The 56,631-nt window shown below is 64.3% G+C and carries 49 protein-coding genes (1 of these 49 only partly in view); 9 read left to right on the top strand and 40 right to left on the bottom strand.

What is annotated here, in order from left to right; genetic code table 11:
- Positions 1–162: the start of a type II toxin-antitoxin system RatA family toxin gene (locus tag AC07Z7_RS14365; protein WP_063460724.1), read on the bottom strand. Its footprint begins 279 nt before the window's first position; only the first 162 of its 441 coding nucleotides appear in the window; it begins with the start codon at positions 160–162; the stop codon falls past the left edge of the window.
- Positions 163–279: 117 nt separating this feature from the next.
- Between AC07Z7_RS14365 and smpB the strand changes: the two genes are divergently transcribed.
- Positions 280–753 (top strand): SsrA-binding protein SmpB, encoded by a 474-nt coding sequence (gene smpB / locus AC07Z7_RS14360; protein ID WP_094290857.1) that lies wholly within the window; start codon positions 280–282, stop codon positions 751–753.
- 149 nt (positions 754–902) lie between these two features.
- On the opposite strand, the gene AC07Z7_RS14355 is transcribed toward smpB, so the two are convergent.
- From AC07Z7_RS14355 to AC07Z7_RS14300, 12 genes are all read right to left on the bottom strand, one after another.
- The gene (locus AC07Z7_RS14355; RefSeq protein WP_494766638.1) at positions 903–1,997 is read right to left on the bottom strand and encodes an enoyl-CoA hydratase/isomerase family protein; all 1,095 of its coding nucleotides are present in this window, start codon (positions 1,995–1,997) and stop codon (positions 903–905) included.
- Positions 1,994–2,869 carry a DMT family transporter gene (locus tag AC07Z7_RS14350; protein ID WP_494766637.1) on the bottom strand — a complete coding sequence of 292 codons (876 nt, stop codon included), beginning with the start codon at positions 2,867–2,869 and terminating at the stop codon, positions 1,994–1,996. The genes AC07Z7_RS14355 and AC07Z7_RS14350 overlap by 4 nt, the downstream gene beginning before the upstream one ends.
- A gap of 101 nt (positions 2,870–2,970) precedes the next feature.
- Positions 2,971–4,794 (bottom strand): translational GTPase TypA, encoded by a 1,824-nt coding sequence (typA, locus tag AC07Z7_RS14345; RefSeq protein WP_094290854.1) that lies wholly within the window; start codon positions 4,792–4,794, stop codon positions 2,971–2,973.
- A complete protein-coding gene (gene truB, locus AC07Z7_RS14340) occupies positions 4,791–5,789 on the bottom strand; it encodes a tRNA pseudouridine(55) synthase TruB (RefSeq protein ID WP_440114457.1) in 999 nt (332 codons plus the stop codon). Before truB ends, typA begins: the two co-directional genes overlap by 4 nt.
- The gene (gene rbfA, locus AC07Z7_RS14335) at positions 5,786–6,166 is read right to left on the bottom strand and encodes a 30S ribosome-binding factor RbfA (protein WP_094290852.1); all 381 of its coding nucleotides are present in this window, start codon (positions 6,164–6,166) and stop codon (positions 5,786–5,788) included. Before rbfA ends, truB begins: the two co-directional genes overlap by 4 nt.
- Before the next feature lie 32 nt (positions 6,167–6,198).
- Positions 6,199–9,066 (bottom strand): translation initiation factor IF-2, encoded by a 2,868-nt coding sequence (gene infB, locus AC07Z7_RS14330; RefSeq protein WP_094290851.1) that lies wholly within the window; start codon positions 9,064–9,066, stop codon positions 6,199–6,201.
- Between the two features lie 24 nt (positions 9,067–9,090).
- Positions 9,091–10,578, bottom strand: coding sequence for a transcription termination factor NusA (nusA, locus tag AC07Z7_RS14325; protein WP_094290850.1), 1,488 nt, complete (start codon positions 10,576–10,578; stop codon positions 9,091–9,093).
- A gap of 78 nt (positions 10,579–10,656) precedes the next feature.
- Positions 10,657–11,250, bottom strand: coding sequence for a ribosome maturation factor RimP (gene rimP, locus AC07Z7_RS14320; RefSeq protein WP_094290849.1), 594 nt, complete (start codon positions 11,248–11,250; stop codon positions 10,657–10,659).
- Between the two features lie 275 nt (positions 11,251–11,525).
- Complete coding sequence (locus AC07Z7_RS14315; protein WP_494766645.1) at positions 11,526–14,915, bottom strand: SNF2-related protein; 3,390 nt, start codon at positions 14,913–14,915, stop codon at positions 11,526–11,528.
- A gap of 162 nt (positions 14,916–15,077) precedes the next feature.
- Positions 15,078–15,482, bottom strand: a complete 405-nt coding sequence (locus AC07Z7_RS14310) for a thioredoxin family protein (protein WP_494766636.1) — start codon at positions 15,480–15,482, stop codon at positions 15,078–15,080.
- 51 nt (positions 15,483–15,533) lie between these two features.
- Complete coding sequence (locus AC07Z7_RS14305; protein WP_494766635.1) at positions 15,534–16,814, bottom strand: c-type cytochrome; 1,281 nt, start codon at positions 16,812–16,814, stop codon at positions 15,534–15,536.
- A 14-nt stretch (positions 16,815–16,828) separates the two neighbouring features.
- Positions 16,829–17,593 (bottom strand): c-type cytochrome, encoded by a 765-nt coding sequence (locus AC07Z7_RS14300; protein WP_494766634.1) that lies wholly within the window; start codon positions 17,591–17,593, stop codon positions 16,829–16,831.
- A 142-nt stretch (positions 17,594–17,735) separates the two neighbouring features.
- Between AC07Z7_RS14300 and AC07Z7_RS14295 the strand changes: the two genes are divergently transcribed.
- Both AC07Z7_RS14295 and AC07Z7_RS14290 read left to right on the top strand, forming a co-directional pair.
- A complete protein-coding gene (locus AC07Z7_RS14295; protein WP_494766633.1) occupies positions 17,736–19,211 on the top strand; it encodes an aminotransferase-like domain-containing protein in 1,476 nt (491 codons plus the stop codon).
- Positions 19,212–19,491: 280 nt separating this feature from the next.
- A complete protein-coding gene (locus AC07Z7_RS14290; RefSeq protein ID WP_494766632.1) occupies positions 19,492–19,842 on the top strand; it encodes a hypothetical protein in 351 nt (116 codons plus the stop codon).
- Positions 19,843–19,885: 43 nt separating this feature from the next.
- On the opposite strand, the gene AC07Z7_RS14285 is transcribed toward AC07Z7_RS14290, so the two are convergent.
- The 25 genes from AC07Z7_RS14285 to AC07Z7_RS14165 form a co-directional block, all read right to left on the bottom strand.
- A complete protein-coding gene (locus AC07Z7_RS14285) occupies positions 19,886–20,635 on the bottom strand; it encodes a type II secretion system protein (protein ID WP_094290843.1) in 750 nt (249 codons plus the stop codon).
- Between the two features lie 26 nt (positions 20,636–20,661).
- Positions 20,662–21,966: a type II secretion system protein gene (locus AC07Z7_RS14280; protein ID WP_494766631.1), complete on the bottom strand. Its 1,305-nt coding sequence runs from the start codon at positions 21,964–21,966 to the stop codon at positions 20,662–20,664.
- Positions 21,963–23,198, bottom strand: a complete 1,236-nt coding sequence (locus AC07Z7_RS14275; RefSeq protein ID WP_494766630.1) for a type II secretion system protein — start codon at positions 23,196–23,198, stop codon at positions 21,963–21,965. The genes AC07Z7_RS14280 and AC07Z7_RS14275 overlap by 4 nt, the downstream gene beginning before the upstream one ends.
- The gene (locus AC07Z7_RS14270; RefSeq protein WP_494766629.1) at positions 23,195–25,531 is read right to left on the bottom strand and encodes a hypothetical protein; all 2,337 of its coding nucleotides are present in this window, start codon (positions 25,529–25,531) and stop codon (positions 23,195–23,197) included. The genes AC07Z7_RS14275 and AC07Z7_RS14270 overlap by 4 nt, the downstream gene beginning before the upstream one ends.
- Positions 25,532–25,559: 28 nt before the next feature.
- Entirely contained in the window at positions 25,560–26,342 is a 783-nt protein-coding gene (locus tag AC07Z7_RS14265; protein WP_494766628.1) for a prepilin-type N-terminal cleavage/methylation domain-containing protein, read from the bottom strand.
- A complete protein-coding gene (locus AC07Z7_RS14260) occupies positions 26,339–26,926 on the bottom strand; it encodes a hypothetical protein (RefSeq protein ID WP_494766627.1) in 588 nt (195 codons plus the stop codon). The genes AC07Z7_RS14265 and AC07Z7_RS14260 overlap by 4 nt, the downstream gene beginning before the upstream one ends.
- Before the next feature lie 77 nt (positions 26,927–27,003).
- The gene (locus AC07Z7_RS14255; RefSeq protein ID WP_494766626.1) at positions 27,004–28,275 is read right to left on the bottom strand and encodes a type II secretion system F family protein; all 1,272 of its coding nucleotides are present in this window, start codon (positions 28,273–28,275) and stop codon (positions 27,004–27,006) included.
- A gap of 22 nt (positions 28,276–28,297) precedes the next feature.
- A complete protein-coding gene (locus AC07Z7_RS14250; protein WP_494766625.1) occupies positions 28,298–30,043 on the bottom strand; it encodes a GspE/PulE family protein in 1,746 nt (581 codons plus the stop codon).
- The gene (locus tag AC07Z7_RS14245) at positions 30,027–31,532 is read right to left on the bottom strand and encodes an ExeA family protein (RefSeq protein ID WP_494766624.1); all 1,506 of its coding nucleotides are present in this window, start codon (positions 31,530–31,532) and stop codon (positions 30,027–30,029) included. The genes AC07Z7_RS14250 and AC07Z7_RS14245 overlap by 17 nt, the downstream gene beginning before the upstream one ends.
- Positions 31,529–32,479, bottom strand: a complete 951-nt coding sequence (locus AC07Z7_RS14240) for a tetratricopeptide repeat protein (protein WP_494766623.1) — start codon at positions 32,477–32,479, stop codon at positions 31,529–31,531. The genes AC07Z7_RS14245 and AC07Z7_RS14240 overlap by 4 nt, the downstream gene beginning before the upstream one ends.
- Positions 32,476–34,275 (bottom strand): pilus (MSHA type) biogenesis protein MshL, encoded by a 1,800-nt coding sequence (gene mshL / locus AC07Z7_RS14235; protein ID WP_094290833.1) that lies wholly within the window; start codon positions 34,273–34,275, stop codon positions 32,476–32,478. The genes AC07Z7_RS14240 and mshL overlap by 4 nt, the downstream gene beginning before the upstream one ends.
- Before the next feature lie 132 nt (positions 34,276–34,407).
- A complete protein-coding gene (locus tag AC07Z7_RS14230) occupies positions 34,408–34,995 on the bottom strand; it encodes a hypothetical protein (protein WP_094290832.1) in 588 nt (195 codons plus the stop codon).
- Positions 34,992–36,305, bottom strand: a complete 1,314-nt coding sequence (locus tag AC07Z7_RS14225; protein ID WP_094290831.1) for a hypothetical protein — start codon at positions 36,303–36,305, stop codon at positions 34,992–34,994. The genes AC07Z7_RS14230 and AC07Z7_RS14225 overlap by 4 nt, the downstream gene beginning before the upstream one ends.
- Positions 36,302–36,805: a hypothetical protein gene (locus AC07Z7_RS14220; RefSeq protein ID WP_094290830.1), complete on the bottom strand. Its 504-nt coding sequence runs from the start codon at positions 36,803–36,805 to the stop codon at positions 36,302–36,304. Before AC07Z7_RS14220 ends, AC07Z7_RS14225 begins: the two co-directional genes overlap by 4 nt.
- Positions 36,806–37,732 carry a type II secretion system protein gene (locus AC07Z7_RS14215; RefSeq protein ID WP_094290829.1) on the bottom strand — a complete coding sequence of 309 codons (927 nt, stop codon included), beginning with the start codon at positions 37,730–37,732 and terminating at the stop codon, positions 36,806–36,808.
- Positions 37,733–37,795: 63 nt separating this feature from the next.
- Positions 37,796–38,629, bottom strand: a complete 834-nt coding sequence (locus AC07Z7_RS14210) for a type II secretion system protein (protein WP_094290828.1) — start codon at positions 38,627–38,629, stop codon at positions 37,796–37,798.
- Between the two features lie 22 nt (positions 38,630–38,651).
- Complete coding sequence (locus AC07Z7_RS14205; RefSeq protein WP_094290827.1) at positions 38,652–39,509, bottom strand: type II secretion system protein; 858 nt, start codon at positions 39,507–39,509, stop codon at positions 38,652–38,654.
- Between the two features lie 624 nt (positions 39,510–40,133).
- Positions 40,134–41,297 (bottom strand): Gfo/Idh/MocA family protein, encoded by a 1,164-nt coding sequence (locus AC07Z7_RS14200; protein ID WP_494766622.1) that lies wholly within the window; start codon positions 41,295–41,297, stop codon positions 40,134–40,136.
- Positions 41,298–41,353: 56 nt separating this feature from the next.
- Positions 41,354–42,364, bottom strand: a complete 1,011-nt coding sequence (locus AC07Z7_RS14195) for a sugar phosphate isomerase/epimerase family protein (protein ID WP_494766621.1) — start codon at positions 42,362–42,364, stop codon at positions 41,354–41,356.
- A 113-nt stretch (positions 42,365–42,477) separates the two neighbouring features.
- Positions 42,478–43,455, bottom strand: a complete 978-nt coding sequence (locus AC07Z7_RS14190; protein ID WP_121506725.1) for a substrate-binding domain-containing protein — start codon at positions 43,453–43,455, stop codon at positions 42,478–42,480.
- 94 nt (positions 43,456–43,549) lie between these two features.
- Positions 43,550–44,599: an ABC transporter permease gene (locus tag AC07Z7_RS14185; RefSeq protein ID WP_494766620.1), complete on the bottom strand. Its 1,050-nt coding sequence runs from the start codon at positions 44,597–44,599 to the stop codon at positions 43,550–43,552.
- Positions 44,580–46,070, bottom strand: a complete 1,491-nt coding sequence (locus AC07Z7_RS14180; RefSeq protein WP_494766619.1) for a sugar ABC transporter ATP-binding protein — start codon at positions 46,068–46,070, stop codon at positions 44,580–44,582. Before AC07Z7_RS14180 ends, AC07Z7_RS14185 begins: the two co-directional genes overlap by 20 nt.
- Positions 46,067–47,305, bottom strand: coding sequence for an ROK family protein (locus AC07Z7_RS14175; RefSeq protein ID WP_494766618.1), 1,239 nt, complete (start codon positions 47,303–47,305; stop codon positions 46,067–46,069). Before AC07Z7_RS14175 ends, AC07Z7_RS14180 begins: the two co-directional genes overlap by 4 nt.
- Before the next feature lie 176 nt (positions 47,306–47,481).
- Positions 47,482–48,255: a cold-shock protein gene (locus tag AC07Z7_RS14170; RefSeq protein ID WP_494766617.1), complete on the bottom strand. Its 774-nt coding sequence runs from the start codon at positions 48,253–48,255 to the stop codon at positions 47,482–47,484.
- A gap of 287 nt (positions 48,256–48,542) precedes the next feature.
- Positions 48,543–48,941, bottom strand: a complete 399-nt coding sequence (locus tag AC07Z7_RS14165) for a tautomerase family protein (protein WP_494766616.1) — start codon at positions 48,939–48,941, stop codon at positions 48,543–48,545.
- A gap of 118 nt (positions 48,942–49,059) precedes the next feature.
- Here AC07Z7_RS14165 and AC07Z7_RS14160 point away from each other — a divergent pair, with 118 nt between their 5' ends.
- Positions 49,060–49,998, top strand: coding sequence for a LysR family transcriptional regulator (locus AC07Z7_RS14160; protein ID WP_494766615.1), 939 nt, complete (start codon positions 49,060–49,062; stop codon positions 49,996–49,998).
- 122 nt (positions 49,999–50,120) lie between these two features.
- On the opposite strand, the gene AC07Z7_RS14155 is transcribed toward AC07Z7_RS14160, so the two are convergent.
- Entirely contained in the window at positions 50,121–50,843 is a 723-nt protein-coding gene (locus AC07Z7_RS14155) for a class I SAM-dependent methyltransferase (RefSeq protein ID WP_494766614.1), read from the bottom strand.
- Between the two features lie 184 nt (positions 50,844–51,027).
- Here AC07Z7_RS14155 and AC07Z7_RS14150 point away from each other — a divergent pair, with 184 nt between their 5' ends.
- The 3 genes from AC07Z7_RS14150 to AC07Z7_RS14140 all read left to right on the top strand — a co-directional run bounded on the left by AC07Z7_RS14150 (position 51,028) and on the right by AC07Z7_RS14140 (position 53,239).
- On the top strand, positions 51,028–51,516 hold the full coding sequence (locus AC07Z7_RS14150; protein ID WP_494766613.1) for an Rrf2 family transcriptional regulator: 489 nt from the start codon (positions 51,028–51,030) through the stop codon (positions 51,514–51,516).
- Entirely contained in the window at positions 51,494–52,432 is a 939-nt protein-coding gene (locus AC07Z7_RS14145; RefSeq protein WP_494766612.1) for an NAD(P)/FAD-dependent oxidoreductase, read from the top strand. Before AC07Z7_RS14150 ends, AC07Z7_RS14145 begins: the two co-directional genes overlap by 23 nt.
- Positions 52,433–52,666: 234 nt before the next feature.
- A complete protein-coding gene (locus AC07Z7_RS14140) occupies positions 52,667–53,239 on the top strand; it encodes a P-loop nucleotide/nucleoside kinase family protein (RefSeq protein ID WP_494766611.1) in 573 nt (190 codons plus the stop codon).
- A gap of 15 nt (positions 53,240–53,254) precedes the next feature.
- On the opposite strand, the gene AC07Z7_RS14135 is transcribed toward AC07Z7_RS14140, so the two are convergent.
- Positions 53,255–54,226, bottom strand: a complete 972-nt coding sequence (locus tag AC07Z7_RS14135) for a DMT family transporter (RefSeq protein ID WP_494766610.1) — start codon at positions 54,224–54,226, stop codon at positions 53,255–53,257.
- A gap of 89 nt (positions 54,227–54,315) precedes the next feature.
- On the opposite strand from AC07Z7_RS14135, the gene AC07Z7_RS14130 reads away from it, so the two are divergent.
- Both AC07Z7_RS14130 and AC07Z7_RS14125 read left to right on the top strand, forming a co-directional pair.
- Positions 54,316–55,182 (top strand): LysR family transcriptional regulator, encoded by an 867-nt coding sequence (locus tag AC07Z7_RS14130; protein WP_094290814.1) that lies wholly within the window; start codon positions 54,316–54,318, stop codon positions 55,180–55,182.
- A 131-nt stretch (positions 55,183–55,313) separates the two neighbouring features.
- The gene (locus AC07Z7_RS14125) at positions 55,314–56,462 is read left to right on the top strand and encodes a zinc-binding dehydrogenase (protein WP_494766609.1); all 1,149 of its coding nucleotides are present in this window, start codon (positions 55,314–55,316) and stop codon (positions 56,460–56,462) included.
- The last annotated feature ends 169 nt before the right edge of the window (positions 56,463–56,631 follow it).

Below are 56,631 nucleotides of genomic sequence, written 5' to 3'. Positions count from 1 at the left end.
CGCAATACCCACCTCGGCGGTCATGCCGTCCTCGGTCTGCTCGAGCACAGCAGAGCGATCGCACCAAGGCAAGAACTGCGGGTAGTGCTCCACCCCGGTGACCAGGGCAAACATTTCTTCGGGGCTGTACCAGATGAGGACGGACTTTTGAACGGTTTTCATGCAGACACTGCTTGCGCGGGGCCACGCAAGCGGGGGAGAAATTAGAATCGCGGCTCGCGAGACGACAACATTGTAGGGAGGCCTTTTATCTCCCCGTTTGCGCCGCATCTAAACCCAATGGCCAAGAAACCTGATCCCACGTCCCGCATTGCTGACAACAAGAAAGCGGCCTACAACTATTTTTTTGAAGAGCGCCACGAGGCGGGCATGGTGCTGCACGGCTGGGAGGTGAAGGCGCTGCGCGAAGGCAAGGTGCAACTGACCGATGGCTATGTGCTCATCCGCGACGGCGAACTGTTCCTGCTGGGCTGCCTGATCCACCCGCTCAAGACCGCCTCGACGCATGTGAACCCCGAGTCTGCACGCACCAAGAAGCTGCTGCTCAAGAAGGACGACATCAAGCGGCTGATCGGCAAGGTCGAGCAGAAAGGCTTCACCCTGGTCCCGCTGAACCTGCACTGGAAGAACGGTTTCGTGAAGTGCGAGATCGCGCTGGCCAAGGGCAAGGCCGAGCACGACAAACGCGACACCATCAAGGACCGCGAAGGCAAGCGCGAGGTCGAGCGCGCGATGAAAAGCCACAACCGGTAGCCCGCGCGGCGTGGCGGGTCTGTAGCCGAGCGCGCCAGCGTCAGCCCGTCATCTCTCGCCCCCAGCCATGTCGCCATCGCTTGGCCGCCCTGTTGCAAGCAGAGGCTCTGATGGCTTCAGAAACCGCCCCCCTCAGGGCTACCAAGCCATCAGGCCAGCGCCGCCAGCGGGTGGGAATGTGCCGGCCAGGGGCTGGCAAAAAATGGCGCCACCATCTCGGGCGTCACGTCTTCGATGCGCGCGGGGCTCCACTTCGGTGCGTGGTCCTTGTCCACCGCCAGGGCGCGGATGCCTTCCACCGTTTCGCTCTGGCCGGGGCGCAGGTAGAAGCAATGGCGCACCATGTCGCGTTCCATGCGCAGGTCGTCGGCCAGGCCCATGCCGCGCGCGCGGCGGATCTGTTCCAGCACCACGTTCAGCATCAGCGGCGAGCGCTTGCGCAAGGTGGCTGCCGTGGCACGCGCCCAGTCGCTGTCTGCGGACTCCAGGGCCGACACGATCTCACCCACGGTGGGCAGCGCAAAATATTGGTCAATTTGGCCCTTTGCGCCTGACAGCATTGGCTCAATTGCTATAAATTTTGAAGCAACATAGTCTTTGATGGCGGCGCCGCTGGCAAAGGTTTGCGTCGCCAGGGCGTCCCACACGGCTGCCTGCTGGTCGGCGGGCAGGCAGCCATCGGCCAGTTGACTGTCGATGGCATCACCGGCACCGATGGTGTCGCCCGTCAGGGCCAGCCATTCGCCCACGCGGCCCGGGCAGCGGCTGAGGAAGTAGCCGCCCCCCACGTCGGGGAACAGGCCAATCGCCGTTTCGGGCATGGCCATCTTGGTGCGCTCGGTCACCACGCGCAGGGCTGCGCCCTGGCTGATGCCCATGCCGCCGCCCATCACGATGCCGTCCATGAAGGCGATGTAGGGCTTGGCGTAGTTGTGGATCAGGTGGTTGAGGGCGTACTCCTCGGTGAAGAAGTCTTCGAGCTGCGGGTTGCCCTGGCTGCCCGCCTGGTGCAGAAAGCGGATATCGCCGCCCGCGCAGAAAGCGCCAAACGGGCCTTCCTTGTTGCTGCCACGAATGGCCACCGCCAGCACCCGCGCATCGTTCTGCCATGCCAGCAGGATGCCCATCAGGTCACGCACCATGCCGAGCGACAGGGCATTGAGCGCCCGTGGACGATTCAGGGTGATGAAGCCCACCTGGCCACGCACTTCGCTCAACACTTCAGACACAACCGTCTCCGTCATTTTTGTTCCTTCCAACCCAACAGTTCATTGAAAACCAGCGCACCGATGACCAGTGCGCCGCCAGTCAGCACGGCGGGGGCAGGCTTCTCGCCCGCCCCCAGCCATGCCAGCAGGATGCCGAAAATCACTTCCAGCAAACCCAGCAGCGCCATTTCGGGCGCCTTGAGCACCCTGCCGCAGCGCACCGCCAGCACGCAGGGAATCGCCAATTGCACCACGCCCAGCAAGGCCAGCAGCCCCAGGTCGTAAAAAGATGCCTGGAAAGGCACCGCCAGCGGCAAGGTGGCTACCACCGAGATCACCGCCCCCACCAGCACCGCCGGCACCAGGTCCACCGCATGGCCATGGCGCTGCGAGTGCTGCACCACCGTCCAGTTGACCGCTGCCGCCACCGGCACGCACAGGGCCACCAGTGTGCCCAGCAACGGCAGGCCTGCCATTTGCGAACCGTACATCCAGCCAATGCCCAGCCCTGCCACCGCAATGGCAGCCCAGGTGCGCGGAGCAATGTGGTGGCCGATGAACACGCGCGCGAACAGCGCCGTGAGCAAGGGGCCCACCGACATGGTCACCAGCACGTTGGCCACTGGCATCAGCACCAGCGCCACCATGAACGCCGTGAACATCACGCTCCAACACACGCCCGAAATCCACAGCGCGCGCCCGCCATGGCGCATGGAGGCAAACACCGCCCGGCCCTGCAGCATGGGCAGGATGACCAGCAGCGCCAGCAGCGTGAAGAAGCTGCGCCAGAAGGTCACCTCAAAGCTCGCCGCGTGCTCCAGGTGGCGCGTGACCACACCGGCGATGGACCACATCAGGGTCACGGCCACCATCAGCACCACGGCGCGGGAGTGTGTGAGTTTCAACATGGGCTCAAGATTGCAGACGGAAAAAAGGCCACTGCGCTGCAGTGGCCCTTTTCGGATACGGTCAGTCTATCAATCCATCGATGGACCGACCCACCGATCCATCAGGAACGGGCAGCGCGCTTGCGCTCGTTTTCGGTCAGGTGGCGCTTGCGCAGGCGCACGGACTTGGGCGTGATCTCGACCAGTTCGTCGTCCTCGATGAACTCCACACCGTACTCGAGCGTGAGGTCGATCGGGGGCGTGATCTTGATCGCGTCTTCCTTGCCCGACACGCGGAAGTTGGTCAGCTGCTTGGTGCGCGTGGCGTTCACCACCAGGTCGTTGTCACGGCTGTGGATGCCGACGATCATGCCTTCGTACACGGGGTCGTTGGCCTTCACGAACATGCGGCCACGATCGTCCAGCTTGCCCAGGGCGTAGGTGAAGATTTCACCGTCATCCATGGAGATCAGCACACCGTTCTTGCGGCCGCCGATGTCGCCCTTGTGCGGCTCGTAGCTGTCGAAGATGTTGCTGATGAGGCCCGAACCGCGCGTCAGGTTCAGGAATTCGTTGGTAAAACCGATCAGGCCACGGGCCGGGATGCGGTACTCCAGGCGCACGCGGCCACGGCCGTCGGACTCCATGTTCACCAGTTCGCCCTTGCGCTCGCCCAGGGCTTGCATCACGCCGCCCTGATGGCCTTCTTCGATGTCGGCCGTCACCAGCTCGATCGGCTCGTGCTTCACGCCGTCGATGTCCTTGAACACCACGCGGGGCTTGGACACGGCCAGCTCGTAGCCTTCGCGGCGCATGTTTTCCAAGAGGATGGTCAGGTGCAGTTCGCCCCGGCCCATCACTTCGAACACGCCTTCTTCGTCGGTCTCCTTCACGCGCAAGGCCACGTTGTGCTGCAGTTCCTTTTGCAGGCGGTCCCAGATCTGGCGGCTGGTGACGAACTTGCCTTCACGGCCGGCCAGGGGCGACGTGTTCACGCAGAAGTTCATGGTCAGCGTGGGCTCATCCACCTTCAGCATGGGCAGCGGCGCGGGGTTGGCGGGGTCGGTCACGGTCACGCCGATGCCGATGTCTTCAATGCCGTTGATCAGCACGATGTCGCCCGGGCCTGCCAGGGGGGTCTGCATGCGGTCCAGACCCTGGAAGGTCAGCACCTGGTTCACACGGCCCTTGGTGGTCTTGCCATTGGGCCCTTCCATGACCAGCACGTCCTGTGCGGGCTTGAGCGTGCCTTGGCTGATGCGGCCGACACCGATGCGGCCCACGAAGCTGGAGAAATCCAGTGCCGAGATCTGCAGCTGCAGGGGGGCGTCAGGGTTGCCGGAGTTCGGTGGCACGTGCTTGAGAATGGTGTCGAACAGGGCCGACATGTCGGGGCCCCACTGCTCACCCGGTGCGCCTTCTTCCAGCGACGACCAGCCGTTGATGCCCGAGGCGTACACGACGGGGAAGTCCAGCTGCTCGTCGGTGGCACCCAGCTTGTCGAACAGGTCGAACGCGGCGTTCACCACCTTGTCGGGGTTGGCACCGGGCTTGTCCACCTTGTTCACCACGAGGATGGGGCGCAGGCCCAGGGCCAGGGCCTTCTTGGTCACGAAGCGCGTCTGGGGCATGGGGCCTTCCTGCGCGTCGATCAGCAGCACCACGCTGTCCACCATGGACAGCGCACGCTCCACTTCACCGCCGAAGTCCGCGTGACCAGGGGTGTCCACGATGTTGATGTGCGTGCCCTTCCAGCTCACGGCGCAGTTCTTGGCCAGGATGGTGATGCCACGCTCTTTTTCAATCGCGTTGTTGTCCATCACGGTATCGACGACCTTTTCGTGGTCGGCAAAGGTGCCGGACTGGCGCAGCAGCTGGTCCACCATGGTGGTTTTGCCATGGTCAACGTGGGCAATGATGGCGATGTTGCGGATCTGTTTAGTCATAGTTTTTCCAATGTGCCGCTGGTTTGCACGTGCGGCTTGCTTTCCAAGATTTGTTGAATTTCCAGCGGACTCAGGAGCCGGCCCGGCACCAGTTCCCCGCCAGCAATATGGCCTACCCCCAGCAGCGCCGGGGGGCTTTCTCCAAACACCGCCACCGCGCTGGCATCCGGCCAGGCCCCACGGCGGCGCACGCCCGACAGGAAACGAGCGGCATTGTCGCTGTCCAGCGTGACACGTGTGTGCCCGGCCAGCAAGGACTCGGGGGCCTCCAGGCTGGCAATGCGTTCGGCCTCGGGCATGGCCTCCAGCTGCGCCAGCGTGACGCAGCGCTCCACACCGATGCCACCGGTGTCGATCCGGCGCAGAAAACTGAGGTGCGCCCCGAAGCCCAGTGCAGCACCAATGTCCTCACCCAGGGTGCGGATGTAGGTGCCTTTGCTGCAGGTCACTACTATTTTGATAGCGAACAGCGCTTGATCAGTGGGCGTGAGTGCCAGTTTTAGTGCATGAATGACCACATCGCGCGGCTCACGCTCCACTGTGACACCGGCACGCGCGTACTCGTACAGCGCCTTGCCGTCCTTCTTGAGCGCGCTGTGCATGGGTGGCACCTGGCGGATGGAGCCGGTGAACTGCTGCTGCACGGCAGCCAGGCGGTCGGGGGTGAGCTGGGCAGGATCCACCTCGCGACGCTCCAGCACCTCGCCCTCGGCGTCGCCGGTGGTGGTGGTGATGCCCAGCACGGCAATCGCTTCGTAGGTCTTGGCGGCTTCGAGCTGCAGCTGGCTGAACTTGGTGGCTGCACCAAAACACAGGGGCAATACACCCGTGGCGAGCGGATCAAGCGTGCCGGTGTGGCCCGCCTTCTCGGCGCGCAGCAGCCATTTCACCTTTTGCAAGGCGTCATTGCTGGACAGGCCCAGGGGTTTGTCGAGCAGCAGCACTCCGTGCACCGGGCGCCGCTGCACCCGGATGCGGGGAGCGCGCTCGGTCATGTTTCCTCGTCGTCTTTGGAGCGGGAAGCCACAGCGCGCGCAATCAGCGCATTCATGTCGGCGGCACGTTCGGAGGTGCGGTCGAACACGAAGTGCAGCGTGGGCACCGTGTGGATGTGCAGGCGCTTGAACAGGCCATTGCGCAAGAAGCCCGCCGCCTGGTTGAGCGCCGCCTGGGTTTCCACCGGGTCACCCGTCAGCAGGCTGAAGAACACCTTGGCGTGGGCGTAGTCGGGGGTCACCTCCACGCCCTGCAGCGTCACCATGCCCACGCGCGGGTCTTTCAACTCGCGCGCGATCAGCTCCGTCAGATCGCGCTGGATCTGGTCGGCCACCTTGAAGGCGCGGTTGGGAGTGGCGGATTTCTTCGCAGCCATGTCGTAGTCGTCGCTCTCGTCGTCGCCTCGCCTTACAGCGTGCGTGCGATTTCCTTGATTTCAAAGAACTCGAGTTGGTCGCCTTCCTTGATGTCGTTGTAGTTGCGCAGCTTGATACCGCACTCGAAGCCTTCCTTGACTTCCTTGACATCGTCCTTGAGGCGGCGCACAGACTCCACTTCGCCGGTGTAGATGACCACGTTGTCGCGCAGCAGGCGGAACTTGCAATTGCGCGTGACCTGGCCGGAGGTGACGTACGAACCCGCCACCGTGCCGATCTTGGAAGCCACGAACACGGTGCGGATCTCCGCCGTACCGATCGCTTCTTCGCGCTGCTCGGGTGCCAGCATGCCGGACATGGCCGCCTTCAACTCATCCACGGCGTCGTAAATGATGTTGTAGTAATGCAGGTTCACGTCGCTCGACTCCGCCAGCTTGCGCGCACCGGCGTCGGCACGCACGTTGAAGCCGATCACGATGGCCTTGGAGGCAATCGCCAGATTCACGTCGGACTCGCTGATGCCACCCACGCCAGCGTAGACCAGCTGCACGCGGATTTCCTCGGTGGAAAGCTTGAGCAGCGAGGCGGCCAGCGCTTCCTGCGAGCCCTGCACGTCCGCCTTGATGATGATGGGCAGGGTCTGCACCTCGCCTGCGGTCATCTCGGAGAACACGTTCTCCAGCTTGGCTGCCTGCTGCTTGGCCAGCTTGGTGTTGCGGAACTTGCCTGCACGGTAGGTCGCGATTTCGCGCGCACGGCGCTCGTCGGACAGCACCATGAACTCGTCGCCGGCCTGGGGCACATCCGACAGACCCTGGATTTCCACCGGGATCGACGGACCGGCCGTCTTGGCCGGCTTGCCGTTTTCGTCCAGCATGGCGCGCACGCGGCCCGAAGTCTGGCCTGCCAGCACCACATCGCCCACCTTCAGCGTACCGGACTGCACCAGCACCGTGGCCACCGGGCCGCGGCCCTTGTCGAGCTGGGCTTCGATCACGAGACCCTTGGCCAGGGATTCCACCGGGGCCTTGAGTTCAAGCACTTCGGCCTGCAACAGCACCTGTTCGAGCAGGTCGTCGATGCCCATGCCGGTCTTGGACGACACAGCCACAAAGGGCGAATCGCCGCCATACTCTTCAGGCACCACCTCTTCAACCACCAGTTCCTGCTTGACGCGGTCGGGGTTGGCATCGGGCTTGTCCGCCTTGGTGATGGCCACCACGATAGGAACACCCGCCGCCTTCGCGTGCTTGATGGCTTCCTTCGTTTGTGGCATCACGCCGTCGTCGGCAGCAACCACCAGGATCACGATGTCGGTAGCCTGAGCGCCACGGGCACGCATGGCCGTGAAGGCCTCGTGACCGGGGGTATCGAGGAAGGACACCATGCCGCGCGGCGTTTCCACGTGGTAGGCACCGATGTGCTGCGTGATACCGCCCGCTTCGCCCGCCGCCACCTTGGCGCGGCGGATGTAGTCCAGCAGCGAGGTCTTGCCGTGGTCCACGTGGCCCATGACGGTGACCACCGGAGCGCGTGGCAACAGTTCGGCGTCCTTCTGGCCCGAATCGTCGTCGGTGAAGGCTTCGGGGTCATCCAGCGCAGCCACCACGGCCTTGTGGCCCAGCTCTTCCACCACGATCATGGCGGTGTCCTGGTCCAGCGGCTGGTTGATGGTGACCATCTGGCCCATCTTCATCAGCGCCTTGATGACTTCGGACGCCTTGATCGACATCTTGTGCGCCAGCTCCGCCACCGTGATGGTTTCGGGCACATGCACTTCAATGATGCGCGCCTCGACCGGTGCCGACTGCTGGTGATCGTCGCGCTGGTCGCGGCCGTCGCCACGGCGGCCACGCGGGCCACCACGCCAGTTGTTGCGGCCCACGCCACCGCTGCTGTCGCCGCGGGTCTTGATTTCCTTCTTCTTGGCCGTGTCATTGGCCCAGCTGGAGGACAGCTTGGCCGACTTGACTTCCTTGCCCGAACCCGGGGCAGCACCGGCACCGGCCGGGGCTGCAGCCCCTGCGCGCGGGCCACCCGTGCCAACGGCGGGCTTGTGCAGCGTGCCCTTCTTGGCGTCACCCACCGCCGCAGGCTTGGCCGCGGGCTTGGGTTCTTCGGGCTTCTTGGCGACCATGACCGCCTTCTTGGGCGTGGCCATCATGGCGCGGATGGCTTCTGCCTCGGCCAGGGCCTTGCGGCGGCGCTCTTCCAGATCGCGGGCACGGGCAGACTCTTCGTCCGCACGGGCCTTGGCTTCTGCCTGTGCCTTTTCCCGGGCTTCGGTCTGCGCAGCAGCGCGCGCAGCAGCCTCGGCTGCCTGCTCACGGGTAGCCTCTTGCTTCACGGCGGAGGCCTGGGCCTTCTTTTCGGCTTCCTGGGCGGCATAGGCGGCGGCGCGCTCTTCGGCTTCGCGCTCGCGCTTCTCGCGGGCTTCGCGCTCGGCACGCTTCTCGGCCAGTTCGGCCTCCTGGCGGCGGATCAGCTCGGCCTGGCGGCGGGCTTCCTCTTCGCGGCGGGCCAGTTCCAGGTCTTCACTCGACACAGCAGCTTCTTCGACAACCGCAGTTGCGGTCTCGGCAGCCGCTTCAGCGCCTTCATCCCGCTGGATGAACGTGCGCTTCTTGCGCACTTCCACCTGGATGGTGCGCGCCTTGCCCGTGGCGTCGGCTTGCTTGATCTCGCTGGTGGACTTCTTCACCAGGGTGATCTTCTTGCGGTCGGCAGAAGCCGTGCCATGGCTGGCTTGCAGGTACGCAAGCAGCTTCTGCTTGTCCGACTCGGTCAGTGCGTCGGAGGGGGCAGCCTTGCCCACGCCCGCAGCCTTGAGCTGGTCGAGCAGGGTTTCAGGCGATTTTTTGAGTTCGGTTGCGAACTCGGCGACAGTGTTACTGGACATATGTGGTTCGTGCCTCCCTGACCCTTACTCTTGTTGCCCCGCGAACCAATGTTCGCGCGCCTTCATGATCAAGGCTTTGGCGTCCTCTGCAGACTGTCCGGTCAGGTCGGTCAGCTCATCAATGGCCAGGTCGGCCAGGTCGTCACGTGTATGCACACCACCGTCAGCCAGCTTGGCAATCAGTTCGGGGGTGAGGCCTTCAAGGTCGCGCAGGTCCTGGGAGACCTCTTCCACGCTTTCCTCGCGGGCGATTTCCATGGTCAGGAGCGCATCCTTGGCACGGGCACGCAGCTCGTTGACGGTGTCTTCGTCGAAGCTTTCGATCTCCAGCATTTCCTGCAGGGGCACATAGGCCACTTCTTCCAGGCTGTTGAAGCCTTCGGAGATCAGGATGTCGGCGATTTCTTCGTCCACATCCAGCTTTTCCATGAACAGCTTGCGGGCCGTGTCGGTCTCGTTGGCCTGCTTCTGCGCGCTTTCGGCGGCGTCCATGATGTTGATTTTCCAGCCGGTGAGGTCGGACGCCAGACGCACGTTCTGGCCACCACGGCCGATGGCGATGGCGAGGTTTTCCTCGTCCACGACCACGTCCATAGCGTGCTTTTCTTCATCGACCACGATGGAGGACACGTTGGCCGGGGCGAGCGCACCGATCACGAACTGCGCCGGGTCTTCGGACCACAGCACGATGTCCACGCGCTCGCCAGCGAGTTCGTTGGTCACTGCATTCACGCGGGTGCCGCGCACACCCACGCAGGTGCCGATGGGATCCACGCGCTTGTCGTGCGACAGCACGGCGATCTTGGCGCGCGAACCGGGGTCGCGGGCGCAGGACTTGATCTCCAGCAGGCCCTGCTCGATCTCGGGCACTTCCTGGCGGAAGAGTTCGATCATGAACTCGGGCGCCGAGCGCGACAGGATGATGGGCGCGCCGCGCAGGGTCAGATCCACCTCCATGATCATGGCCCGCACGCGGTCGCCGCTGCGCAGGTTTTCCTTGGGGATCATCTCGGAACGGCGCAGGCGGCCTTCCACACGGCCGGATTCGACAATGATGTCGCCCTTGTCCATGCGCTTGACGGTGCCCGTGAAGATCTTCTCGCCGCGCGACATGAAGTCGTTGAGCAGCATTTCGCGTTCGGCGTCGCGAATCTTCTGCAGGATGACCTGCTTGGCCGCCATCGCGCCGATGCGGCCGATGGGCACGGACTCGACACCTTCCTCGATGTACTCGCCCACCTCGATGTCGGGGATGCGCTCCTGCGCGTCCATCAGCAGCTCTTCGGCCTCGGGGTTTTGCAGGCCCGCGTCATCGGGCACCACCAGCCAGCGGCGGAAAGTCTCGTAGTTGCCGCTGTCGCGATCGATCGACACGCGGATGTCCACCTCGCCCTGGTACAGCTTCTTGGTAGCCTGGGCCAGGGCCGACTCCACGGCGCCCAAGACCACATCACGCTCCACGTTCTTCTCGCGCGAAATGGCCTCAACCAACATCAACAATTCGCGATTCATGCGACGACTCTCCTGTTTCAATCACCCGAAGATGGAAGGCTGCACACAGCAGCCACCCACCCCAATCCATTCAGCAACTCAGGCAGCTGCCGACCCGGCCTTGCCCGCACGCCCCTTGAAGTCCACGATGGGCGCCAGGCGCGCATCCCGCAGCTCGTCCAGGGTAAAGCCCAGCGCCTGCAAAGGGGCGGGCACACGTTTCTTGCTCACTTTTTGACCTGGCTTGACCGGCGGCTCGTCGCTCCAGACGATTTGCCAGCCACCCGCCTCGGCGCGCTCCAGCGTGCCGCGAAATTTCTTGCGGGTGGCATTGACCTGCCCCCCGCCTGCAGCGCCAATGGGCGCCTTCAAGGTGATGTCGATGACCGCGCCTTCAAAACGCACAAAGTCCTGCTCGTGGCGCAAGGGGCGGTCGATGCCGGGGGACGACACTTCGAGGCGCTTGTATTCGACACCGTCCACTTCCAGCGCAAACTGCAGCTGGCGGGTGACCTTCTCGCAATCCTCGACGGTGACGAACTGCTCCAGCACAGGGGCGGGCGCATCGGCGGCCGGCGGCGTCCAAGGCAAATCGATGGTGACGCGCAGCAAACCACCGGCGGAGCGTTCGATCTCCACCAGGTCATAGTCCAGGCCCGTCACAATTTGTTCAACGACTTGCTGTAGCGCCACTTATTTCAGTTCCATCCCGGAAAAACAAAAAACCCGATAACCCCCGGAGACTTCTCCGGCAGCTTCGAGCTCGAAAAGCAATCGACCAAAAAAAACGGGCGGTTGGTACCCGCCCGTTTGGTCGTGAGGCTCTTATTGTAACGCGTAAAGCATTGATTTGCAAAGACAGCGCATACAGCGGCACCCATGTGCTGTTGTTAACACGCCAGCGCGGCGGCCTGGCGCCGTTAGCGCCCTCAGAAGGCACACCCCGCCCATCCAGCCGTCTTTTCTTGCTACAACGACGATAGCGGTTGCAGCAACTCGGCCAGGTCGCTTTCGGTGAACAACGGCTCCTTGCGGGCCGATGCCTCGCTGTAAAGGCTGCCCGCGAGTTGCGCCTTGCGCTCTTGCAGCGCCAGGATGCGCTCTTCGATCGTGCCCTGCGCCACCAGCTTGACCACCCACACGCTCTGCGTCTGGCCGATGCGGTGGGCACGGTCGGTGGCCTGGTTTTCCACCGCCGGGTTCCACCAGGGGTCGAAATGGATCACGGTGTCGGCCTGCGGCAGGTTCAGCCCCACCCCGCCCGCCTTCAGGCTGATGAGGAACAGCGGCACCTGCCCGCTGGTGAACTGTTCGATGATCGCGTCGCGCTTGACGCTCTGCCCCGTGAGCTTGACCCAGGGCAAGCCGCGCTTCTTCAGCTCCGCCTCGATCAGCGTGAGCATGCTGGTGAACTGCGAAAACAGCAGAATGCGCCGCCCCTCGGCCAGCATCTCGGGCAACAGCGCCATCAACTGCTCCAGCTTGGCCGAGGTCTTGACCTTTTTGGCGGCATCCAGCGGCACCAGCGCCGGGTGGCAACACACTTGGCGCAGCTTGAGCAGCGCATCGAGGATGGTGATCTGCGATTTGGCCAGGCCCTTGGTCTGCAGCGCCTCGCGCACGGTTTTCTCCATGCCCAGGCGGATGGTTTCGTACAGGTCGGCCTGCGAGCCGCTCAGCTCCACCGGCATCACCGACTCCACCTTGGGAGGCAGCTCCGCCGCCACCAGCCCCTTGGTGCGCCGCAGCATGAAGGGCGTGACGCGGGCGCGCAGCTGCGCCAGGCGAGCCGTGTCGCCCTGTTTTTCGATGGGGTTGCGGAACAGTTCCTTGAAGCGCTGCTGGCTACCCAGGAACCCCGGCATCAGGAAGTGGAACAGGCTCCAGATTTCGCCCAGGTGGTTTTCCATGGGCGTGCCCGACAGGCACAGGCGGTGGCGCGCCTGCAGCTCGCCCACCACCTGCGCGGCGTGGGTGCTGGCATTCTTGATGTTCTGGGCTTCATCCAGCACCACCAGGTGCCAGGGCTGTGCCAGCCAGCGCTCGCGGTCGCGCTGCAGCAGCGAATACGGGGCGATGACGATGTCGTGTTCGGCCACCGCATCGGCCACGGCGTGGCGGCCCGCGCCGTGAAGCACCAGGCAGCGCAGGCCGGGGCAAAAACGCGCGGCCTCGCGCTGCCAGTTGCCCATCAGGCTCACGGGCGCAATGATGAGGGCGGGGTCGCTCAGGCGGCCCGCGTCTTTTTCGACCTGGATATGGGCCAGCGTCTGCAGCGTCTTGCCCAGGCCCATGTCGTCGGCCAGCACCCCGGCCAGACCATGGGTGCGAAGAAACTGCAGCCAGTTCAGCCCCTGCTGCTGGTACGGCCTCAGCGTGGCCTGCACACCCGCTGGCACGGGCACGGCGGGCAATGCGCTGGCGCCCTGCAGCTGCGCCACCAGGCCGCGCAGCGCATCTGCGCCCTGCCACACCGCGCCCTCGCCCAAGGCCGCGCTTGTGCGCAGCGCGTCCAGACGCGAGAGCTTCAGGCTCTCGCCGCCGAAATCGTGCGCGCGGTCGCCCACCAACTCCAGCAGGGCGGCCATCCAGGGGCGCAGGGTGTCGGTGGGTAGGCGCACAAAACCCGTACCGGTTTGCGACGGCAGATAGACATGCGAGGGCAGCCGGGGCAGCCCCGTCGCAGGATCCAACGGCTGGGTCGCAGCGGCGGCAATCAGCTCGGGCAGCCAGGGCAGAACGTTGTGGCGCACGCCGTTGATTTCCATGCCCAGCGACAGCGCAAACCAGGGGGATGTGGCCTCATCGTCGCCGCTGGGCTGCAGCGCCACGTCCAGCGCATCGGCATGGGTGATCCAGCCGTTCAGCGTGGCTGCCAGCGTCAGTTCAAACCCCGCGTCGCGCAGCACCACGAAGCCGTTGTCGGCCCAGTGCATCCAGTCGTTTTGCGATTGCTCGCCAGGGATGCCGAACAGGCCATCGTCTGTCCCCAGCAGGCCCAGGTCCATCAGACGTTCGATGGCATCCAGCTCGGCCATCGCATCGCGCTGCAACAGCACCTGGCCGCCATCGGCGCCCGGCACCAGCACGCCCAGCTCCTGCCCGGCCCACCAGCCCACATGGCCCTGGTAGTCAAAACGCAGCTGGGCGGTGATGAGGCCGAGGTAAGGAACATCGGACTCGGCCACGGGCGCCAGATGCAGGCGCGCCACAGGCTTCACGCCTTGCACGCGTGTGAGGGGGCTGAGCACCGGCGGCAGCGGCAGCATGCCGCCCAGGCGGCTGGCCACATCGGCATGGTGCTTTTGCAACGCGGCGGTGCCCAGCGGGGGCGCCTGCAGCAACAGCTGCAGTTGTGCGGCGCTCAGGCCCTCTGCCAGCACGGGGCCACACAGGCCCTGGTCGGTGTCCAGGTACAGCGGCGGGTCGTTGGCGCACAGCGCGGCACTGGGGCTGGGCAGGCGGGCCTGCAGGCGCCAGGCGCTGTCACCGTCGGCTTGGGGGGGCGGGGTCTCGTTCCAGGCCCAGGCGATAGGCAGCGGCTCGCCCCAACGCAGGGGCGCCCCCACGGTGGCACCGCCCGCGTCGGCAAACAGACGGCCCGTGGCGGCGGCCTGCTGCAGTGCCAACAGACCCACCGTGCCTTCGAGCACGCCCGACGGCGCGCCGCTGTAGGCCGAGTAGTAACCCAGGCTGCGCGGCATGGCACGCAGCAGTTGCAGCAGCTGGCGGTCGGCATCGGTGGCCCGGTCGTACACCGCCTGGCCGGGGCCGGGCTGGGTGCGGATGGTCTTGGGCTTGGCCCAGCCGCCGGTGAGCTTGGGGTAGGAGACCACGGCCTCGATCTGCAGCTGCGGCGCGCCCGAGCGCAAGCGCCCCACGGTGGAGAGCAGATAGAGATAACACTCTGGCCGGTCGGCCCGCGCACCCGGCGGGGGCGGCGCCGCGTTGTCGGCGGCCAGGTCCCAGTCGTGCAGCCAGCGCACCAGGCGCGCCTCGGCCTCGGCGCGGGCCTGGGCGGCCACGCGGTCTTGCATGGCTTGCAGCGCCTGCACGGCCTGGGCCGACAGGGGCGCGGGCGCGGATGAGGGTGCGAATGAGGCTGCGGACGCCGGGCCCGAGCGCAGGTGCGCCGCCTTCAGCGTCAGCGCTACCGCATGTTTGCAGTCTTCCCCGACCGGGCAGCTGCATTCGCCCGACCACGCGCTGACCTGGCCGTTGGGCGCCAGCTGCAGTTCTACCGACAGCCCATACGGCTCGGGCTGGGTGCCCTGCACCTCGCCATGGAGGGTGAAGGCGCTGTCGCCACGTTCCTCGATGTCGATGTGGACCACCGCCGCCTGGCGAAAAAGGTCCATGCCCCGTGACCAGGCGCCTTTTTCGCACCAGGCCTGCAGCGAGTTGATGGGAAACCAGGGTGCGGAAGGGGAAGACACAAAGTTCAAGGAAAAAAATGCCTCTTGCGCGCGACCATCAAGCGCAATTAGCTATCAAAACAGGAGCAAACAACCCACAGCGCCTCAGCGCCCGCGGGCGGCCCGCACGCGCTCGAACACGCCCTGGGCCTCCTGCCCTGCCCCGGCACTGCTGCCAGGCGTGGCCGCCTGCAGGCTGGCCAGCAGCCGCGCCAGCACCGGCGCCTGGGGCAGCAAGGGGCCCAGGAACAGCGCACGTTCACCGTCGGCAATCAGCAGCGTGGGGAAGGTTTCCACGTCCAGGTCGCCCGCCAGATCGGATTCGTCCTCGATGTCCACCCATTCAAACCGCACGTCCGGGTGCGCGCGGGCCAGCTCGTCGAACAAGGGGCGGTAGATACCGCAGGTGCCGCACCAGGCCGCGCACAGGCACACGGCCCACCAGCCGCCGGGCGTGGCGGCCGCAGGGCTTGAGGGGGTGGACGGGGGCAGTGTGGCGGGGCTGGACATCAAACGGGCTCCTGGGGCTGGTGCAGCAGTCCGTCAACACCAGCGGACCCGCTACAAACCGCGCCGTTCCCGGGCGCGGTAAACCTCGATGGTACCCACCCCGGGCGCCCGGTTGCCCCAACTGTTGCGCACCAAGGTGGTCACGGCCGCAATGTCTTCGTCGGACAACAACTGCTGGAACGGCGGCATGCCATGCGGGCGCGGGTTGCCCGCCGTGGCGGGCAGGTAGCCGCCCTGCAGCACCACGCGCACCAGGTTGGTGGGGTCGGCCAGCGTGACGGCGCGGTTGCCCGCCAGCGCGGGGAAGGCACCCGGCTCGCCCTGCCCCTGGTCGCCATGGCATTGGGCGCAGTGCTGTTCATACACCTTGGCGCCGCGCGCCAGGGCGGTGGCCGGTGGTGCGGCCCCGGCGGCAAGCGCCTTGTGCTCCTGCTGCGGCAGGCCCTGCAGGTACACCGCCATGGCGCGCGCATCGGCATCGCTCAGGTACTGCGTGCTGCGGAACACCACCTCGGCCATGGGGCCCAGCACCGAGCCCTGCGGGGCCACGCCGGTTTTCAGCAAGGCCATCACGTCGTCGGTCTTCCATTCTTTGACACCCGCCTCATGCGCCGCATTGAGCGCAGGTGCATACCAGTTCTGCACCGGGATCAGCCCGCCCGTGAACGCCTTGGCGTCGGTGGTGGCACCCAGCGCGTTGCGCGGCGTGTGGCAGGCCGTGCAATGGCCCAGGCCGTTGACCAGGTAGGCGCCCCGGTTGTACTCGGCCGTTTGCGTGGCCTCGGGCCGGGGCGCTCCGGGCGCGAAGAACAGCGCCCGCCACACACCCAGCGCCGCCTGCGTGTTGTACGGAAAACGCAGCGCATGCGCCCGGTTGGGTTCGGCCACAGCAGGCTGGCTTTGCAGATACGCAAAGATGGCATCCGAGTCCTCGCGCGTCACCTGCGTGTAGTTGGGGTACGGGAAGGCCGGGTACAACAGCCGCCCGTCCTTGCTGCGGCCATGGTGCATGGCGCGCCAGAACTCGGCCGATGTCCACGCACCAATGCCGTGGGCCTTGTCGGGCGTGAGGTTGGAGCTGTGCACCACGCCAAACGGCGTCTCGATGCCGCGCCCGCCCGCAAACGGCGCTCCGCCCTGTGTGGTGTGGCAGGCCATGCAGTTGCCGACGCGGGCCAGGTATTCGCCGCGCTGCACCAGCGCGGGCGTGGATTGCAGGGTTTCGGTGGCAGGCAGCGGCTCTTCGCCCCGCAGGTTCAAGGTGACCACAACGGCGGCGGCAATGCCCAGGGCCGCGAGTGTGCAAGAGATCGTACAAAGGATGCGTTTCATCGGTGCATCCCTTCTCAACGTGCAGCCGCTGCGGCGACGGGCACATCGGCCACGCCCCCGCACCGGGCAGGCATGACGGCAGGCAGGGTGCGCGCAGGCTTGCCGCCCGCCGCCACGGGCTGGGCCGCCAGCCAGGCTGATACAGCGCTCACCTCCTCGGGCGTGAGCTGGCGCGCAATATCGGCCATGCAATCCGGCGCATGGGCGCGGCGCTGGCCGGTTTTCCAGGCGCCGAGCTGGCTGTTGAGGTAGTCGCGCGGCAGCCCCAGCAGGCCGGGGATGGATGGCGCCACGCCCGTCATGGCCGCGCCATGGCAGGCCACGCAGGCGGGGACGTTGCGGGCCACATCGCCCTGCTGCACCAGCCTGCGGCCCTGCTCCAGCACGGCGGGCGGGGCCTGGGGCGGCGGTGGGGGCGGGTACGGCAGGTCCAGCGCCGCAAAGTGTTCGGCCATCTCGCGCAGGTAGTCATCGGTCAGGTGCTCGATGAGGTAGGTCATCTGCGGGTAGCTGCGACGTCCGTCGCGGAAGTTGAGCAGCTGGTTGGCCAGGTAACCCTCCGGTTTGCCCGCAATGCGCGGAAAGTAGCCGTCCGGCGTGGCGCGGCCCTCCTTGCCGTGGCATACGGTGCAGGCCAACACACGCGGGGCCATGGCGGCCGGTGCCGCAGTGGTGGGGGCGGGCTGCGCCGCCACCCCGGCAGCCAGGCCCGCAGACAGGAAGAACACAACAGCAAGGGGGCACAGCAGGCGATGCAAACGGTGCAGGCAATCAATCATGGGGATATGGGTGGGGCAACGGAGCACAGGGAGATTCCAAAGCAACTCTACGCGCGCACCAAAAAACAGTACAGATTCAGTTTCCAGTTAAAAATACAGATCAGTTTGCCCTGATCAACGCCTGCACCCGGTTTCTACGCCCATGAAACGCTACGAACGCCATGCCGACGCCATCGCCCAGCTCATCCACAGCGGCGCGCTGCGCCCGGGCGACCGCGTGCCCTCGGTGCGCGAGGCCAGCCGCACGCGGGGCATCAGCCCGTCCACCGTGTTCGAGGCCTACTACCTGCTGGAGGCCCAGGGCCTGATCCACGCTCGCCCGCGCTCGGGCTACTACGTCAGCGCCCGGCTGCCCGGCACGGCCGAGGCCCGCCCCGCCGAGCCCCTGCCCTCGCAGCCCGCCGCCACCTCCACCGACGTGGCCATCAGCGACCTGGTGTTCGAAGTGCTGGGCCTGGCGCGCGACCGCGACCTGGTGCCGCTGGGCTCGGCCTTCCCGGGGCTGGAGCTGTTTCCGCTGGAGCGCCTGGCGCGGTGCCTGGCCAGCGGCATGCGCAAGCTCGACCCGTGGAACATCGTGCAAAGCCTGCCGCCCGGCGACGAACGCCTGCGCCAGCAGATTGCGCTGCGCTACGGCGTGCACGGCACGGCGGTGGATGTGGAAGAAATCATCATCACCAACGGCGCGATGGAAGCGCTCAACCTCTGCCTGGAGGCCGTCATCCAGCCCGGCGACGTGGTGGTGGTCGAATCGCCCACCTTCTACGCCGCGCTGCAGGCGCTGGAGCGGCTGAACCTGCAGGCGCTGGAGATCGCCACCCACCCGCGCGACGGCATCGACCTGGCCGCGCTGGCCGAGGCGCTGGAGCGCCAGCCACCCCACCAGCCCATCAAGGCCTGCTGGCTCATGCCCAGCTTTCAGAACCCGCTGGGAAGCCTGATGCCCGAGGGCAAAAAGCGCGAACTCGTCGCCCTGCTCGCCCGCCACGGCGTGCCGCTGATCGAGGACGACGTGTATGGCGAGCTGCACTTTGGCCCCCAGCGCCCGCCCCCAGCCAAGGCGTTTGATACCGAAGGGCTGGTGATGCACTGCAGCTCGTTCAGCAAAAGCCTGGCGCCCGGCTACCGCGTGGGCTGGGTGGCGGCGGGCCGCCAGGCCAAGGCGGTGCAGCGGCTCAAGCTGATGACCACGCTCTCGGCCGCCACGCCGTCGCAGCAGGCGCTGTCGGAGTACCTGGCCCAGGGTGGGTATGACCGGCACCTGCGCGCCCTGCGCCGCAGCCTGGAACAACAACAGGCGATTGCGCTGGCAGCGGTGGCCCAGCACTTCCCGCGCGGCACGCGGGTGTCGCGGCCCGAGGGTGGGTACTTTTTGTGGGTGGAGCTGCCGCCCCCGGTCAACGCGCTGGAGCTGCACCGGCTGGCACTGCAGCAGGGCATCAGCCTGGCGCCCGGGCAGATCTTCTCGGCCGACCAGCGGTTTGCGCACTGCGTGCGCATCAACTACGGCCACCCCGCCCAGCACCGGCTGCAGGCCGCGCTGGCCACCGTGGGCCAACTGGCGACTAGATTGGCCATGGGCGCGGCAGAGCACCAGGCCTCACCCAATTGCTATTAAAAAAATAGCCAAAAAGTCATGATGGTCGAGCGCATAGGCCGATTTTCGCCACCCTAATTCACGGCCTGGCCTCATCCGCCCCACCCGCCCACGGCATCGCCGCCCACCGCGCCAGCCTTGCACCAGGCTGACACCCGCGCCCCGCGTTGGAAAGGCCCAACCTCGGGTTCTCCCGCAGCAGGCACAGCGCTTGCAACGGCATACTGGCGCCCGCCCGCACCCCGGGCAGTGCACCACGGCGGCCCACCCGCCCCGCCCTCCAACCCCTACGCCCAACACCATGGCCGCACCCCAGCATGTTCCGTTTGTGACGGTGGAAGACGAAGACGACTGGGTGGTCTCGTTCGCACTCGGCCCCCGGGGCGCCGACCGCCTCACCCTGGTGCGCACCCCCCATCTTGAATTCATGCTGCGCCCCGAACAGCGCGGCGTATCGGTGGGCGCCGAAGCCGGCCAGCGCCCCGCCCTGCTCGTGGCGGTGCAATGGGGCCACAGATGTGTGGACGTGGTGTCCACCGCCAAGCGCTATAGCCTGGACATCAGCAAAGTGGACAACACCACCCGCAACGCCGCGCTGCGCCTGCTGGGCAAGATGAATTTCGATCAGCGGTTTCAGCTGGCGGGGTTTTGACGGCTGCTCAATCCAGGTCCACGAACGGTCTTGAAGGCGGCATTCAACGCATCATCTTGAAATAGGCCGTAGTCACGGCCACCTGAGACTCATCCAGCGAAGTTGGCACCGCAGCACCGAATGCAACACGGTCATCAATGGACCAGTTCATACCCGTACTGTTGGTTGTGTCGGCAGCAGGTACTGTGCCGTTCGCCAGAGGCCCTTCGCGCAAGCTTCCAAAACGCGCATCGGTGCGGCCATCAATCTGCTGGTCTAACGAGCCCGCCAAGGAAAAGGTCACTCCACGAATCACCATCACGTTGCGTGGACGGAGCACGTAGTTGTTCACGGTATCGGCGGGTTCAGACCAATTAACGCTCTGAAAGCAGACACGCGCCTCTTGGGGGTTGCCATTGCTGTCGAGGTACACGTACCGGTCTTGTTGACCCTCTGTACGCCCTGTAGGCACACGAATTCCTGCTGCCAAAAACTCATTGATCATTGTCGTACCGCACAACTCCGTGCCCGCCGGCGTGGCATTGCCATTCACGCGACCCGTCGGATTGGACGGGTTGTCTCCAGGCGGGCGGCCCACGCCGTTGAAGTACGCCTCATAAGCGAGTTGCCACCCTTGGATGAAGTCCGTGGACAAACGCTGGTTGGCAGCGGACCGCTGCAGGTCCCGACCTACAGCCACAGCGCCGATCACAAGCCCGATAACGATCAGGACCACGCTCAACTCGATCAGTGAGAAGCCGCGCTGGCGGCGAGACAGGCGGCCGCCAGCGGTGAATGCAGAAATGGGGGTCATGGTGCGTAACTCGATAAGCTTGGGATTCAATGGCCGATCGCATCGGCGCGCAGCGCATTCTCGTTAAGGGTGCGCGACAGGTTGGTCATGGCCGTGGTGCGGGCCGCGAAGTCGCTGTGAACCTGCTCCGCCTCTGCTAACGACAAGGCGGCATCGATCACTGCGTAGGCCGCTGCCACGTCGCTGGCAACCGCCAGCCCGATACCGACAGCAGCCAAGGCAATCTGGAAGGCTCGCGCGCCCACGGACATCGTTGTGTCTGCCACTGCGGAAACCATCTCCTTCGCAGCGTCTAGCGATCCCGCCACCGCCGACGCTACGCCAGCGGCTGCAGCCGCCACATCCGCCCGTGCCAGCACCACAGCGATATAGAGCTGATCGCGGTAGTCATACATCGCCCGCTCCATCACAAGGGAGCCTGTGGCGACGTTGAAATGGGCATGAGAAACTGCAGACAGCGAAGCGCCGCAGCTCAACTCTGAAAACAATTCGTTGTGGCTTGCTGCCACCACGATGTCGTCATAGATGTCGGTCACGGCCCGGCCCGGCGCCTCAAAGGTTGGGGTCGTGTTGTCCGCCGTTGCGTTCGCGCCATCAAAAGCCGCACCATTGCCATCTGCGTCGAGCATTCCGGGAGCAGCAACTACAAACGCGGCTGCCCGCCGATTGGCTCCCACCTGCGTGGCCAGTCGTCCCGCAGCAGGCACGAGGCCATCACCGCCCCGGTTCAACGCCAAGCAGATGTCTATGAGATTGACGGCATTTTCAACTCCCAGGGGACATGGAGGCGCATTCGCCGTGTTGCATGCAGCATTCAGCGGCGTTGCATCGTCGCCGGAGTAGGTCGCGCCCAAAAGTCCCGCACCTGTGACGGGAATCGGAGGCGCGTTCGGATTCGGGGCATCGGCATTCTGTGGCTTGGGATCGGGTGTGCGCACCCTCAGCGGATTCATGCGATCCAGCCGCACCGCCAGATCCTCATCCAAAGATGCAGAGGCAGAGTCAGGAGCGCGAGAAACGCCGTACCGTAGCGCTCCGGCTTCTGGCCGAGGAAGATTGAGCGTGCGCCACGGGAAAAATCCCACCTGACGGTTGCTCGCGCAATCCTCTGCGCCGAGCGAGTTGGCAGCGGGGCAAGGCAAGCGGTAGTTGGCATGCAGAAAACCCAGCAGCGAATCACGAGCCTGCTTCTGTACATCCATCTGGGCAGTGGTCACACGTTGGCGCTCTGACAATTGCCAGAAGATCACCGCACCTGGCAGGATCAAGCCCAGCGCGAGGAGAACGACCGACAGTTCCACCAGGGTGAAACCCATCATATGGCGCTTCATGGATTGAGCCCCTTGCGGTCAAGCAGCACGGCGTAGTTCATTGCCTGTGCCAGCGTTTCGTACAAATGCACCACATAGGCGCGCACAGCGGCCTCCTTGTCGATGGAATCCTGGAGGGCCTGCTTTGCTTCAACAAGGTCGGTAGCGGCAAAGCCAACTTCAATACCGGCCGTCACCGCATTGGCCGCCGCCAGTGCAATGCCGAAGATCGTGATTCCTTCTGTGTTGGAGGCAGACGCAACCGCCAGCGCCGCACTGCCTACGGCCAGCGCAAGGTTCACCGCAGCAAGGGCTACGCCGGACTCAGCGCCCGAGACAGCGGACTCGGCCTGCGCTATGTCGAACACGCGCAGCGACCAGTACTCCTGCGTCAGAAGCGCATTGTCGTAAGCGGTGTAAGCCGCCTGGCCGGCGGCCTGCATGGCGCTCAGACGAGCAGCGCAGCCAATGCGCCCCGCCAGATCTGAGGGTCCGACACCGATAGCGATGTCATCGTAATTCGACGATTGAGCGCGACCTGGGAAATCAAAGAATCGCCCACCCGCACCCCCACTGACATTGCTTCCCTCAAAGATGTTGTTCAAACCAGGGTGCACAACCACAAACGCGACAGGCATGCTGTCGGTGGCGTTTCCCGCCTGCAGAACGCCAGCCGCCGCAGGGTTGGCGGCAAACCGCCGAAGCACACGGCACCAGTCCAAGCCATTCGCATCCGCAGCGCGCTGGGTCGCAGCGGCGGTCATGGCGGCCGCCACATTGGCCAGCGCTGCATCAACCGCTGCGTCGGCAGGCAAATCTGGATCGGAGGAGGGAATGCCGGTCAGTGTGAGATTCAGGTCAGGTGACACCGATCGCGCGAGCGCACCCGCCTCGGGGGCCAGATTCAAACCCGTGCCGCCTCGGTTCACACCGTAGTGCAATTGGCCGAAACGGCTGCTCAAGCCTAAAGTGCGCCATGGCAGAAAGACAGCCGTGGCATCAGCGCAGTTTTCATTGCCACCTATGTTGGATGCTGCGCAGGGCAAGCGGCTTTGCGCCAGCACAAAGCCTTCCAGCGCAGCTTGCGCCTCTGCCAGCTGACCCACGATGGCGGGCCGCTCCAGCGGTTCTCGGGTGGAGGCTACCCAACGCCAGACAATGACGCCGATGATGCCGACGATGGCCATCGCCACACCGAGCTCCACCAAAGAGAATCCCGACTGCCGTCGAACAGAGAGGTGCTTGAGCCTCATCGGGTGCCTCCCTTGCGATCCACGTTCTCCAAAATAGTCTGGGCCTGTGCGGGCGTCATGGGGACCACAGCCGACCCCGTGGTAGTGCAAGCAGCAGGGTTATCGACCATGGCCTGCATCTGGGTTACTTGCGCTTGGGCCTTGGTTGCCCGCTCTGCGGCGGCCTCCCGCTTCTTCGCCAACGCGTCCAGTTCTTTCTGTAGCTTCAAGGGTTTCAGATACGTCGCATCTGTGCTGGGGGCTGTAGTGCCAGGAAAACCGAATAGATTCCACAACAAGCTGTTGAGATCGTTGGTGATGTTCACTTCGCCTTGCGCGCACCCGCTCGTGCACCGGTAGGCAATCACATTACCGTTGCCATCGTAAACAGCGTAACGGCCGGCGCCAGTCAGATTGGCGTAGGTGGTTTGGTATTGCGTCTGGGCCTGGCCAAAGCTGGATGACGCAGCATCCCGGTCAGCGATTGCGGTGTTGAGCGTCGCCTGGGCAGAGGCCAGCGAATTGACCGCGTCAGCGCGAGCAGCTCGGAACAGATTGGCATCCAACTCACGGGCCTTGCGTGCGCGCTCCTTCTCCAACTCCGCCTTGTTCGGCGGATTGGTAGCAATCTGCGCATCCAGCGCCGCAATTTCATTGGTCAGGGTCTGTATCTGCGGAATGCTCTCCAGCATGCGAATTTCGGCTTCCTTGCCGGAGCGCTGGCCGCGCAACAGATTCAGCCGTTCAGTGTCGCTCGGGCTAGTGGCGGCAATCTGCGCGTCCAGCGTAGCGATGTCTGCGTTGAGCCGCGCCAGAGAGCCCGCGCTGTCCGCAAGCATGGCGTCGTAGCTAGCGACTTTGTCAGCCCAGGTGTCGCGCGCTTCGGTGGCGCGGCTGACATTGGCCACCGCAGCCTCGTAGGCGTAAGAGTAGTTACCCCAACTCAGTGCGGCATTGAGCAGCGGATCCACACGGTCATCAATCTGCGACGATGCGCCGTTCCCCCGCAGCAACGCTCGCAGGGATGCCACTGTGTTGTCGCGCACAGTGATGGCTGTATTGCGCTCGTTCGTCTTATTAACGATTTCAGCATCTACAGCGGCAAGCGCATTCACTGCGTTGTCGCGTTCAGTCTTGGCGCTCGCCAGCATCTGGTTGATCAGACTCTGATCACGCGGAGGACAAATGTCTGCCGCCGTTGCAGAGCTATCTGCCAGCGTGAGGGCTGTTCCCGCGATACCTGCAGCCGTGGCGTTCAGGGCCACGGCTGCAATATTGGCATAGACCACGCCCCCCGCAAGCCCAATGGCCACCGTGTGCTGCGGCGCTGCTGCACACGCATTGACAGCCAGCCCCAGCGATGCGGCGCAGGTCACCCATTCGACAGCTGCATTGCCAGCATCCGAAATACCTTCTGCCACGGCCAGCGCAATCTCCAGACTGGTCATGATGGCGGCCAGCGTCGAGAAGGCAACGGCGCGCCGCGCAGCCTCGATATTGTCTGCCTTCATTTCTGCCACTTGACTCACGATGTCCTCGCCCAAGGCGACAGCGTTGATGGAATCGATCAAAGGCTGGCACTGAAAAGCTGCCAACAAGCTGGTGAAGGAGCGCTCCAGAACGATATCGTTGTAGGTAGCAAGCAATGGCCGCCGCGCAGGATCTTCCATCAAATTAGCATTCGCGGCGCCATTGGCGTTCGCTCCATCGAACAGGTCGCCATCGCCGTCCGCATCATTACTGCCGGGGTGTGCCAACGCATAGGCAACAGAACGCACCGGGGACGCATTCACGCGGGCCAGACCGGCAGATATCGTGGTAGTACGAGCCGTATCAATGCGTTGGCATAGGTCCGTCAATGTGAGGATGTCACTGGGGTAGCCCGCTCCACGCACGTTGAAGAACGTCGTGCCCGTATCGTCGTACGCCAGCGGTCTCCACGAGTCTGTCAGCGTAGTGAGGTTGTTGCCTCCCGCACCTCGTTGTGCCATGTAGCGCAGCTGACCTACATCCACGCCTGGATCTGCGCCCGCAAGGCGTAGCGTGACGGACGGCAGCCAGCCTTTTTGATCGGTCAGTGTTCCGCAATCCTCCTCTCCGTCACGGTTGATGTCCGGGCACGGCAACCGATGGTTTACCGTGGCAAATGCGATGAGCGCCTGATCCGCTTGGGCGAGCACCTGCCGCTCCTGGCGCGAAGACTCGATGAGTGCCCGCTCGCGCCATTGCAGATAGCCAATCGTGGCAAGGCCCGACATTACCGCGATCAGCAGCAACACCTGCAAGAGCCCGAAGCCACGCGCGCCAGACCTTGTCTGACGGGATGCGGGGACTCTGGAAAAGAAGGAACGCATGGATCTTGTTGGTGTTTTGTTGATACCGCTATGGCAAGCTGGAACGCAGCCAGCCCGCCAGCTGAATGGGAGACTCCGCCATCACCACGTCATCGGACAGGCGCCTCAGTGGCGCGGAAGGGCTTGCCGCGCACACACTGTTCAGCGCGTGAGGTGGGTCCAGACGGCTGTCATCGTTGTCGCGGTCCTGCAGCGGGACGACAACCCAGTACGCCACCGCCATGAAGGCGTTGGTAGCGCAGTCGATATTTCCGCTTGCACCGCCATCGCCTGTGATGTTGGTTCTTGACGAAGCAAAAGTCATTCGAGAGGCGCTATTGAGCGCAACGATGAGATCCGTCACGTCTCTGAACGTATCCGCCCCCTCCGCATCACCGGAACGTTCGAGAGCCACCGCCAGATCGGCATCCCGTGTCACGTCGACATTCGCACTACGAAACACGGAATAGCGTGCGCGCAGCCGGTCAGATGGAATGGGTAACCCCGCAGAGGTATAAGGAAACCAGCCCACCTGGGTACCCGATGCGCAGTTGCCCGAAGTCAGCGACTCGTAGCCAGTGCCAGCTGCGTCAGGACACGGCAGCCGGCCGTGTCGCAATGCAAATGCACGGATAACCGACTGAAGCTGGTGCGCCTCTGCACGGCCACGTTCTATTTCCTGCTGCGCCGATACCGTCTCATACCCACTGAAAGCAGCCCATGACATCAAGCCGGCGACAACGAGCACCACCGACACCTCCAACAACGAAAACCCCCGTTGCGCAGGCCCCCACGACCGTAGGTAGAGCGACGGAGATCGGTAAGTCGTCATGGCGTCTTGGCCCCTGCCCCTGGCTTGGGCACATAGGTCTGCAGGTTCCGGGCTTCCGCGCTGACACGCTCACCAAGAGCACGCATTTCGTCCATCAGCACTTTCTGACGCTCCACATCCTTGGGAGACGTGCTCTTGCTGATGGCTTGCAGTTCCTTGTTCAAGACCTGGATGCGCGCACTGGACTCGAGCATGTCGCGCAGGGTCTGGTAATACCGCGGATCAAACCCTGGGGGTGCCAACGCCTCCAGTTCGTTGACCACAGCGCGCATGCGCTCCGGCGACGCATTGGCCCCTTGAGCGCGCAAGGCATTGAACTCGGCACGAACCTCCGCCAGACGGCGCCGCCGCTCCTGCACCTCCTGTGGCGAACGGAAAGCTGCGCTGGCGCCCCCTGCCGCAGAAGGGGTCTGCCCAGCCGGAGAAGAAGACGATGGCAACGGCGAAACCCGTTGACCAACGCTCGCCCTGGCAGGTGTTGTGGAAGTGGTTTGGGCGTTATTACCAGCCAGCCAAAAGCTGCCCGCCAGCAGAGCCAACACCAGCAGCCCCAGGCCGCCACCTATCAATAAAGGCTTGCGCATGCTTCAGCACCCAGCCCCGCACAACTGCTGGCGGGCTTTCAAAAAAAAGAAAACTGTCGGGCAACCCAGACACATGACTAGCCGCCTCCCATGCTCTGCGTTACCGACTGGCGCACCAGGTCGTACACCGGCAGCAGCAATGCAACGATCAGGAAAAGAAACAGGCCACCCGCCACCAGAATGATCAGAGGCTTGAGAATTTCCGCCAGCGACTTCACCAACACCTCCAGACGCTTGCGATAGTCCGCCGCCAGGTGAGAGAGTTGTTGATCCAGGCTGCCAGACTCTTCCCCCACTGAAATCATGCGAACTGCCATGGCGGGGAAGCCGCCCACACGCCGCATGGATGAAGACACAGACTCCCCACGCGAAACCGATTCCGCCACGTGGATCAGTCGGGTGCGGTAGTAGCGGTTCTTGGTGGCCCGCCCCAGAACGCGCAGGCTGGACACCATATCCACCCCCGCACGCACCAGGATGGAAAGGTGCTCGGTGATATGCGCCATGCCAGAAGACACCAGCAACGTGCGAGCAATCGGCAACCGGTGCATCAGGGTATAGGTGGCCAGCTGGAATCGCTCGGACCGCCTGAAGGCAATGACGCCGATAGACACCACGATGACAGTGACCAGCAACACCCAGGGCAGGTGGGTAGACAGCAAGTTCGCAAAGGCCACCAGACCCTCGGTGATGGGCGGCAGTTTCGCCTGCAACTGCTTGAACAGGCGCGCCATGTTGGGCACGACGTAGTAAATCCAGAAGATGGCGACGCCAATGATGGAGGCGAACACGAACGCCGGATAGATCAGCGCAGTCTTGATGTCACGCCGGATATTGATCATGCGCTCCACGTGCTCGGCGGCTTCGCCCAGCATGCGGTCCAGAGTACCTGTCTGGTCCCCGATGGAGATCAGGTTGCGCACGGTCTCGGGGAACACGTTGGGGTGCCGATTGAAAGCTTCGGTCATGCCCACACCCGCGTTCAGGTCGTCCAGCATATTGCGAGCGACAGATGCCATGGCCGGATTGCCCACACTGTGGCTTTCTTCCACCAGGGTGGTCAGCGCATCGAGGGCGGGAACACCCGCGCGCATCATGAGACCCAGGTCGCGAAGGAAGCCAGCAAGGTCCTCGCCGCGCACCTGCTTTCGGAACAGGTGCAAAAGCGCATCGGCCACCACTGCCAGCCATGCCGGAAAACGCCAGAGGCTGATCACCGTGCCGTCAGTGTCTGCCTCCAACCGCATGCGGGCAGACAAGTCGCGCTTGACTGCCAGGCGCAACAGACCCGAGCGCACCCCACCGTGGGGCAGCAGTACGCGGTAGTAATAAGTGTTGAGATTGGCCATGCAATGCTTCCGCCAAAGCGGCTCAGTCCTCGCCCACGGTGCGGAGGATTTCCTCCATCGTGGTCTCACCTGCCAACACGCGGTGCCGCGCCAAGGTCAAGATGGGTCGCATTCCCGCAGCCAGCGCGCGCTGCCGCATCTCGGCGCGCGTGGCGTCCGACGCGATGGCGTCTGCCAGATCACGGTTGACCACCAGCATTTCGTACACCGGGAGGCGGCCCAGATACCCCGTGTCGCGGCAGTGATGGCAGCCGGCACCATGGAACACCTGCAGCATTTCGCCCGTAGCGCCCTGCCCCAGCCAGCGGCGCTCATCGTCAGTCGCAAGACGTGGCTTGGCGCAATGCGGGCAGATGCGGCGCACGAGGCGCTGGTTGATCACCGCTACCAGGTTTTCGGCGATCGTTTCGGTGTCCACACCCAAGAGCTTGAGGCGAGGCATTACCCCGAAAATGCTGCCCACGTGCAAGGTAGACAACACCAAGTGACCTGTAGAGGAAGCGTCCAACGCTGCACGCGCCGTCTCGGAGTCCCGGATCTCACCCACCAGGATGATGTCGGGGTCATGCCGAAGAAAATGCCGCATGGCATTGGCGAACTCATAGCCCGCACGGCGGTTCACTTCGGTCTGACAGGCGACAGGGACGCGGTATTCCACCGGGTCCTCCACCGTCAGCACATTGCGCTCGATCAAGGGCTGCATGCGCAGGGCGGCGTGCAGCGTCGTGCTCTTGCCTGAGCCAGTGGGGCCCGTGATCAAGATGAGGCCGTGCGGGCGCGAGAACGCCTTGGCCATGACGGCCACGTCCTCCTCCAGGAACCCGAGGTCCGCCAACTTGTCGAGGTTGCTGCGCTCGGGCAGCAAGCGCAGCACCATGCGCTCGCCAAATTCCGAGATCAAGGTGGAGACACGGATGGTGAAGTTGTGCTCCATCACCTGTGCTGTGAAGCTCCCGTCCTGGGGCAAGCGCTGTTCGCTGGCATCCATGTCAGCCTGCAGCTTGACGTAGACCACCAGGCGATCCAAGGCCGGCGAGAGCGCAAACACAGGGCGCAAAACGCCGTCCACCCGCAGCAACACCGAACGGCTGCGCGCCGTGGGCGCCAAGTGAATATCGGTCGCGCGTTCGCGCACAGCCAGGTGAAGCATGTGCTCCAGCAAGCGAGCGGGGCTGTAGGCACGATCCACGTCGGCTTCGAGCTTGCGGACCTCGCTTTCGATCAGTCGTGCAGGCGGGTGCTCGGCAAAGTAATAGTGCTGCTGGATGGCCTGGGCAACGCTGTCGAACTCTCCCTGGAAGAAATGGCAACCCTTGCCAAGCTTGCGCTGCACAAGCTCGGTCACTGTGTCCGGCTGTGCGTCGCCCAGCACCACCTCGATCAGACCTTCGTCGTTTTCCCGCACAGGCAGGAAGCCATATGTCAGGCACAGCGATCGGTTGAAGATGCCGGCTACCGCCGTATCGGGCTCCGGCATTTCGTCGGCGTTGACAAAGCGCAGGCCGCGCTGACCAGCAAGCTGGCGTGCAACCTCATTGGCACTTGCGAAACCCAGCTCCACCAGAAGGTTGCCCATGGGCACCTTCTCGATCTTCTGCTTTTGCAGCACGTAGTCGATGGCGACTGCAGACACAAGGCCAGCATTGACCAACGCAGCGCCCAGGGAAGGACTCTTGTCACGCAGCACCGCCAGGCGATCCTCGGCCGTAGGGCCTGCGGGCTGCAACTGGCCCGAGGCCTCTAGCAATGATTCAGCGGGGGGATGCATCCTGATGCTCCAGAAGTAAGAAGGTCAGTTCGTCAGGCTTGCCAGTCGGCGGCAGACCTTGCTGCAGTTGAAAGCGGGCGAACGCCTCTCCAGTCTTCGAACCAAAAAAACCGTCGTCCGGCTCACGCTTGTCCAGTAGGCCCATGCTCTTGAGCTTGCCCTGCACCTTGCGCGTGACCTGCTCAGCGGCCTCGATGTTGCGCGTGTTGTGGCGCCCCAGCCATGCGACCCAGGACTCCTTGTCCACGTTGAAGCGGCACATGCGCGTCGATGGTTTCAGGCTGTCCACCATGCCATCGGGCAGGCGGTAAACGTGCACAACCTCGTCAGCATTAGCCGCCGCCTTGAGCTGGGTTTCGCACGCCTCACGCCCGGATACCCCAGCCGCAGGCTGCGGTTTGGGTACCGGTGCAGCAGCCACCACGGCGGCCGCAGAGCTGCCATTGGGCAGAACCGCCGACGCATCGCCTGACACTGTCGGCCGAACTACCTCAGGAGCCGGGGCTGCCACCACTGCGGCCGCTGGCGACACATGCTCACTAGGTTGGGTCGCCAACCCCCAGCTGGCCAACGCGACGGTTGCTGTGGTGCCAGCCAGCAAGCCAGCAAGCACCCAGACCTTGCGACCGCGAGAGCCGCCAGTCACCTTGGCAATCGCTGCGGCTTCATCCCCCAGTGCAGGCAGATCGGCCACCGCACGCTGAACCAGGGAATCCGTCACTACAGATGTCCTGGTACTCGCCAAACCATAGAGACAGCGGTCCAGCACCAGATGAATGCGCCGCAGGTTGCCCTGCGTGGCCCGGTGCAAAGCGTCCGCTGCGGCAGGTTCGATGGAGAGGCGCCCTTCTGCGCCCGCAGCGTTCACGCGAAAGTCGAAGTAACGAGTGACTTCATCCTTTTGCAGACCCGACAGGCGAGCGTGTTTGATGATGCGACTCTTGAGCTGACGCAACTCCGGCGTCGCCAGGGTCTCCTCCAGCTCGGGCTGTCCGACCAGCAGAATTTGCAAAAGCTTTTCCTGGCCGGTTTCCAGATTGCACAACAAGCGCACCAGTTCCAGCGATTCCACACTGAGGTTCTGCGCATCATCGATCACCAGCAAGCTGATCTCGCCTGCCTGGTGCCCCGCGATCAGGAATTCGGTAAGTCGCGCCAGTCCCTGCTCCACGGAGTCCGATGGCGGCAAACCGAAGTCCGCCTGTATGGCGGACAACAGAGCGCTATCCTGCAAAAAGGTATTCAGGATCAGCGCTGAATGGCAGTTCTTGCCGCTGAGGGTGTCCAGCAGGCGCCGCACCAAAGTGCTCTTGCCCAGCCCTACTTCACCGGTCAAAAGAACAAAGCCCTTGCGCGCCTCGATGCAGTGCACGATCTCCGCAAAATCCTCCTCCAGCCGCGGCGTGAAGAAGTACGAACCCGCATCCGGTGTAGGCGGAAACGGATTACGAGACAACCCCAGCGTGGCGTAGATGGAATTGGCCGTCATTGCCGTGCAGCAGGGGTGAACTGGGCCAATGCAGCCCGCAACGCAGCCGAATCCGGTTGCAGTCGTGACGCCGCATCAAGGGTTGCACGGGCTTCTTCCGTCTTTTGCTGGCGCGACTGGATGCTGGCCAGGTTGATGGCAGCCTCTTCATCGCCAGGCAGGCGCTCAAGGATGGTGCGATAACCGCCTGCCGCAGCAGCATCGCGGCCAGCGCGCAGGTCAAACCAGGCTTGCGCGCGTAGCAGTCCCAGAGATCCTGCTGGAAGCCGCTCCTTGAGCCCAGCCAGCTCACGTTCCGCATCGGCCGTCCGCGACTCTTTCATGGCAGCGACGAAGCGGGCAAAGCGTAGCTCCACCGGTGTGTCATCCAATACGGGGGCCGTCGCCACAACGGGCGCAGCGGCGGTGTTGGGGCGGTTGGTACCACGCGCCTGCCGCGTCGGGCTGGTACGGGTCACGGGAACCGCTGCGGGCGTAGCGACATCACTGCGTTGGCTGGCTGCTAGGACCGTCTTGGGCGCAGCTGGCTCCATGGCAACCGCCTGAGCGGGAGTCTGTGACTGTGCTGGCGCAGCCGCAGGAACCGCAGCCATTGCAGGTGTCGGGGACGCAACAGGCTCAGCGGGGGCTGCCGTCACCGGCTCTTGCGACGCCGCTGCAGGCGCAGCCGCTTCGGCGACTTGCGAAGCTACCGTCACCAGGGCTGGAGCAGGAGCCAGGGCCGGACTCGGCGCAGCCGCCATTGGCGGCGGCAGCGCTTTGGGTTTCATCTGGGTTTGCCAGACAAACCAACCCAGAATCCCGGCCCCCAGTACGACGACGAAAGCCAGCATCGCATCCAGCCATGCAGGACGGCCACGCACCGTCGCTTTGGAAGCCCTTGCCATGGCAGGCTTGGAGTCTTGAGGCGCATCCATGGATTTCAGCGCGTCGTGGATGAGACTCATAGCACACGCACCCGCAAGACGATCACCAGCTCACGGCTTCCGTGCACCTTGTTTTCATTACCGAGCAACTTGCCCAGCAGCGGCACGTCGGAGATACCAGGTGCGCCGCGATCATTGTTGGAACTGCGCTGGTCGATCAACCCCCCGACCACCACCACGTCGCCATCACCCACGTTCAAGGTCGTTGTCAGCCCCTTGTAGCTCACCTTGGGCAGGGAGACCAGGTTGTCGCCCCCTACAGCTACAAGTTGCAGGCTGGCCGGGTCCACATCGCTCTGCATGGGATTCAGGAGCAGCTCGATGCGGCCATCGTCACGCACCATGGGCAGCACGCCCACCATGACGCCGGAGAACACCGTGTCGGTCTGTACGCTGGACGAGGTGGTGGAAGCTCCACCGCCAGGTACTGTCTGTGTGGATGCAGACTGGGATACATAACGCGAACTGGTGCCCACTGACAGCAACGCAGGGGTGCCATTGCGCACCTGTACGTTGGGGTTGGACAACACCTTGAGATTGCCAAACGAGCGCAGCGCGTTGATCACGATCCCGTAGTTGCTGCCTTGATAAGACACCCCCAGTGCAGGCCCGGCCACGCTACCGATGAGCGCTGCGGGAATGGAAATGGCCCGCGAAGGGTAACCAGTGGCGGCATTCGGCAGCGTGCCCGAGCTACCGCCCAGCTGCATGGGCGACGAACCAAAGCCGGCGGCCAGACGGCTGCGCAAGGATGTCCAGTCCACTCCGAACTCGAAGTTGTCAGACAGCTGTACATCGATCAGCTGCGCCTCGACATACACTTGCTTTCCCAGCACCTTGTGCACCTGGGCCAGCATTTTTTCGACAGCGCGCATCTTGGAAGGCCTGGCCTTCACATACAGCGTGCCCGTCATCTTGTTCAGCGTGAAGCCACTGTCCTCGTTCATGGTGGCCAAAGGGGCCTGCGGCAACTGGGCCGGACGTGCGGGGTTGGCCCCGCCTCCAATCCAAGCCGACGAGGAAGAACCCGGCGTCGTCATGGTCAGGTTCTGCTGCTGCATTTGCTGCTGGGCCAGACGGTCTTGGTTGGCGTCGCCCAGTACCGACTTCAGCGCTGTCTCGATTTCCTGGTACGGGTCCGTGCTGCCACCGCCAGAGCCCGACATGGTCAGACTGCCCTGCTGGGCACCCGATCCGCCACCACCGCTGCTTCCACTGCCGCTTCCGCCTCCACCACCCGAATTGGTGCTGCCGAAAACATTGCCGCCAGAACCCATCTGAATGCTGGTCTTGGTGTTGAGAAAGTTCAGTGAAAAGAACTTTTCCTCGGTCAGGTTGACACGCAACGTATTGCCACGGAACTCGCCGGCCACGTCGTAGGTGCGCAGCACTTCATTGAAGCCTTCACGCAATGTCACCTGGCGCAAGTGCATATCGGCAAGCTGGCCGCCCTTGAGCACATTCGGATCAACGATCAGGTTCAGGTTTCCCGCGTCGGCGAATGCACTCAGTATCTGGCTGATGCTGGCGCGGGACATGGCCACGTTGATCAGCTTGCCTTCCAGGGGATCGAACACCGGCGCCATTGGCGCAATGACTGGTGCCGCGGCCGTCTTGTTGATCTCTGCCAGCAGCATCTGCTGATGTACCAGCAAGCGCTGCGCCTCTTGCGCAGCGTGCTCACGCATCTGGTCCGCCGCGCTGGTGTCTGGCGGCGGGAGGCTGGCAGCGCTGCGGGGCGAAGGGCTGGCGCAACCAGCCAGGACTACGGCGGCACATACCAGCGCCAATGGCTTGAAAAACGGAGGATTGTTCATGTCGCTGTCCTTGGCGCTACTAGCGTGATTTCTTGAAATGGTCATGAGGAGAAGCCAACGGGAGCCCACAACGCAATGCACTCGTCGAACCATGCGCGACGCTGCCGGTCTGCTGCCATCGGGCTTTCGTGGTCATGGCAAGCTCTTGATGGGGCCGGGTTGCCCGCCCGGCAGGCCCGAGCGGAACTCCTGGGTATTGATGCTTGCCAGCGATCCGTCGGGCCAGCGCAACGTGCCCACCCGCAAATCGCCCTGGGGCAGCGTCAGGGTCTGGCGACCCAGCCGCTCTGTGACCACCGCCTCGCTGGGGCGCACCTGCACCACACGTCCGCCGCCCTCCAGCCGTGCGCCCTGACGAGCCAGCTGGCCGTCAATCACCACCGACTGCCGCTCCGATGCCAGATCGTCCAGATGCAATGACAGGGAACGGCGCGGCATTTGCACGCTGCCCACGACATCGCTGCCAGGCACCGGCAGCGCGATCAGACGCTGCGGATCGGTACCAGCCGTCGTCGTCTGCGCCTGGATGCGAGACATGGCGCCAAAGGCCTCAGTAACTCGCTCCTGATCCGTGCGCAAAGCGGCTGGCAAGGGCGCCAGCTCCACGGTCATGAGACGCATCGAAGGGGTACGCGCCTGAGTTAGCTGAAACACGCCATACAGCCCCCAGCCGAGCAAAAGAATGGCAAGCCCATTGAGAAGTAAAGCCGCGTATTTCATGGTTTCACATTTCCTGGTGCTGCTGCATTGGCCACCAGCTCATACGAGAAAGAACCTGGCAGCGTGAAGGTGGGGTCCACCGCCCGGAGCGTCCAGCCGGCCGCAGCCATCTGCGAAACCCAGCGCGTCACGGAAGCCGAGGCACCAGGTGCAACCACGCCGTCTACACGGAATGCCTTTTTGCTGGGTTGCGCGCTGCCCAAAGAGTTCGTGGTTTCCAGACGCACCCGCTGAATCCGAATGTCCTTGTTGGACGCAGCTTTCAACACGGCCATGAACGCCACTGGATCATGGCGCGCGCCCTCATCGAGCGTGCGAGAGAACTCTGCCACCGGCAACAGCTTCTGCGGAGCCTCCACCGATGACACCGCCTGGATTCGGCTTTGCAGCGTCTCCAGCTCGGCGCGCTGGTTCATGCCCGCATTGCGCTGCTGATCCGCCAGTTGCCCGACCAGCACGCCCACGATGGCCAGAACGATGCCGACGAGCGCCGTTACCACGGTGATCGGAGCCACCCAGCGCTCGGCACGCCATGCCACCCGCTCCAGACCTGGATTCATCGCATGGCGGCCTGCCGCCTGGCGTGCCAGTGCGGGCATGACGGTATGCACCCGCTCGGAAGCCAGCGTCATCTCCTGCGCATGCATGACCACTGGTGCGCCACCTGCCACGCTGCGTACCGCAGCAAGGCAGGTGTCCACATCGACGGGCTGCGTGGACCACAGCGTGCCCCACTCCACAGCCTCAGCGCCCAGCCGCGTCAACAAAGCACTGTGATTACTCGTCAGTACCTGGGCAGCACTCGCCATGGCAGATGGCCCAGACCCCAATGCCTGGGTAGAGCCAAAGACCATGCCCTCTTCCGATTGCACGAAGCACATCAGCCGCCGTTGCGTCAGCACGATGCGCGCACCGCCGGAAGCCACGCCGTCACACAGCAGGCCACCAGCCATCATGACCAGACAATGGTCGTCCTGCTCCTTGGCCCACTGCGTGCAACGCTGCCACAAGTCCAGCGAAATCGCCGAAAAGAACACCTGAAAGCCGCCCGGCAACTTGACCAGCCGGTGCACCACCACGTGTGCGGCGCCTTCGACGAGACCCTGCGTGCGCACACGCTTTTCAACCAGCGCAGCGGCGTACTCGGTCTTGCCCTCGAAACGCCAGACGTCGGTGTAGACGTCATCCATGTCGAGCACCACCAGGGCACTGTGGGTCAAGCGCGGCCATGCAGGAACCTCTTCGACCTGATGCCCGTGGCAGTGCAGCCAGCCGGAACTGGCTATGCGATACACATGTTCTGCACTCATGGAGTCACCTTCGGCGATGGAGAAACAGACGCCGTCTGGAAGTGCAGCGTGCCCGTGACGCCCAGCAAAAGCCCATGGTCGCCAGGCAGCGGAGGTTGAAACAGACTGGCCTCCGGCGACACCGTGCCGATCTCGAACACATCCGCCACAAAAATCTGCCCTGCTCCGCCACGGCCCAGTTCGCCCAGGAACTGAGCCGCCTCGACCCGCGTCGCCGGGGCTACGGCACGGCGCAGCCTGCGCTCGCCCCACTGGGACGGGTCAAAGCCCATGCGCTCCACCTGTTGCGAAACGTCTTTGATAGAACGCACCAGTTGCTCGCGCCGCTGCACTTCAGGCACAAGACTGCGGGCGCTTTCGAGCCCCTGTTGCAACTGCGCGAATTGCTGCCGCTCCCAAGCAAGTTGCTTGAGACCGCGTTGCGCCAGCCAGGCTCCACCGCCGAGCAGGGCAGTGGCCAGTGCCAGGCAGGCCAACTTGAGCGTACGGGTGCCGTTCAATTACTGCTCCATGATCCAGTGGGCGGTCAGCAAGATGACCTGGTCTTCGTCGAAGGTGCGGCCGGTTGCTGTACCCGCACCGCTGCCCGAGGTGTTGTCCACAGCCGCACGCGCATCGCTGTTGTTCATCTGGGTGCTGTTACCGCTGCCCACATTGATGGCAACGCCCTGAGTGTTGTTGGCTTCCCATTGATTGCCGGGCGCATTGGCTTGGTTGGCTGCAGTCTGCTGCGGACGACCTTGAATACGGAACCGGCCTTCGCGGGAGTCCGGTTTTCCGTCAATCACCTGGTCCATGAAGCGTGCCAAGTCAGGTGTCAGGCCACGAATCACCATGACGTTCCCTGCGCCGCTTGCAACGCCGGCATCGTTGAACTGGAAGCACACTTGAAGCTCGGCGGGATTGCCATTGGAGTCGATGTAGAGGAAGCGGTCTTCATGACCTTCGCCACGGCCAGGAGGCATGCGGACGCCGGCACGTGTCATCAGTTCGCGCAGGTTTACGGTAGCCAGCGTGGCATCGCCAGCGCCGACCGTGTTCGCTGCATAGCCCTGGCCAGAGCAGATCTTGCGGCCACGGTCAGTGAAGCTGGCGGGAATGCCTGGTACGTTCATGGAGCCCACGCGGGTGCAGGCATTCCCTCCGTTAATCGAAGTTTCGGTGCCATCCACCATGTAGGTCGGGGCTTGCTGGCAATCACCCACTACCACACCGGTCCGCTGGTAGTACTGGTCATAGGCCATCTTCCACTGGTAGGCAAACTTGTTGACGGCCTTCTGGTATTCGGCGTTGCGCTGAACATCCTTGGCGATGGCCACGGCACCGATGATTAGTCCAATCACGGCCAGCACAATGGCCAGCTCAACCAGCGTGAAACCTTGCTGGACCTTGCGGCCCAACCGGCGAAACGAGTGCATCTTTTTCATTGAAACCTCCGACGATGGGAACAAGTTGTTTAAAGAGTCAGCAGATAAAGGGCTCGCGCCACATCACTGATTCATGCGATAGATAGCCGTGACAATGGCGATCTGGTCTTCGTCAAAAGCACGGTCATTGGTAGTGCCGATCTGGTCACGGTTGGAGGCCTGCCACTCCTGCCCCGGCGCATTGGGATTGGTGCCGCCTGCGTTGTTCAGCACGCCCTGGCGACGGAAGCGGCCTTCACGCTCGTCGGGCTTGCCGTCGATCATCTGGTCCAGTGCGCGTGCCAGGTCGGGCGTCAGGCCGGTGATGACCATCACATTGCCCATGCCGTCGCCGACCGCATTCGCAGCAGAACCGTTGCCCAATGGCACATTCCACTGAAAGCACACCTGGACTTCTTGCGGGTTGCCATTGGTGTCCAGGTAGACATAGCGGTCTTCCAAACCCTCCGCACGGCCGGGTGGCATGCGAATACCTGCACGCGTCATCAAGGCACGCAGATCAGGGTCCGTACCAGCAGTGAATCCTCGGGTCATTCCCTGCCCTGCCGCAGCGCGGCAAATGGCGTTGGGAGGCGTGACACCGGTCATGTCGCGACCAGAGCGCGTACCTGCGGCCAGAAAGCGTTCGCCATTGACCATGTTTTGAGGCGCGGTCTGGCTATCTCCCAGCACCACACCAGTGCGCTGATAGTGCTGGTTGTAGGCCTGCTCCCATTGGTCAATGAACTTGTTCTTGATCTTGGTGTACTCGGCGTTGCGCTGCACATCCTTGCCAATGGCGACCGCACCGATGATGAGGCCGATCACCGCCAGCACAACCGCCAGTTCGACCAGTGTGAAACCCTGCTGACGCGTAGCGCGCGAACGGCGGGCCAGGTTCTTGAATACTTGGTTCATGATGTTTTATTCCTCGCCCTGATTACTGGTTCATCTTGTAGATGGCGGTCAGGGTGATGACCTGCTCTTCGTCACGCGTGGTGCCCGCGCCGGTGGCTGTGGGCGCTCCCGCACCCCGGCCGAAGGAGTTGTTGGCAGACCACTCCACACCAGGTCCATTCGGTGTGCCATTGGGAATATTCCGCAGGCGGAAGCGGCCTTCTTGCGCATCAGGCTTGCCATCGACCATCTGATCCAGCATGCGAGCCAGGTCTGGAGTCAGGCCAGAGATGACCATGACATTGCCTGAACCCTCTGGTGTCGAGGGTCGGTTCCACTGAAAGCACACCTGGATTTCCTGTGGAGAGCCATTGGTGTCGGTATAGACATACAGGTCTTCCTGTCCCTCGGCACGACCGGGAGGCATGCGAATACCTGCGCGTGTCATGTAGGCACGAAGGTCATTCGCATTGGCGGTGAAAGGAGAGTCGGAGCGCATCGTCCCCGCTTCAGGATTGCGCGAGCAAACAGGGACCGGCTCAGAGCCGGCCGCGACCAGTGCAGCCATGTCGCCACCCGAAGTGGGAGAACCCGCCGCTGCTACATAAGCGGTGCCGTTCACCATGATGCGGGGAGCCGTCTGGCTGTCCCCCACCACCACACCCGTGCGCTGGTAGTACTGGTTGTATGCCTGCTCCCATTGGTCGATGAACTTGTTCTTGATCTTGGTGTATTCGGCGTTGCGCTGAACATCCTTGCCAATGGCAACCGCACCAATGATCAGGCCGATGACCGCCAGCACAACAGCCAATTCCACAAGGGTAAAACCACCCTGCGTCGCTCGGTTACCGGGAGAACAGTGCATGCGCCGAGCAGGCAGAACGGAGAGAAGTGATCGCATGATTTCCTCAAGCGTTGAAAGAAGAGTGAGCGCGAAGATTACTAAACGTAACGAAAGTTAACAAATCAAAACTGGCCTCAGCAAACGGACTGTTCAGCCCTCATCAACCGTACCCGTCTGCCCAGAAAAGCACCGAAAAACGGGAGCCATCCAAAGCAAGAAATCATTGATTTTTCTTATTCAAATCAATAAGTTAACACCCAACCTGACTAACTTTCTATCTTCAAAAGAAGGTGCGCAAGCATCGCGCATGCAGGCTCTCGATGCCATAGTGCGTATGTATTAGTGACACAACAGCAACAAAAACAAACAATCAAATTCAATGATTGGTAGTTTTTAACTATTGAAAAGACAAGGGTTTTCAAGGGGCTGTCAGCACCAGGTTTTGGCGTTGAAAACCTAGGCGCAAAGCTGCGACAAACATGCGCGACTGGATAGCGCGCGCAAGCGTTCGAACTTGGATGGAAGCCGTGTGAAAACGGCGCGCCCGGAACAGGCTAAGAGTGCACGCCCTACCCTTTTTTGCCGGAGACACGGCGACGCATGCCCAAAGCCAACGGCTCAGAAGAACTCACAGCATGCGAAGACTTGGAGAGACGGGATGTGGTGTGCTGGTGCAGGTGCTCACCCCACCGCCGTCCACTTCTGCGCGCTGGCCGCAGACGCCAACACCCGCTCGATGAAGCGCACGCCGCGCGCACCGTCTTCCACACGCGGGTAGTCGGCGTGCAGCGGGTCGGGCGCCGTGCCTGCCTGCCGTGCGCGGATGTCGGCGGCCACGCCCAGGTAGACGTTGGCGAAGGCTTCGATGAAGGCCTCGGGGTGGCCCGCAGGAATGCGCCCCGCGCGCAGCGCCGCCGGGCTGAGCCACGGTGAGCCGCGCGTGAGGATGCGGCGCGGGCTGTCCACGGGGGAGTGGATGAGCTGGTTGGGTTCTTCCTGCCGCCAGGTGATGGTGCCCAGCGTGCCGGACACCTGCAGGCGCAGGTCGTTCTCCAGCCCGGCTGCCACTTGCGATGCCACGATGAAGCCGCGCGCGCCGCTGTCGTAGCGCAGCAGCAGCTGGGCGTCGTCGTCCAGCCTGCGCCCGGCGCCAAAGGTGGTGAGGTCGGCGCACACCCAGGCGGGGTGCTGTCCGGTGACGGTGGCGGCCAGGTTTTCGGCGTGTGATCCGATGTCGCCCAGCGTGCCTGCGCTGCCGCTGCGCGCCGGGTCCAGCCGCCAGTCGGCCTGCTTGTTGGCGCCGCCCTCTTCCACGGCGGTGGCCAGCCAGCCCTGGTTGTATTCGACGGTGATCTTGCGGAGCAGGCCCAGCGCACCGCTGTGCACCAGGTGGCGCGCCTCGCGCACCATGGGGTAGCCGGTGTAGTTGTAGGTCACGCCGAACACGGTGCCCGCCTTCTTCACGGCGGCCACCAGCTCGTCGGCCTGCGCGCGGGTGTGCACCAGCGGCTTGTCGCACACCACATGGAAGCCCGCCTGCACAAACGCCAGCGCCACCGGGTGGTGCACATGGTTGGGGGTGACGATGCTTACCAGGTCGATGCGCTCATGCGCCGGGCGGCGCAGCTCGTCGGCCAGCAGGTCCTGCCAGCTGCCGTGGTTGCGGTCGTCCGCCAGGCCCAGTTCGGCGCCGGATGCGCGCGCCCGCTCGGGCGATGAAGACAGCGCGCCGGCCACCAGCTCGAACTGGCCATCGAGCGCCATGGCTTTGCGGTGCACAGCGCCGATAAACGCGCCGTGGCCGCCGCCCACCATGGCGTAGCGGAGCTTTCTAGGACTGGACATACGAAACGCCTTTGCTCGCTGTGTGTTGTTGTTATCGGTTTTATGCAGGGGTGCGGCTAAGCCTGCTTGTCGCGCGCAAACACGGCGTCGAATGCACCGGCGGCGGGCTTGAAATCCAGCCGCTTGCAGAACGCCGCGCTCTCGGTGGCGCCGTGCACGCGGTCCATGCGGCTGTCCTCCCACTCCACCGAGAGCGGGCCTTGGTAGCCGATGTCGTTGAGCGCGACGATGATGGATTCGAAATCGATCATCCCGCGCCCCACGCTGCGAAAGTCCCAGTTTCGCCGCGCATCGCCAAAGCTGGTGTGCCCGCCAAACACGCCCACGGTGCCATCGCCCTTGCCCCACCACACGTCCTTCATGTGGGCGTTGTAGATGCGGTCGGCAAACTGGCGGATGAACTTGATGTAATCCACGCCCTGGTAGGCCAGGTGGCTGGGGTCGAAGTTGAAACCGAAGCGTTTGTGCCCGCTAACCGCTGCAATGGCGCGCTCGGCCGAGGCAATGTCGAACGCGATCTCGGTGGGGTGCACTTCGAGCGCAAAGTTGACATCGTACTGCTCGAACACATCGAGGATGGGGCCAAAGCGCTTCGCAAAATCGGCAAAGCCCTTGTCCCAATATGCCTGCGTGGTGGGCGGAAAGGCATAGATCGAATGCCACACCGATGAGCCCGTAAAACCTGTGACCGTCTTCACGCCGAACGCTGCGGCCGCGCGCGCCGTGTCGGCCAGCTCGGCCGCCGCACGCTGGCGCACGCCCTCGGGTTCGCCATCGCCCCACACATGCGGCGGCAGGATGGACTGGTGGCGCTCGTCGATCAGATCGCACACGGCCTGGCCCACCAGGTGGTTGCCGATGGCAAAACACTGCAGGCCGTGCTGGGCCAGCAATGCGTGTTTGTCCTTCACGTACTGGGGCGACGACAGCGCCTCTTGCACGTTGAAATGGTCACCCCAACAGGCCAGCTCCAGGCCGTCGTAGCCCATGCTGCGTGCCAGCGGCGCGAGTTCTGCCAGCGGCAGGTCGGCCCATTGGCCGGTGAAAAGGGTGACGGGTCTTGGCATGGCGGCTCCAAGGGCGTGTGGTTGCGGATGTACAAGCGGCAAGCAGCTATCTTTTCAATAGCTGCTTGCGCTTGATGAATAAGCGCTACAGGCCTATTTGATTCAAAACACCATCAGAACGGCGAATCGGGGAAGTAGAAATCCTTCGCCGTTTCCTTCGTGATCAGCACCGACGGAATGATGGTGTTGGCGGGCAGCTTCTCGCCCTTGATCCGCGCCTCGGCCGTGAGCTTGATCGAGTCGTAGATGAACTTGGGGCTGTACGACACGTTGGCCTGGATCAGCGGGTTGCTGCCGTCCATCAGCGTCTTGATCATGCCCTTGGCACCCGCGCCGCCGAACACCAGCTTGATGTCCTTGCGCTTGGCCTGCTCGATGGCCTTGAGCACGCCCACGGCCATGTCGTCGTCGGCAGCCCACACGGCGTCGATCTGCGGGAAGCGGGTCAGGTAGTCCTGCATCACCTTGAAGGCGTCGTCGCGGTTCCAGTTGGCGTACTTGGCGTCCAGCAGCTTGATGCCGGGGTGGTTCTTCAGCACGCTGTTGAACGCGTCCATGCGCTCGTTGTCCAGCGTGGTCGCAATGCCGCGCATGGCTACCACGTTGCCTTTGCCGCCCAGCGCCTTGGCGATGTACTCGGCCGGAATCTTGCCGAAGGCCGTGTTGTCACCCGCCACATATGCGTCCTGCGCGCTGGTGTCGGTCAGGCCCCGGTCCACCACCGTCACGTACACGCCCTTGGCCTTGACCTGGGCCACGGGCTTGGTCAGCGCGGCGGATTCGAACGGGAAGATCACCAGTGCATTGATCTTGTTCACCGTCACCAGGTCTTGCAGCTGGTTGGCCTGCTCGGGCGCGCCACCTGCGGTCTTCACGATGACCTGCAGGCCAGGGTGGGCCTTTTCCAGATCCTTCTTGGCCTGGTTGGCCCAGTACACGATGCCGCCGGTAAAGCCGTGCGTGGCCGACGGAATGGCCACACCCACCACCGTCTTGTTGGCCTGCGCCATGGCAGGGGCGGCCAATGCGAAGGCGGCGGCGCCCACGGCCGAGAGGGCCAGGCGGCGGGTGAAAGAAAGTTGGCTGTTCATGCGTTGTCTCCTGTTGCTTTGGAATATGGCCATGGAAGCTGGCCGGCTGGGGAACACGAAAGTCAAACGACCTACCGAGAAAACCGAAGATCCATCACCGCTTGCCCCTCTGCATGAAGGCAACCGCGATGATCACGAACCCCTGCACGGCAGCGTTCAGGTACACGCTGATGATGCTGGTGAGGTTGAGGATGTTGCTGATGACCGAGAGCAGGATGGCCCCCACCACCGTGCCGGTGATGCTGCCCGCCCCGCCCTTCAACACCGTGCCGCCCACGATGACGGCGGCAATCGCCTCCAGCTCCCACAGCAGCCCCGTGGTGGGCGATGCAGAGCCCAAGCGCGGCACATACAGCAGCGTGGCGATGCCTACGCACACCCCGAGCAGCATGTACGTCAGGATCTTGATCTTGTGCACGTCCACCGCCGCGTACTGCGCCACCTGCTCGTTGGAGCCGATGGCCTGCACATAGCGGCCATAGGCCGTGCGGTTCAGAATCACGCCGCCGATGACAGCCACCAGCAGAAAGATCCACACGGGGATGGGCACACCCAGCAGGTTGGCGTAATACACCGGGCTGTAGATGTCCGAAAGATCGTTCTCCAGCGTGATCGCCCCGCCGTTCGAGAAATACGTGAGGTACGCGCGGAAGATGCCAAGCGTGCCCAGCGTGACGATGAAAGGCTCGATGCGCCCCTTGGTGATGAGCAGGCCATGCACCAGCCCGAACACCGCACCCAGCACCACGGCCAGCAGCATGCCCACCACCACGGCCGCCATCGGCGAGCCCAGCACGGGCGCCATCGCGTTCATGAACAGGATGACTGAGCCCGCAATCAGCGCCGCCATGGAGCCTACCGACAGGTCGATGCCGCCCGAGATGATGACGAAGCACATGCCCACCGCGATGATGCCGATGAAGGCCGTGCGCGTGAGCACGTTCATCACGTTGTCGTAGGTGGCAAAGTTGCTGTTGAGCAGGGTGCCGGCAATGCACAGCAGCACGAGACCGATGACCGGGCCCAGCCCATGCAGCTTGCCCCACCAGGCACTGACACCGGTGGCTCCCGCCGCAGTGGCGGCAGCTTGGCGGCTGCCGCCCGTCTGCGGGGCTGCGGCGTTTTCAGCGGGTACCTGTGGCATGTGCGATCAACTCCTCTTCGGTCAAATGGGGTTCTTGCAGCGTGGTCTGCAGCCGCCCGGCGCGCATCACCGCCACGCAGTGGCACAGGCCGATCAGCTCCATCAGTTCAGACGAAATCACCACAACAGCCAGCCCCTGCTCTGCCAGGCGCTGCACCAGGTGATAAATCTCGCGCTTGGCGCCCACGTCCACGCCTCGCGTGGGCTCGTCCAACACCACCACGCTGGGGCCGGGGTGCAGCACCTTGGCCAGCGCCAGCTTTTGCTGGTTGCCGCCCGACAGCGACGACGCGCGCACCTCCAGCGACCCGGTGCGGATGCCGAACTCCTGCACCGCATCGCGCAGCGCAGCCTGCTCGGCCGCCGGGTCGAGCCAGGGCTTGGCATAGCGCTCCAGCGCCACCAGCGTCAGGTTGGGCCGCAGGCTGAAGTGCACGTGCAGGCCCTTGCCCTTGCGGTCTTCGCTCAGGTACGTGAGGCCGTGGCGCGCCGCATCGCGCGGGCTTTTCAAATGCACGGGTTTGCCAGCAATCTCCACCGTGCCGGCCGAGCGCGGGCGCAGGCCCAGCAGGCCTTCAAACAGCTCGGTGCGCCCGGCGCCCACCAGCCCGGCAAAGCCCAGAATCTCGCCGCGCCGCACGTCAAAGCTCACGTCCTCGGCCCAGCCCGGCACCGTGAGGTCGCGCACCTGGATGGCCGGCTCTCCACCCGCAGGCGCAGGCAGCTTGGGCGGGAACAAATCCGCCAGCTCGCGGCCCACCATCAGGTTGGCCATCTGCCGCCGCGTCACGCTGGCCGTGGCCTCGCGCGCCACCAGCAGGCCGTCGCGCATCACCACCACCTCGTCGGTGGTGCGCTCCACTTCGTCGAGCTTGTGCGATATGTAAATGATGGTCACGCCTGCGGCCTTCAGCCCTGCCATCAGCGCAAACAGGCGCTCCGTCTCGCCCGGGGTCAGCGTGGCGGTGGGCTCGTCCATGATGAGCAGGCGCGCATTGCGGGCCAACGCGCGGGCAATCTCCACCAGCTGCTTTTCGGCCACGATGAGCTTCTTCACGCGCGTGTCGGGGTCCAGCGGCAGGCCCACCTGTGCCAAAGCAGCGCGCGTTTTCTCGCGCATCGCCTTGTCGTCCAGGAAAGGGCCCTTCTTGATCTCGTGGCCCAGAAAGATGTTCTGCGCAATCGTCAGGTCGTCCGCCAGGTTGAACTCCTGGTGGATCAGCACAATGCCCTGCGCCTCGGCCGCGCGCGATCCGCCGCCCGGGGCGCGCACCGCGCCATCCACCACCACCTCGCCGGTGGTCGGGCTCTCATACCCCGCCAGAATCTTCATCAGCGTGGACTTGCCCGCGCCGTTTTCGCCCAGCAGGCCATAGACGCGGCCCGGCTGCAGCGCAAAGCCCACGCCGTGCAGCACGCGCACCGGGCCAAACTCCTTGGTCACATTGCGGAACTCGACGGCCACGCTCATCGCGCTGCCCCTACACCAACACCCGCGCCCGCCACCGAGCCCGCGCGCGACAGGCTCTCCTGCATCGCCAGCACGCCTGCGCCAACCACACCGGCATCGTCGGCCAGCGGCGCGTATTGAATCTCCAGGTGCCGCGTAGAAAGCGCCAGCGACCGGTGGTACACGCTCTGCCGCACCGACGCGAGGAACAGCGGCCCCATGTCCGTCACCCGCCCCGCAATGAACACATGCGACGGGTTGAAGAAGTTGACGATGGACGCCAGCATCTGCCCCACCAGGCTGCCCGCGCGCTGGATGATCGCGTTGGCCGCCACATCGCCCGTGCGGCTGGCCTGGGCCACGTCTTCAATGGTCAGCGTGCCGGTGCTTTGCAGCCGCTCGGCCAGCAGCGCGCTCTCGCCGCGCTGCGCGGCCTCAATGGCCATGCGCGCCATGGCGGGCGCTGCGGCCATCGCCTCCACACAGCCCTGGTTGCCGCAGTGGCAGCGCGGGCCGTGCTGGTCCACGCAGATGTGGCCCACATCGCCCGCCGATCCATTGGCACCCCGGTACACCTGCCCGTGGCACACAATGCCGCAGCCAATGCCCGTGCCGACCTTGATCACGAGGAAGTTGGGCAGGTTGCGCTGCAGCCGGTACATCTCGCCCAAAGCCATCAGGTTCACGTCGTTGTCCACAAACACCGGCGCGGCAAACGCCTCGCGCAGGTAGTCGCGGATGGAAAAGCCGTCCCAGTCGGGCATCAGCGGCGGGTTGACGAGCTGCCCGCTTTCAAAATCCACCGGCCCCGGCACGCCCATGCCGATGGCAATCACCTGATTCGGGGCCAGCCCGCAGCGCGCCAGCAGCTCCCGCATCAGCCCCCGCACCCGCGCCAGGATCACGCCCGGCCCCTGGCGCACATCAATCGGCTCGCGATGCCGCGCCAGCACCGTCATGTCCGGGCGCATCACTGCCACCTGCATGCTGGTCGCGCCCAGGTCGGCGCCAATCACCACGCCCAGGGTTTCGCTCAATCGAAGGGTTTCGGCACGCCGGCCGCCAGAGGATTCCTGCAGACCCACCTCGTCGAGCAGGCCTTCATCGAGCAGCGCCGCGACCATGGCGTTGGCCTTGCTCTTGGAATAGGCGAGGCGCTGCGCCAGCGCATTGCGCGACGCGCCTGCGGACCAGAAGATGGTCTGCAAGACGCTCAGGTCTTCGGTGCCGCAGTGACTCCAGCGGGTGGATGGCAAGGCTTGTCTCCTGTCGTTTTCATACGCAGCACCTCATGGGGTGGGTGCTTGACAGGGATGCTATGCGGTCTACTTTGGCCGGGCAAGACTGAACTTTGACCTAATTTAGGTGAAAGTTGAGATATCCGGTCGCGGAGCGCTAATGATTAAGCTTGGGCTTGCCGCTAAACGGTCGGTTACGACGCGTCGATTTTTGGAACCTTAGCCAGCCATCCGCTGGTATCGCGGCGATTCCGCGCAAAAGAAGCTCCGTAGATAAGCAGGGCCACACCGATCGCGGCAGCAAATCCCAGATATCCCAAATAGCCAAGCAGGAATATCAATGCGATCATGCTGATCGACAGCACTGTCCACATCCTTTTGACTTGGCGAAGATTCACAGTGCGCTCATCGGTGAGCTGCTGCTTCAGCCGTTGCGCCAGCATATTGATGGTGAGTCTGTTAGTCACATCCAGAGTACCGCCTACACGCCTTCTTGCTGCGAACGCTGGGCGTCCGTAACAAGTGAAGACCGAGTACTTATAGTTCCCCTCGTTCTCGGTTTCGCGCTCGCAGCGAAAATCAATGAGAGCATTGCCACCAACCGATGCAGCCCGAAACTTGATGTGATCTTCTGCGGCGAGCTTGTCCTTGGTCGTCATTGAGCAGATGAACCAATCGCTGACTTCAATCAGCTCCCACCCTCTGATGGTGTCAGTCTTAGAAATCAGAATCTCAAGGTAACCCGGTCCCTCGTAACCCATGGATACCAGCTCAACTACCTTGCAGCGTTCGGCCCGATAACCCTTAGGGGTGGGCACTGGATCGAACGAAACAACGCTCCCATCACCTAGTGCCTCGGGACGCGAGTGAACAAACGAATTGACGTGAAAAAAATAGTCCTTGTCGTCGTCCCCCTTGATGAAGCCAAAGCCCTTTTCCCTAGTAAATGTTTTGATTTTTCCTTGCATAGCTCTCAAATGTTGGGGGATGAAACGCCCTGGTTCTGCCGAAGCTGTTTGGTTTAAGTCAGCCCACTTCCACAGTGACCTGACTGGCGAGTTGCCGGCAGTAGTTTGCCTCAGGCTCAGCAGGCGGGATGTACCCGATGGGTTCGAGCGGGCGATGGACAGGCTCCTACGCCCGCGCGCTCAAACGTCTGGGCCACGATCACATTGGCAAGGTGGTTGTTCGTTGTCGTCATCATCATGTCGGTGCTCCTGGTGGTTGTTGGTGGATTGCTTGATTTCTTGACCTCTTATTGCTCGGGGTGCTGGTGGCGGTATTCCTGCGTGCGGCCGCCAAAGCCGTACGCGGTGGCGCGCACGTCCTGCACGTAGACGTAGCTTTCGGGGTGCAGCGTGCCCAACAGGCCTTCAAAGGCTGCGAACGCCTCGGCGATGTAGCGCGCCTTCTCGGCCTTGGTGTTGGTCTCGTCCACCACCTTGACGTCGAAGTAGAAGCTCGACCGCTTCAGGTCGGCCAGCGACCGGCCGGCGACGTACCAGTCGGCCGGGTCCACAAAGGTGATGACCACGGCCGTAAGGTCACGCCGCTTGCCGAGCACGCGGGTGGTCAGGTCCAGCAGGGTTTCTGCAATGCGGGCAGACAGCTCGGGCGTGCGTTGGGCAGACACTTTGACGTTGAGGATGGGCATGGAGGGCTCCTGTAAAGACTCATGGGGTTGAACGAGCCTTCACTGTAGAAATTGCGCCCCGCCACGGAAACCGCCCGTGGCGATAATGGCTTTTGCTCCGCACGCAAAGGCGCGCTCGATGAAAAAAGAACCCCGCTCCTTCCTCCCCGACCCGGCCGACCTGCGGTGGCTGGTGCGGTCGCTCGACCTGCGCTCGTTTTCTGCAGCGGCGCGCGAGATGGATGTGGCGGTGTCGGTGGTCGCGCGCGGTGTAGACCGGCTGGAGGCCGGCTACGGCGTGCGCTTGCTGCGCCGGTCCACGCACGGCCTGTCGGCCACGCCCGAGGGCGCAGAGCTGGCGCAGGAAGCGCGTGCCTTGCTGGCGCAGCTGGAGGACATCGGGGCATCGCTGTCCGACCAGCGCAGCCGCGTGGCGGGCACCTTGCGCTTGGCCTCCAGCCAGGAGATTTGCGAGGCGCTGGTGTTGCCCCACCTGGCGGACCTGCAGGCGCGCTACCCCGCGCTGCGGGTAGAGCTGCTGGCCGATGACCGCGTGGCCGACCTGGTGACGGAGGGCATCGACGTGGCGCTGCGCACCACCGTGGGCCACAGCGACCTGGTGGTGGCGCGCGAACTGGGCCGGTTTGAGCGGCGCCTGTACGCGGCCCCTGCGTACTTGGAACAGCACGGCACGCCTGCCGAGCCTAGCGAGCTGCAGCAGCACCACACCGTCACGCACACGGCGCAGGGGCCGGCGGTGACATGGGCCTTTCGCAATGCACAAGGCAAGCCGCTGGAGGTGACCGTGCGCTCGCGCCTGGCCGCCAGCAGTTCGGCCCTGGTGCACCACGCACTGGTGAGCGGCGCGGGGATCGGCATGTTATCCAGCCCGCTCGCGGCGGCGGATGTGGCGCAAGGCCGGTTGGTGGAGGTGCTTGCGCCTTTTGCGTCCCGCACGGTGCACACGCTGTACGCGGTGTCATCACCGGGGCGGCGCAATGCGGCCAGGGTGAAGGCGGTGATTGATTTTCTGGTGAAGGCGTCGAAGGACCGGTGGGCGCTGGCGCCTGTGCGTTGAAGGTGTTTTGTGCACCACGGGCTGGCTGGCACGGGGGCCGGTGACCCCAGCCGCAAGAAAACCTGGGGGTGCGCAAGGTGCGGGCATGCGGGGTCAGTGGACTGGCCCGCTTTCGTTGCCTGCTAGCAGGCCGATGCCACCCAGCCTCTGAACGCAAAGCCCATGTAAAACATCTGCACATCGGTGAACCCAGCCTCGCGCAGAATCGCCTCGTCTTCCTGCGGCGTCAGCACCGCCAGCTCTGCAGCCACCTTGTCCCGCGCCCTGGCCGCGTGCTCGGGCGGCACGCCGGACGCCACCTGAAACGCGGAGTAGCGTGACAGCCAAAGGTCGCGCTCCCCTGCCCCGCCCTCGCCGCCAGGGCCAGCACCATCCGCCACGCTCAGATGTGCCACCACCAGCGGTGCCCCGGGCCTGAGCCGCCCCCGGATCTCCGCCGCCATGGCCGCACGCTCCTCGCGCGGCACAAAGTGAAAAGTCAGCAGGCACGTAGCGCCATCGAACGGCCCGGCCGGTGCGCTCTGCACATAGCCGTGGTGCAGCGCCACGCGGTCGCCCGGCACGCCCGCGCTCTGCAGCCGCTGCGCCGCCAGGTCCAGCATGGGCTGGCTGGGGTCCACGCCGTCAAAACGCCAGCCGGGGTGCGCCCGCGCCATGTCTTCCAGCTCCAGCCCGCCACCTGCGCCCACCACCAGCACGCGACCATCGGCGGGCACATGCTCGGCCAAGAGGATGCGGGACATGCGCAGCAGGCTGTCGTAGCCGGGCACGTTGCGGCGGGGGCCTTCGGCGTAGCGGGCGACGGCGGCGGGGTCGGTGAAGGGGGAGGTGTGCTGGTGTGTCATCGGGCTGGTTGGGGGGTGCGGCCGCAGCGGTGTCTGCAACGGTGGTGGGAGGGAAAATTCAGCATCAAATTGGCCTTCACCGCGCGTCCATCATGCCCCGGCAGCTATTGATTGAGTAGCAACCTGCCTAGGCTTTGGCAGGGTTTGCCGCGCCATGCTAGTATCACGCAACTTTTAATGTTGCATGAAACGAGATAGCCGACTTTCCAACGTCCTCCACGCGCTGCTGCACATGGCAGAGATGGAGGGGCCCGCCACGTCTGAGGCGATGGCGCAGGCCATGCAGACCAACCCGGTGGTGGTGCGCCGCCTGATGGCGGGGCTGCGGTATGCGGGCTTTGTGTCGTCGGCCAAGGGGCATGGCGGCGGGTGGGTGCTGTCGTGCCCGCTCACCGACATCACGCTGCGCGACATCTACGAGGCACTGGGCGCGCCCACGCTGTTGGCCGTGGGCAACCGCGTGGAGAGCCCCGGCTGCATCGTCGAGCAGGCGGTGAACCGCGCGCTGACCGACGCCTACCAGGCGGCCGAAGAAGCGCTGCTGGCGCGGCTGGGCGAAGTGACGCTGGCGCAGCTGTCGGCCGAGTTTCATGAACGCATGGTGGCCGGGTGCCACGGTCACAAGGAGATGGAGCATGGCGACAGCGGCAATGGCAACCACCCAGGCGTATGAGGTGATCGTGATAGGCGGCAGCTTTGCCGGCCTGTCGGCCGCAATGCAGCTGGCGCGGGCTCGGCGGCGTGTTTGTGTGGTGGACGCAGGCCAGCCGCGCAACCGGTTTGCGGCAGCATCGCACGGCTTCTTTGGGCAAGATGGCGAGCCGCCGCTGGCGATGATCGAGCAGGCGCGGCGCAAGCTGGCGGCCTACCCCACGGTGGGTTTTGTGCAGGGCACGGTGGTGTCTGCCACGCCGCAGCACAGCGCGGGGTCGCCGGAGAATGGGTTTGAAGTGGTGCTGGACGATGGCACGCACATGGAGGCCCACAAGCTGGTGCTGGCGTTTGGCGTGCAGGATGGCTTGCCCGACATTGCGGGCCTCCGCGAGCGCTGGGGCGCATCGGTTTTGCACTGCCCGTATTGCCATGGCTATGAATTTGCAGGCCAGCGGCTGGGCGTGCTGTACCACTCGGCAGGCTCGGCCATGCACGCGCAGCTGATTGCAGACTGGGGGCCAACCACCCTCTTCCTGAACGGCGACACCACGCTGGAGAGCGCCGACCGCGAGCGGCTGCTGGCGCTGGGCCTTGCCATCGAGCCCGCACCCATCGCCGCGCTGGAAGGCCCGGGCCAGGCGATGCAGGGTGCGCGGCTGCAAGCCACTAGCGATGCGCGCGTGGTGCCGCTGGATGCGCTGTATGTGGCCGCCACCACCCGCCCTGCCAGCCCGCTGGCCGAGCAACTGGGCTGCGCGTTGGACGATGGGCCCATGGGCCCGTACCTCCGCACCGATGCCAACAAGATGACCACGGTGCCCGGCGTGTATGCCGCTGGCGACCTGACGCTGATGCGGCACAACGCCACACTGGCCTCGGCCGAAGGGGTGCTGGCGGGTGTGGGGGCGCACCAGGCGCTGGTGTTTGGGGCGTGACCCACGCTTGCCGGGTGCGCGCAGGGTGTGACTGGGGGACTCAACACACGGCGCACCGACCACCGGTTGACGCACCCCGCAGCAGGCCCCTACACTGCCCCATCGCGCTTGGCCTCTTGGGCCTAGGCGAACCGCAAAGCCCTCCACCACCGTCGAGGGCTTTTTTTCGTCCGTCGCATGGAAAGCTCTCTCTGCTTGCAGAGGGGGCTTTTTGTTTTTCTGGAGCCCTTTCTCGTGCACACCACTTCCAACCACGCAGTCCCCACAGCCGTTGCCTGCACGGCCCCTCGCATTCACCTGGTCATCGGCCCGGTCGGCGCAGGCAAGTCCACCTTTGCCCGCGAATTGGTGCAGCAGCACAGCGCCGTGCCGCTGAACCTGGACGACTGGATGGCCACGCTGTTCTCGCCCGACCGACCGGACCTGCCTGGCGCCGATGTGATGGCCTGGTATATCGCGCGCACTCAGCGCTGCCTCTTGCAGATCTGGAAAACCGCCGAAGCTGTTCTGCACGCTGGCACCGATGTTGTGCTGGAGATTGGCCTCATCCGGCAGCAGGAGCGGGATGCGTTCTATACCCGCATGGGGCATTGGGCCGATGCCATGACGGTGTACGTGCTGGACGCCCCGCGCGAGCTGCGCCGCGCGCGTGTGAACCAGCGCAACGCCGAGAGGGGCGAGACTTTTTCCATGGTGGTGCCGCCCCACATTTTTGAGCTGGCCAGCGACCTGTGGCAACCGCCGGACCAGGCTGAGTGCAAGGCGCACACGGTGGTGTTTGTGCCGCTGGCAGATCAGCCGATTTGACGCGGGCCAGGCAGATCAGCCAGCGCTGGCGGCGGCATTGCCAGGCCGCCGCAGCGTCCACAGCGCCGCCGCCATCAGCCCCACGCCCGCCAACTGCACGGGGCTGAGCGTGCGGCCATACACCGCCCAGTCCACCAGCACAGCGGTGAGCGGGTACACAAACTGCAGCACCGCAATGCGCCCCAGCCCCAGGCGCGCCATGCCTGCAAACAGCACCACATAGGCCAGCCCCGTGTGCAGCACGCCCAGGCCCAGCAGCCAGCCCCAAGCGGCGCCCAGTGGCGGCCACCCGAGCACGAAGGGCGCCCATGCCAGCGCCACCGCACCAACCAGGCATTGCCACAGGGCAATGGCGTAGGGGCTGATGGCCTTTTGCGTGTTGGCAAGCAGCGTGACGCCCGCGTAGCACAGCGAGCCGCCCAGGCACATCAACACGCCCGCCAGGTAGCCCTGACTGTTGTTGCTTTCTGTGACAGCGGCTGCGGCCGTGCCGTCGAGCAGCCCGGTGGTCAGCACCAGGCCCGCCAGCGCGGCCAGGGTGGCCAGCCACTGCAGGGGCGAGATGGCCGCACGCAGAAACAGCGCGCCAAACACGATGACCCAGATGGGCTGGATGTGAAAGATGACCGTGGCCACGGCGATGGAGGTGCGCGGGATGGCCGCAAAAAACAGCGCCCAGTTCAGCACCATGAGCACGCCCGTGGCGCAGGCCACCCAGCGGGCTTTGCCGCTGAGCAGAAGCTCGCGCCCCCGCCCCGTGCCCAGGCACCAGGCCAGCAGCGCCAGTGCGCCAAACGCGCAGCGAAACCACACGGTGACCAGCGGGTGCTGGCCCGCTTCTTCCACAAACACGCCGATGGTGCCCAGCAGCACACCACCGGCAATCAGCAGCCACTGGCCGTCGCGCTCGCGGGTGTGTGCGTTGGCGGGCTGCGGTGTGCTGGCAAGGGATGGCGATGCGGCGGTATGGGATGGGGAGTGGTTCATGCCGCCGATGGTCCGGGTTTCGGGCTACGCTGTAAAACGGATAAATCGAACAGATACCATTCGATAAGCGAATTCAAAGCAAACCGCCCATGAACTACCCAGACTTTCAGATCGACTGGCTGCGCGCCTTTGTGGCAGTGGTGGATGCGGGCTCGCTATCGGGCGCGGCGCCGCTGGTGCACCGCTCACAATCGGCCGTGAGCATGCAGATCAAGAAGCTGGAGACCGCGCTGGGCCGCCCGGTGCTGCTGCGCGGGCCGCGCCACCTGGAGGTGACGCCAGCCGGGGCCGAGCTGTTGTCGTACGCGCGCCGTGTGCTCGATTTGCAGGCCGAGGCGCATGCGGCGCTGTTTGGCCCCAAGCTGGCGGGCCGCGTGCGGCTGGGTGTGCCAGACGACTACGCCAGCGCCTACCTCACGCCGGTGCTGCGCAGCTTTGCGCACCGCTACCAGGGGGTGGAGATTGAGCTGACATGCGAGCAGTCCACATCGCTGATCCCGCGCCTGGGGCGTGGTGAGCTGGACCTGGCGCTGGTCTCGCGCGACAAGCCGCAGCGCGGGCGCTTTCTGTTTGATGAGCCGCTGGTGTGGGTTGGCGCTGCGCAGTACGAGGTGTGGCGGCGCGACCCGCTGCCCATTGCGGTGTACGAATCGGCCAGCATGGCGCGGCAGGCCACGTTGTCGGCGCTGGCGGCGCGGCGCCGGGCCTATCGCATCGTGTACCACAGCTCCAGCCTGGCGGGCCAACTGGCCGCCGTGGAAAGCGGCCTGGCCGTGGCCGTGCTCACGCGCTGCAGCGTGCCGCCCCACCTGCAGATCTTGCAGAACCTGCCGGCGGAGTTTGACCTGCCGCCGCTGGATGCCATGCATGTGGCGGTGCTGCGCAGCAAGGTGTCGCAGCGCTCACCGGCGGTGGATGCGATGTATGAGCAGATGGTGCGGACGCTGGGGGATTGAAGACACAGGCCGCCCCTGCCGCCACAAGGCACTTGCGCGACGGTGTTTCTAGCGCAATCACGTTCTAATGCTTGGCACCGGGCCGCGCAGTGGAACGAAAGGCGCGCCCTCTTTCCCCTCGAAAGGCATTCATGACCACCACCGTCACCATCCCTACCACCGCCCTGCAATTGCGCTCGCTCGTCCAGCCCGACGGCACCTTGCAGCTCAGCCTGGAGCCCACACCCGTGCCCACGCCGGGGCCCGATGAGGTGCTGATCCAGGTGCAGGCCACCCCCATCAACCCGTCGGACATTGGCCTGCTGCTAGGCCCGGCCGATTGGTCCACCGTGCAGGTCAGCGGCACGGCCGATCGGCCGGTGGCCACGGCCCGCATCCCCGAGCGCGCCATGCCCAACATGGCCGCACGCCTGGGCCAGAGCATGCCGGTGGGCAACGAGGGCGCAGGCCTGGTGGTGGCCGCAGGCGCATCGCCCGCCGCGCAGGCGCTGCTGGGCCGCACGGTGGCAGTCATCGGCGGCGCCATGTATTCGCAATACCGCGCCATGCCTGCGGCGCAATGCCTGGTGTTGCCACCCGGCACCACGGCGGCCGAGGGCGCATCGTGTTTTGTGAACCCGCTCACGGCGCTGAGCATGGTGGAGACGATGAAGCGCGAGGGCCACACTGCGCTGGTGCACACCGCTGCGGCCAGCAACCTGGGGCAGATGCTGAACAAGGTGTGTCAGAAGGACGGCATCGCTTTGATCAACATCGTGCGCAAGCCAGAGCAGGCGGCGCTGCTGCGCGAGATGGGCGCTCAGTATGTGTGCGACAGCAGCGCGCCCACCTTCATGGCCGACCTGACGGATGCGCTGGCTGCCACCGGTGCCACGATTGCGTTCGACGCCACGGGCGGCGGCACGCTGGCCGGGCAGATCCTGCAGTGCATGGAGGCCGCCATCAACCGCACGGCCAAGGAGTACAGCCGCTACGGTTCGGCCGTGCACAAGCAGGTGTATTTGTACGGCCACCTGGACACGCGGCCCACCGAAGTGCACCGCACCTTTGGCATGGCCTGGGGCATGGGCGGGTGGCTGCTGTTTCCGTTTCTGCAGAAGATTGGCAATGAGGCCACCCAGGCGCTGCGCGCGCGCGTGGCCGCCGAGCTGAAGACCACGTTTGCCAGCCACTATGCGCGCACGGTGTCGCTGGCGGGGGCGCTGAGTGCAGAGGCGATTGCTTTTTATGGCCCGCGCAATACCGGGGCCAAGGTGCTGATCGATCCGTCGATGGAGTGAGGCTGCGCGGGCGTTTTCCTACGGACTCGCGTTCAGCCATCCCAACCGGTCGGGCTGAGCTTGTCGAAGCCCTGCACCGCGCTTCGACAAGCTCAGCGTGAACGGGTTTTGATGAACCCACCTTCGATCACCCAACACCGTTCGGGCTGAGCCTGTCGAAGCCCTGTAC

The sequence above is a fragment of the Acidovorax sp. GW101-11A03 genome (assembly GCF_059424825.1).
Note: the sequence above shows the minus strand (reverse complement) of the source record. Positions and strands in the feature narration are given on the sequence as shown.

What these genes read in the sequence shown, in the direction of transcription:
- smpB (WP_094290857.1), top strand. Translation starts at nt 280, where the DNA reads ATGGCCAAGAAACCTGATCCCACGTCCCGCATTGCTGACAACAAGAAA.
- AC07Z7_RS14355 (WP_494766638.1), bottom strand. Translation starts at nt 1,997, where the DNA reads ATGACGGAGACGGTTGTGTCTGAAGTGTTGAGCGAAGTGCGTGGCCAG.
- AC07Z7_RS14350 (WP_494766637.1), bottom strand. Translation starts at nt 2,869, where the DNA reads ATGTTGAAACTCACACACTCCCGCGCCGTGGTGCTGATGGTGGCCGTG.
- typA (WP_094290854.1), bottom strand. Translation starts at nt 4,794, where the DNA reads ATGACTAAACAGATCCGCAACATCGCCATCATTGCCCACGTTGACCAT.
- truB (WP_440114457.1), bottom strand. Translation starts at nt 5,789, where the DNA reads ATGACCGAGCGCGCTCCCCGCATCCGGGTGCAGCGGCGCCCGGTGCAC.
- rbfA (WP_094290852.1), bottom strand. Translation starts at nt 6,166, where the DNA reads ATGGCTGCGAAGAAATCCGCCACTCCCAACCGCGCCTTCAAGGTGGCC.
- infB (WP_094290851.1), bottom strand. Translation starts at nt 9,066, where the DNA reads ATGTCCAGTAACACTGTCGCCGAGTTCGCAACCGAACTCAAAAAATCG.
- nusA (WP_094290850.1), bottom strand. Translation starts at nt 10,578, where the DNA reads ATGAATCGCGAATTGTTGATGTTGGTTGAGGCCATTTCGCGCGAGAAG.
- AC07Z7_RS14315 (WP_494766645.1), bottom strand. Translation starts at nt 14,915, where the DNA reads ATGGACCTTTTTCGCCAGGCGGCGGTGGTCCACATCGACATCGAGGAA.
- AC07Z7_RS14310 (WP_494766636.1), bottom strand. Translation starts at nt 15,482, where the DNA reads ATGTCCAGCCCCGCCACACTGCCCCCGTCCACCCCCTCAAGCCCTGCG.
- AC07Z7_RS14305 (WP_494766635.1), bottom strand. Translation starts at nt 16,814, where the DNA reads ATGAAACGCATCCTTTGTACGATCTCTTGCACACTCGCGGCCCTGGGC.
- AC07Z7_RS14300 (WP_494766634.1), bottom strand. Translation starts at nt 17,593, where the DNA reads ATGATTGATTGCCTGCACCGTTTGCATCGCCTGCTGTGCCCCCTTGCT.
- AC07Z7_RS14295 (WP_494766633.1), top strand. Translation starts at nt 17,736, where the DNA reads ATGAAACGCTACGAACGCCATGCCGACGCCATCGCCCAGCTCATCCAC.
- AC07Z7_RS14290 (WP_494766632.1), top strand. Translation starts at nt 19,492, where the DNA reads ATGGCCGCACCCCAGCATGTTCCGTTTGTGACGGTGGAAGACGAAGAC.
- AC07Z7_RS14285 (WP_094290843.1), bottom strand. Translation starts at nt 20,635, where the DNA reads ATGACCCCCATTTCTGCATTCACCGCTGGCGGCCGCCTGTCTCGCCGC.
- AC07Z7_RS14280 (WP_494766631.1), bottom strand. Translation starts at nt 21,966, where the DNA reads ATGAAGCGCCATATGATGGGTTTCACCCTGGTGGAACTGTCGGTCGTT.
- AC07Z7_RS14275 (WP_494766630.1), bottom strand. Translation starts at nt 23,198, where the DNA reads ATGAGGCTCAAGCACCTCTCTGTTCGACGGCAGTCGGGATTCTCTTTG.
- AC07Z7_RS14270 (WP_494766629.1), bottom strand. Translation starts at nt 25,531, where the DNA reads ATGCGTTCCTTCTTTTCCAGAGTCCCCGCATCCCGTCAGACAAGGTCT.
- AC07Z7_RS14265 (WP_494766628.1), bottom strand. Translation starts at nt 26,342, where the DNA reads ATGACGACTTACCGATCTCCGTCGCTCTACCTACGGTCGTGGGGGCCT.
- AC07Z7_RS14260 (WP_494766627.1), bottom strand. Translation starts at nt 26,926, where the DNA reads ATGCGCAAGCCTTTATTGATAGGTGGCGGCCTGGGGCTGCTGGTGTTG.
- AC07Z7_RS14255 (WP_494766626.1), bottom strand. Translation starts at nt 28,275, where the DNA reads ATGGCCAATCTCAACACTTATTACTACCGCGTACTGCTGCCCCACGGT.
- AC07Z7_RS14250 (WP_494766625.1), bottom strand. Translation starts at nt 30,043, where the DNA reads ATGCATCCCCCCGCTGAATCATTGCTAGAGGCCTCGGGCCAGTTGCAG.
- AC07Z7_RS14245 (WP_494766624.1), bottom strand. Translation starts at nt 31,532, where the DNA reads ATGACGGCCAATTCCATCTACGCCACGCTGGGGTTGTCTCGTAATCCG.
- AC07Z7_RS14240 (WP_494766623.1), bottom strand. Translation starts at nt 32,479, where the DNA reads ATGAGTCTCATCCACGACGCGCTGAAATCCATGGATGCGCCTCAAGAC.
- mshL (WP_094290833.1), bottom strand. Translation starts at nt 34,275, where the DNA reads ATGAACAATCCTCCGTTTTTCAAGCCATTGGCGCTGGTATGTGCCGCC.
- AC07Z7_RS14230 (WP_094290832.1), bottom strand. Translation starts at nt 34,995, where the DNA reads ATGAAATACGCGGCTTTACTTCTCAATGGGCTTGCCATTCTTTTGCTC.
- AC07Z7_RS14225 (WP_094290831.1), bottom strand. Translation starts at nt 36,305, where the DNA reads ATGAGTGCAGAACATGTGTATCGCATAGCCAGTTCCGGCTGGCTGCAC.
- AC07Z7_RS14215 (WP_094290829.1), bottom strand. Translation starts at nt 37,732, where the DNA reads ATGAAAAAGATGCACTCGTTTCGCCGGTTGGGCCGCAAGGTCCAGCAA.
- AC07Z7_RS14210 (WP_094290828.1), bottom strand. Translation starts at nt 38,629, where the DNA reads ATGAACCAAGTATTCAAGAACCTGGCCCGCCGTTCGCGCGCTACGCGT.
- AC07Z7_RS14205 (WP_094290827.1), bottom strand. Translation starts at nt 39,509, where the DNA reads ATGCGATCACTTCTCTCCGTTCTGCCTGCTCGGCGCATGCACTGTTCT.
- AC07Z7_RS14200 (WP_494766622.1), bottom strand. Translation starts at nt 41,297, where the DNA reads ATGTCCAGTCCTAGAAAGCTCCGCTACGCCATGGTGGGCGGCGGCCAC.
- AC07Z7_RS14195 (WP_494766621.1), bottom strand. Translation starts at nt 42,364, where the DNA reads ATGCCAAGACCCGTCACCCTTTTCACCGGCCAATGGGCCGACCTGCCG.
- AC07Z7_RS14190 (WP_121506725.1), bottom strand. Translation starts at nt 43,455, where the DNA reads ATGAACAGCCAACTTTCTTTCACCCGCCGCCTGGCCCTCTCGGCCGTG.
- AC07Z7_RS14185 (WP_494766620.1), bottom strand. Translation starts at nt 44,599, where the DNA reads ATGCCACAGGTACCCGCTGAAAACGCCGCAGCCCCGCAGACGGGCGGC.
- AC07Z7_RS14180 (WP_494766619.1), bottom strand. Translation starts at nt 46,070, where the DNA reads ATGAGCGTGGCCGTCGAGTTCCGCAATGTGACCAAGGAGTTTGGCCCG.
- AC07Z7_RS14170 (WP_494766617.1), bottom strand. Translation starts at nt 48,255, where the DNA reads ATGCAAGGAAAAATCAAAACATTTACTAGGGAAAAGGGCTTTGGCTTC.
- AC07Z7_RS14165 (WP_494766616.1), bottom strand. Translation starts at nt 48,941, where the DNA reads ATGCCCATCCTCAACGTCAAAGTGTCTGCCCAACGCACGCCCGAGCTG.
- AC07Z7_RS14160 (WP_494766615.1), top strand. Translation starts at nt 49,060, where the DNA reads ATGAAAAAAGAACCCCGCTCCTTCCTCCCCGACCCGGCCGACCTGCGG.
- AC07Z7_RS14155 (WP_494766614.1), bottom strand. Translation starts at nt 50,843, where the DNA reads ATGACACACCAGCACACCTCCCCCTTCACCGACCCCGCCGCCGTCGCC.
- AC07Z7_RS14150 (WP_494766613.1), top strand. Translation starts at nt 51,028, where the DNA reads ATGAAACGAGATAGCCGACTTTCCAACGTCCTCCACGCGCTGCTGCAC.
- AC07Z7_RS14145 (WP_494766612.1), top strand. Translation starts at nt 51,494, where the DNA reads ATGGCAACCACCCAGGCGTATGAGGTGATCGTGATAGGCGGCAGCTTT.
- AC07Z7_RS14135 (WP_494766610.1), bottom strand. Translation starts at nt 54,226, where the DNA reads ATGAACCACTCCCCATCCCATACCGCCGCATCGCCATCCCTTGCCAGC.
- AC07Z7_RS14130 (WP_094290814.1), top strand. Translation starts at nt 54,316, where the DNA reads ATGAACTACCCAGACTTTCAGATCGACTGGCTGCGCGCCTTTGTGGCA.
- AC07Z7_RS14125 (WP_494766609.1), top strand. Translation starts at nt 55,314, where the DNA reads ATGACCACCACCGTCACCATCCCTACCACCGCCCTGCAATTGCGCTCG.